55 protein-coding genes and 1 tRNA gene (1 of these 56 only partly in view) are annotated in these 56,910 nt (G+C 60.4%); 31 read left to right on the top strand and 25 right to left on the bottom strand.

All coding sequences use genetic code 11. The annotated features are described in order from the left end of the window. Nucleotides 1–94, top strand: the 3' end of a protein-coding gene (secB, locus tag KEC16_RS13500) for a protein-export chaperone SecB (RefSeq protein ID WP_211549790.1). It extends 368 nt beyond the left edge of the window; only the last 94 of its 462 coding nucleotides appear in the window; the start codon falls outside the window, past its left edge; its stop codon occupies nt 92–94. 70 nt (nt 95–164) lie between these two features. On the opposite strand, the gene KEC16_RS13495 is transcribed toward secB, so the two are convergent. The 4 genes from KEC16_RS13495 to cobS form a co-directional block, all read right to left on the bottom strand. Beyond that, nucleotides 165–1,367, bottom strand: coding sequence for a vWA domain-containing protein (locus KEC16_RS13495; RefSeq protein WP_211549788.1), 1,203 nt, complete (start codon nt 1,365–1,367; stop codon nt 165–167). Between the two features lie 4 nt (nt 1,368–1,371). Continuing rightward, nucleotides 1,372–2,217 (bottom strand): AAA family ATPase, encoded by an 846-nt coding sequence (locus KEC16_RS13490; protein WP_211549786.1) that lies wholly within the window; start codon nt 2,215–2,217, stop codon nt 1,372–1,374. Nucleotides 2,218–2,327: 110 nt separating this feature from the next. Next, on the bottom strand, nt 2,328–2,936 hold the full coding sequence (locus KEC16_RS13485; RefSeq protein ID WP_211549784.1) for a histidine phosphatase family protein: 609 nt from the start codon (nt 2,934–2,936) through the stop codon (nt 2,328–2,330). Further along, the gene (gene cobS, locus KEC16_RS13480) at nt 2,933–3,712 is read right to left on the bottom strand and encodes an adenosylcobinamide-GDP ribazoletransferase (RefSeq protein WP_211549783.1); all 780 of its coding nucleotides are present in this window, start codon (nt 3,710–3,712) and stop codon (nt 2,933–2,935) included. Before cobS ends, KEC16_RS13485 begins: the two co-directional genes overlap by 4 nt. Before the next feature lie 67 nt (nt 3,713–3,779). Here cobS and cobT point away from each other — a divergent pair, with 67 nt between their 5' ends. Beyond that, nucleotides 3,780–4,808 (top strand): nicotinate-nucleotide--dimethylbenzimidazole phosphoribosyltransferase, encoded by a 1,029-nt coding sequence (gene cobT / locus KEC16_RS13475; RefSeq protein WP_211549781.1) that lies wholly within the window; start codon nt 3,780–3,782, stop codon nt 4,806–4,808. Between the two features lie 85 nt (nt 4,809–4,893). Here the strand turns inward: cobT and thyX are convergent, their stop codons facing one another. Genes thyX through KEC16_RS13460 form a run of 3 tightly spaced genes read right to left on the bottom strand, consistent with a single transcriptional unit; the run spans nt 4,894 to nt 6,612 of the window. After that, nucleotides 4,894–5,829 carry an FAD-dependent thymidylate synthase gene (thyX, locus tag KEC16_RS13470; protein ID WP_211549779.1) on the bottom strand — a complete coding sequence of 312 codons (936 nt, stop codon included), beginning with the start codon at nt 5,827–5,829 and terminating at the stop codon, nt 4,894–4,896. 16 nt (nt 5,830–5,845) lie between these two features. Continuing rightward, complete coding sequence (locus KEC16_RS13465; protein WP_211549777.1) at nt 5,846–6,247, bottom strand: type II toxin-antitoxin system RatA family toxin; 402 nt, start codon at nt 6,245–6,247, stop codon at nt 5,846–5,848. A gap of 26 nt (nt 6,248–6,273) precedes the next feature. After that, nucleotides 6,274–6,612 (bottom strand): cyclic nucleotide-binding domain-containing protein, encoded by a 339-nt coding sequence (locus KEC16_RS13460; RefSeq protein WP_211549775.1) that lies wholly within the window; start codon nt 6,610–6,612, stop codon nt 6,274–6,276. A gap of 148 nt (nt 6,613–6,760) precedes the next feature. Between KEC16_RS13460 and KEC16_RS13455 the strand changes: the two genes are divergently transcribed. Then, nucleotides 6,761–7,264, top strand: a complete 504-nt coding sequence (locus KEC16_RS13455; RefSeq protein WP_211549773.1) for a hypothetical protein — start codon at nt 6,761–6,763, stop codon at nt 7,262–7,264. Nucleotides 7,265–7,271: 7 nt separating this feature from the next. On the opposite strand, the gene KEC16_RS13450 is transcribed toward KEC16_RS13455, so the two are convergent. Next, the gene (locus KEC16_RS13450) at nt 7,272–8,660 is read right to left on the bottom strand and encodes a DUF4139 domain-containing protein (protein ID WP_211549771.1); all 1,389 of its coding nucleotides are present in this window, start codon (nt 8,658–8,660) and stop codon (nt 7,272–7,274) included. Nucleotides 8,661–8,741: 81 nt separating this feature from the next. Here KEC16_RS13450 and KEC16_RS13445 point away from each other — a divergent pair, with 81 nt between their 5' ends. After that, a complete protein-coding gene (locus tag KEC16_RS13445) occupies nt 8,742–9,866 on the top strand; it encodes a DNA recombination protein RmuC (protein ID WP_346344084.1) in 1,125 nt (374 codons plus the stop codon). Here KEC16_RS13445 and KEC16_RS13440 read toward each other — a convergent pair. Then, the gene (locus KEC16_RS13440) at nt 9,863–11,800 is read right to left on the bottom strand and encodes a coiled-coil domain-containing protein (RefSeq protein ID WP_211549769.1); all 1,938 of its coding nucleotides are present in this window, start codon (nt 11,798–11,800) and stop codon (nt 9,863–9,865) included. The genes KEC16_RS13445 and KEC16_RS13440 overlap by 4 nt on opposite strands. Before the next feature lie 130 nt (nt 11,801–11,930). Here KEC16_RS13440 and KEC16_RS13435 point away from each other — a divergent pair, with 130 nt between their 5' ends. Then, nucleotides 11,931–13,145, top strand: a complete 1,215-nt coding sequence (locus KEC16_RS13435; RefSeq protein ID WP_211549767.1) for an argininosuccinate synthase — start codon at nt 11,931–11,933, stop codon at nt 13,143–13,145. 142 nt (nt 13,146–13,287) lie between these two features. On the opposite strand, the gene KEC16_RS13430 is transcribed toward KEC16_RS13435, so the two are convergent. The 3 genes from KEC16_RS13430 to KEC16_RS13420 form a co-directional block, all read right to left on the bottom strand. Beyond that, a complete protein-coding gene (locus tag KEC16_RS13430) occupies nt 13,288–13,551 on the bottom strand; it encodes a (2Fe-2S) ferredoxin domain-containing protein (RefSeq protein WP_211549765.1) in 264 nt (87 codons plus the stop codon). Continuing rightward, the gene (locus tag KEC16_RS13425; RefSeq protein WP_211549763.1) at nt 13,552–16,203 is read right to left on the bottom strand and encodes a cation-translocating P-type ATPase; all 2,652 of its coding nucleotides are present in this window, start codon (nt 16,201–16,203) and stop codon (nt 13,552–13,554) included. It lies immediately after the preceding gene. A gap of 72 nt (nt 16,204–16,275) precedes the next feature. After that, entirely contained in the window at nt 16,276–16,929 is a 654-nt protein-coding gene (locus tag KEC16_RS13420; RefSeq protein WP_211549762.1) for a response regulator, read from the bottom strand. Between the two features lie 464 nt (nt 16,930–17,393). On the opposite strand from KEC16_RS13420, the gene gap reads away from it, so the two are divergent. Together gap and KEC16_RS13410 are read left to right on the top strand one after the other, a co-directional pair. After that, a complete protein-coding gene (gene gap, locus KEC16_RS13415) occupies nt 17,394–18,395 on the top strand; it encodes a type I glyceraldehyde-3-phosphate dehydrogenase (RefSeq protein WP_211549759.1) in 1,002 nt (333 codons plus the stop codon). 73 nt (nt 18,396–18,468) lie between these two features. Then, nucleotides 18,469–19,689, top strand: a complete 1,221-nt coding sequence (locus KEC16_RS13410; RefSeq protein ID WP_211549757.1) for a phosphoglycerate kinase — start codon at nt 18,469–18,471, stop codon at nt 19,687–19,689. A gap of 47 nt (nt 19,690–19,736) precedes the next feature. Here KEC16_RS13410 and KEC16_RS13405 read toward each other — a convergent pair whose 3' ends face one another. From KEC16_RS13405 to KEC16_RS13390, 4 genes are read right to left on the bottom strand one after another with little or no spacing between them, the layout of a single operon-like run. After that, complete coding sequence (locus tag KEC16_RS13405) at nt 19,737–20,462, bottom strand: S1 family peptidase (RefSeq protein WP_211549755.1); 726 nt, start codon at nt 20,460–20,462, stop codon at nt 19,737–19,739. 46 nt (nt 20,463–20,508) lie between these two features. After that, a complete protein-coding gene (locus tag KEC16_RS13400; RefSeq protein ID WP_211549753.1) occupies nt 20,509–21,672 on the bottom strand; it encodes a glycosyltransferase family 9 protein in 1,164 nt (387 codons plus the stop codon). A gap of 1 nt (nt 21,673) precedes the next feature. Then, complete coding sequence (locus tag KEC16_RS13395) at nt 21,674–22,789, bottom strand: glycosyltransferase family 9 protein (RefSeq protein WP_211549751.1); 1,116 nt, start codon at nt 22,787–22,789, stop codon at nt 21,674–21,676. 13 nt (nt 22,790–22,802) lie between these two features. Continuing rightward, a complete protein-coding gene (locus KEC16_RS13390) occupies nt 22,803–23,192 on the bottom strand; it encodes a DUF6165 family protein (protein ID WP_211549749.1) in 390 nt (129 codons plus the stop codon). A gap of 183 nt (nt 23,193–23,375) precedes the next feature. Between KEC16_RS13390 and KEC16_RS13385 the strand changes: the two genes are divergently transcribed. The 8 genes from KEC16_RS13385 (at nt 23,376) to KEC16_RS13350 (ending at nt 33,532) form a co-directional block, all read left to right on the top strand. After that, nucleotides 23,376–23,846: a CreA family protein gene (locus KEC16_RS13385; protein ID WP_211549747.1), complete on the top strand. Its 471-nt coding sequence runs from the start codon at nt 23,376–23,378 to the stop codon at nt 23,844–23,846. Nucleotides 23,847–23,850: 4 nt separating this feature from the next. After that, complete coding sequence (locus tag KEC16_RS13380; protein ID WP_211549745.1) at nt 23,851–25,503, top strand: hypothetical protein; 1,653 nt, start codon at nt 23,851–23,853, stop codon at nt 25,501–25,503. Between the two features lie 84 nt (nt 25,504–25,587). Beyond that, the gene (gene thrS / locus KEC16_RS13375) at nt 25,588–27,504 is read left to right on the top strand and encodes a threonine--tRNA ligase (protein WP_211549743.1); all 1,917 of its coding nucleotides are present in this window, start codon (nt 25,588–25,590) and stop codon (nt 27,502–27,504) included. A gap of 122 nt (nt 27,505–27,626) precedes the next feature. Beyond that, nucleotides 27,627–28,148, top strand: coding sequence for a translation initiation factor IF-3 (gene infC / locus KEC16_RS13370; RefSeq protein ID WP_211549741.1), 522 nt, complete (start codon nt 27,627–27,629; stop codon nt 28,146–28,148). 105 nt (nt 28,149–28,253) lie between these two features. Further along, nucleotides 28,254–28,343: transfer RNA gene (locus KEC16_RS13365), tRNA-Ser, on the top strand. Nucleotides 28,344–28,419: 76 nt separating this feature from the next. Continuing rightward, nucleotides 28,420–29,535 carry a tyrosine-type recombinase/integrase gene (locus tag KEC16_RS13360; RefSeq protein ID WP_211549739.1) on the top strand — a complete coding sequence of 372 codons (1,116 nt, stop codon included), beginning with the start codon at nt 28,420–28,422 and terminating at the stop codon, nt 29,533–29,535. A gap of 687 nt (nt 29,536–30,222) precedes the next feature. Then, nucleotides 30,223–31,206: a hypothetical protein gene (locus tag KEC16_RS13355; RefSeq protein ID WP_211549737.1), complete on the top strand. Its 984-nt coding sequence runs from the start codon at nt 30,223–30,225 to the stop codon at nt 31,204–31,206. Nucleotides 31,207–31,387: 181 nt separating this feature from the next. Further along, nucleotides 31,388–33,532 carry a DotA/TraY family protein gene (locus KEC16_RS13350; protein WP_211549735.1) on the top strand — a complete coding sequence of 715 codons (2,145 nt, stop codon included), beginning with the start codon at nt 31,388–31,390 and terminating at the stop codon, nt 33,530–33,532. Here KEC16_RS13350 and KEC16_RS13345 read toward each other — a convergent pair. From KEC16_RS13345 to KEC16_RS13330, 4 genes are all read right to left on the bottom strand, one after another. After that, entirely contained in the window at nt 33,501–33,848 is a 348-nt protein-coding gene (locus tag KEC16_RS13345; protein WP_211549733.1) for a hypothetical protein, read from the bottom strand. The genes KEC16_RS13350 and KEC16_RS13345 overlap by 32 nt on opposite strands. 58 nt (nt 33,849–33,906) lie before the next feature. After that, entirely contained in the window at nt 33,907–34,308 is a 402-nt protein-coding gene (locus tag KEC16_RS13340; RefSeq protein WP_211549731.1) for a hypothetical protein, read from the bottom strand. Nucleotides 34,309–34,393: 85 nt separating this feature from the next. Continuing rightward, the gene (locus tag KEC16_RS13335; protein WP_211549729.1) at nt 34,394–34,951 is read right to left on the bottom strand and encodes a hypothetical protein; all 558 of its coding nucleotides are present in this window, start codon (nt 34,949–34,951) and stop codon (nt 34,394–34,396) included. A 21-nt stretch (nt 34,952–34,972) separates the two neighbouring features. Next, complete coding sequence (locus KEC16_RS13330) at nt 34,973–35,479, bottom strand: hypothetical protein (RefSeq protein ID WP_211549727.1); 507 nt, start codon at nt 35,477–35,479, stop codon at nt 34,973–34,975. Nucleotides 35,480–35,585: 106 nt separating this feature from the next. Between KEC16_RS13330 and KEC16_RS13325 the strand changes: the two genes are divergently transcribed. From KEC16_RS13325 to KEC16_RS13300, 6 genes are all read left to right on the top strand, one after another. After that, a complete protein-coding gene (locus tag KEC16_RS13325; RefSeq protein ID WP_211549725.1) occupies nt 35,586–35,843 on the top strand; it encodes a hypothetical protein in 258 nt (85 codons plus the stop codon). Between the two features lie 233 nt (nt 35,844–36,076). Beyond that, nucleotides 36,077–36,472 carry a hypothetical protein gene (locus tag KEC16_RS13320; RefSeq protein ID WP_211549723.1) on the top strand — a complete coding sequence of 132 codons (396 nt, stop codon included), beginning with the start codon at nt 36,077–36,079 and terminating at the stop codon, nt 36,470–36,472. Nucleotides 36,473–36,556: 84 nt separating this feature from the next. Continuing rightward, on the top strand, nt 36,557–36,901 hold the full coding sequence (locus KEC16_RS13315) for a MobC family plasmid mobilization relaxosome protein (protein ID WP_211549721.1): 345 nt from the start codon (nt 36,557–36,559) through the stop codon (nt 36,899–36,901). Nucleotides 36,902–36,963: 62 nt separating this feature from the next. Then, nucleotides 36,964–39,549: an LPD7 domain-containing protein gene (locus KEC16_RS13310; protein ID WP_211549719.1), complete on the top strand. Its 2,586-nt coding sequence runs from the start codon at nt 36,964–36,966 to the stop codon at nt 39,547–39,549. A 285-nt stretch (nt 39,550–39,834) separates the two neighbouring features. Then, nucleotides 39,835–40,437 (top strand): hypothetical protein, encoded by a 603-nt coding sequence (locus KEC16_RS13305; RefSeq protein WP_211549717.1) that lies wholly within the window; start codon nt 39,835–39,837, stop codon nt 40,435–40,437. A 179-nt stretch (nt 40,438–40,616) separates the two neighbouring features. Then, a complete protein-coding gene (locus tag KEC16_RS13300) occupies nt 40,617–41,231 on the top strand; it encodes a sce7726 family protein (RefSeq protein WP_211549715.1) in 615 nt (204 codons plus the stop codon). Nucleotides 41,232–41,239: 8 nt separating this feature from the next. Here KEC16_RS13300 and KEC16_RS13295 read toward each other — a convergent pair whose 3' ends face one another. The 3 genes from KEC16_RS13295 to KEC16_RS13285 are packed head-to-tail and all read right to left on the bottom strand — an operon-like array spanning nt 41,240 to nt 43,242. Next, nucleotides 41,240–42,310, bottom strand: coding sequence for a beta family protein (locus KEC16_RS13295; protein WP_211549713.1), 1,071 nt, complete (start codon nt 42,308–42,310; stop codon nt 41,240–41,242). A 12-nt stretch (nt 42,311–42,322) separates the two neighbouring features. Further along, complete coding sequence (locus tag KEC16_RS13290) at nt 42,323–42,808, bottom strand: ImmA/IrrE family metallo-endopeptidase (RefSeq protein WP_211549711.1); 486 nt, start codon at nt 42,806–42,808, stop codon at nt 42,323–42,325. After that, nucleotides 42,805–43,242 carry a hypothetical protein gene (locus KEC16_RS13285; RefSeq protein ID WP_211549709.1) on the bottom strand — a complete coding sequence of 146 codons (438 nt, stop codon included), beginning with the start codon at nt 43,240–43,242 and terminating at the stop codon, nt 42,805–42,807. The genes KEC16_RS13290 and KEC16_RS13285 overlap by 4 nt, the downstream gene beginning before the upstream one ends. 366 nt (nt 43,243–43,608) lie before the next feature. Here KEC16_RS13285 and KEC16_RS13280 point away from each other — a divergent pair, with 366 nt between their 5' ends. The 3 genes from KEC16_RS13280 (at nt 43,609) to KEC16_RS13270 (ending at nt 46,109) form a co-directional block, all read left to right on the top strand. Then, on the top strand, nt 43,609–44,244 hold the full coding sequence (locus KEC16_RS13280) for a hypothetical protein (RefSeq protein ID WP_211549707.1): 636 nt from the start codon (nt 43,609–43,611) through the stop codon (nt 44,242–44,244). A 320-nt stretch (nt 44,245–44,564) separates the two neighbouring features. Continuing rightward, entirely contained in the window at nt 44,565–44,855 is a 291-nt protein-coding gene (locus KEC16_RS13275) for a ribbon-helix-helix domain-containing protein (RefSeq protein ID WP_211549705.1), read from the top strand. Between the two features lie 81 nt (nt 44,856–44,936). Next, nucleotides 44,937–46,109: a Fic family protein gene (locus KEC16_RS13270; RefSeq protein ID WP_249209177.1), complete on the top strand. Its 1,173-nt coding sequence runs from the start codon at nt 44,937–44,939 to the stop codon at nt 46,107–46,109. Nucleotides 46,110–46,126: 17 nt separating this feature from the next. On the opposite strand, the gene KEC16_RS13265 is transcribed toward KEC16_RS13270, so the two are convergent. Next, the gene (locus tag KEC16_RS13265) at nt 46,127–46,303 is read right to left on the bottom strand and encodes a hypothetical protein (protein ID WP_211549703.1); all 177 of its coding nucleotides are present in this window, start codon (nt 46,301–46,303) and stop codon (nt 46,127–46,129) included. Nucleotides 46,304–46,726: 423 nt separating this feature from the next. Between KEC16_RS13265 and KEC16_RS13260 the strand changes: the two genes are divergently transcribed. The 3 genes from KEC16_RS13260 to KEC16_RS13250 all read left to right on the top strand — a co-directional run bounded on the left by KEC16_RS13260 (nt 46,727) and on the right by KEC16_RS13250 (nt 48,943). Then, entirely contained in the window at nt 46,727–47,935 is a 1,209-nt protein-coding gene (locus KEC16_RS13260) for a DUF6538 domain-containing protein (protein ID WP_211549701.1), read from the top strand. Further along, nucleotides 47,932–48,504, top strand: coding sequence for a site-specific integrase (locus KEC16_RS13255; protein WP_211549699.1), 573 nt, complete (start codon nt 47,932–47,934; stop codon nt 48,502–48,504). Before KEC16_RS13260 ends, KEC16_RS13255 begins: the two co-directional genes overlap by 4 nt. Nucleotides 48,505–48,586: 82 nt before the next feature. Further along, nucleotides 48,587–48,943 carry a hypothetical protein gene (locus KEC16_RS13250; protein ID WP_211549697.1) on the top strand — a complete coding sequence of 119 codons (357 nt, stop codon included), beginning with the start codon at nt 48,587–48,589 and terminating at the stop codon, nt 48,941–48,943. On the opposite strand, the gene KEC16_RS13245 is transcribed toward KEC16_RS13250, so the two are convergent. After that, entirely contained in the window at nt 48,944–49,117 is a 174-nt protein-coding gene (locus KEC16_RS13245) for a hypothetical protein (protein WP_211549695.1), read from the bottom strand. It lies immediately after the preceding gene. Nucleotides 49,118–49,280: 163 nt separating this feature from the next. Here KEC16_RS13245 and KEC16_RS13240 point away from each other — a divergent pair, with 163 nt between their 5' ends. From KEC16_RS13240 to KEC16_RS13225, 4 genes are read left to right on the top strand one after another with little or no spacing between them, the layout of a single operon-like run. Further along, complete coding sequence (locus KEC16_RS13240) at nt 49,281–51,719, top strand: type I restriction-modification system subunit M (protein ID WP_211549693.1); 2,439 nt, start codon at nt 49,281–49,283, stop codon at nt 51,717–51,719. 1 nt (nt 51,720) lies between these two features. After that, the gene (locus KEC16_RS13235) at nt 51,721–52,833 is read left to right on the top strand and encodes a restriction endonuclease subunit S (protein ID WP_211549691.1); all 1,113 of its coding nucleotides are present in this window, start codon (nt 51,721–51,723) and stop codon (nt 52,831–52,833) included. Continuing rightward, on the top strand, nt 52,830–55,877 hold the full coding sequence (locus KEC16_RS13230) for a type I restriction endonuclease subunit R (RefSeq protein WP_211549689.1): 3,048 nt from the start codon (nt 52,830–52,832) through the stop codon (nt 55,875–55,877). Before KEC16_RS13235 ends, KEC16_RS13230 begins: the two co-directional genes overlap by 4 nt. Beyond that, nucleotides 55,867–56,625, top strand: coding sequence for a M48 family metallopeptidase (locus KEC16_RS13225; RefSeq protein WP_211549687.1), 759 nt, complete (start codon nt 55,867–55,869; stop codon nt 56,623–56,625). The genes KEC16_RS13230 and KEC16_RS13225 overlap by 11 nt, the downstream gene beginning before the upstream one ends. Nucleotides 56,626–56,910 lie beyond the last annotated feature (285 nt).

The following is a 56,910-nucleotide window of genomic DNA, read 5'->3' as shown; positions in this document are numbered from 1 at the left end:
CTTCCCGCCGCTGATGATCCAGCCCATCGATTTCATGCAGCTTTACCGCGCCCGCATGGAAGCGGCCGAGACTCAGCAAGCCGGTAACGCCTAAAACCGCTTTTTTGCTTGGATCATGGCCGGGTCAAGCCCGGCTATGACGCTGCGCCCTCTTGGTTGTTTGATCAGCGTCCGGGGGCGCCGCGATTCAGTTGGCGCATGGCTTGATCCAACCCCTCCAGGGTCAGGCCGTGCATGCGTCCGCCCATGGCCTGATGCAGCATGGCGATGGATTCCGTCCAGGACCATTGCCGGGCGGGCGACGGGTTCAGCCAGGCGGCCGCCGGCCATTGCGTCAGCAATCGGTTGATCCATACGCTGCCCGCTTCCTCGTTCCATTCTTCCACCGCCGCGCCGGGGGTGGTGATCTCCCAGGGGCTCATCGAGGCATCGCCGACGATGACCAGCTTCCAATCGGGCGGATAGGTGTGGATGACGTCCCAGGTGGCGATGCGGTCATCCCACCGGCGGGAATTATCGCGCCACAGATGGCCATAGGGGCAATTGTGGAAGTAGTAATGTTCCAGGTGCTTGAATTCCGAGCGTGCGGCCGAGAACAATTCCTCACAGGTCTGGATGTGTGAATCCATCGAGCCGCCGACGTCAAGCAACAGCAACACCTTGATCTTGTTGTGGCGTTCGGGCCGCAGATGGACGTCGAGCATACCGCCGGAGCGCGCCGTGCCGGCGATGGTGGCGTCCAGATCCAACTCGGTGGCGGCGCCGTCGCGGGCGAATTTGCGCAGCCGCCGCAACGCCATGCGGAAATTGCGGGTGCCCAGTTCCACCCCATCGTCCAAATTCTTGAACTCGCGGCGGTCCCACACCTTGACGGCGCGGTTGTGGCGGTTGGTTTTTTGGCCGATGCGGATCCCGGCCGGGTTATAGCCATAGGCGCCAAACGGCGAAGTGCCGCCGGTCCCGATCCACTTATTGCCGCCGTGATGTTCCTCGTTTTGCTCGGCCAAGCGTTCCTTGAGCGTTTCCATCAGCTTGTCGAAGCCGCCCAGGGCTTGGATTTCAGCCATTTCCGCAGGAGTCAGCAGTTTTTCCGCCAGGGCGCGCAGCCAATCTTCGGGGATTTGCGCCAAAAACTCTTCGATACTGCCGGCTTGCGACACCACGCCCTCGAACACGGTGGCGAAAACGCGGTCGAACTTGTCGAGATTGCGTTCGTCCTTCACCAAGATGGCGCGGGCGAGATAATAGAAATCCTCGACGCTGAACCCGGCGGCGCCGCGGACCACCGCTTCCAGCAGGGTCAGATATTCCCCCAGGGAAACCGGCACCTTGGCGGCGCGCAAATCCAGGAACAGGGTCAGGAACATGGGCTTATGAACCCCGACGGTTCATGAAGGCCAGCCGCTCGAACAAATGGATATCCTGCTCGTTCTTCAGCAGCGCCCCATGCAGCTTGGGGATCAGGTTTTTGGCGTCCTTGTCGCGCAATTCGTCCGGCGACAGGTCTTCGGCCAGCAACAGCTTGATCCAATCCAGCAATTCCGAGGTCGACGGCTTTTTCTTCAGCCCCGGCACCTCGCGCACGTCAAAGAACACGGTCAGGGCCTGATGCAACAGCGCGGGCTTGATGCCGGGATAATGCACCTCGGCGATGCGCTGCATGGTGTCGCGGTCGGGGAAACGGATGTAGTGGAAGAAGCAGCGGCGCAAAAAGGCGTCGGGCAGTTCCTTCTCGTTGTTGGAGGTGATGATGACCAACGGCCGTTTCGCCGCCTTGACCACTTGACGGGTTTCGTAGACGTGGAACTCCATGCGGTCGAGTTCCAGCAACAGATCGTTGGGGAATTCGATGTCGGCCTTGTCGACCTCGTCGATCAGCAAGATTGGGCACGGATCAGTGTCAAAGGCCTGCCACAGCTTGCCCTTGACGATGTAATTGCCAATGTCGTGCACGCGCGGATCGCCCAATTGCGAATCGCGCAGTCGCGCCACCGCATCGTATTCGTACAGACCTTGCTGCGCCTTGGTGGTGGATTTGACGTGCCAGGAAATCAGCGGCCGATTCAGCGCCTTGGCCACTTCCTGGGCCAATACCGTCTTGCCGGTGCCGGGCTCGCCCTTGATCAGCAACGGCCGTTCCAGCGTCAAGGCGGCGTTGACGGCGATCATCAGGTCGGGGGTGGCGATATAGCTGTCGGTACCGGTGAATTTGGTCATGGGGATCCTCCTGGTTGCCCAAGGTACGGTCGGGACGGAGGAAGGGCAAGGGTTGGAATGGGTCTAAGGCGGCGGGGTGGCGCACTCAACCTTTTGTCTGGATCGGACCATTAAGGGGCGGTGACGTTGACGCATTCCACCCGCCAGCCATCGGCGGTGGCGTCCAGGCGAGTGAGCGACAGCGGCTGCACGGCGAAGCGCAAGGCTTGGGACGGGTCCAGACCCAAGGCCACGGCCAGGGCGGCGCGGATGGCGCCGGCATGGATCACCGCCAAGATATCGCGATCGCCATGGATCAGGGACAGCCGGGCCAGGGTGTCTTTGACCCGCAGGCAGATTTCGGCGAAGCTTTCGCCGCCAGGGGGGGCGGTATGGGCGGGATCACGCCAGAAATCGGCCAGTTCCGGTTCCTTGTCCAGCGTCAGATCGGTCCATGAGCGGCCCTGCCAGCGGCCGAAATTCTGTTCCATCAGATCGGGTTCGATCAGCGGCGGCGGCAAGACCAGGCCCGCGGCTTCCAAAGCCCCCGAGGTTTGGCGGCAACGCATCAGACCGCTTTCCACCAGCAACGCATGGGACGGGATCCGCTGGGCCAATTGGCGGAAATCCTCATCGTCGGAAACATCGCAAGAAACGTCCAACTGGCCGTGGATGCGACCATGCGGACAAGGTACGGGGCCGTGGCGGACCAGCCACCACCGTGTGACGGAGTTCTTCATGACCAGGTTCCAGCCAGAGCGATCAGGATGGCGATTTCGGCAAGTTGCTGGGTGGCGCCCAAGATATCGCCGGTGAACCCGCCGAACCAGCGCCGAGCCAGCCAAGCCATGGCGGCGCTGGCGGCAATGGCGGCGATGATCGCCACCGGGGCGGCCATCCCGGCGCCGATGGCGGCGATGACGCAGCCCAGCACCCCGGCGCTGGCGGCGATACCGGCATGGGGCATCCCGGCCCCGGCGCCAAGGCCATCGGTGCGGGCCGGCGGCAGAATCTGCATGACGGCGGGAATCATGGCGCGCGACAACGCCGCCGCCGCGACGCAAGCCCCCAGCCCGGCCAGGGCGGAGGGGGCGGCGGCCAGGGCGGCGGCGCGCAAGGCGATGGAAAAGACGATGGCCAGCACGCCATAAGCGCCCGAGCGGGAATCCCGCATGACCTCAAGCCGGTGGTCGCGATCGCCCCTGGCCCCCAGCCCGTCGGCGGTGTCGGCCAGACCGTCTTCGTGCAAGGCCCCGGTGAGCACAAGGGTGGTCAGCAGCGCCAGCAAGGCGGCCAAGAGCGGCGGCAAGACCAAAGCGGCGGCGGCGAAAACGGCGCCGCCGCACAGGCCGATTACCGCCCCGGCCAGCGGAAACAAGCGCATGGCCCGCGCCAGGGCGCCGGGCTGGTAAGGGCCGCTCTCGGGCAGCGGCAATCGGGTCAGGAAGACCAGGGCCAGATGGGCGTCGGCGACAAGGCCGCGCCAACCGGTGGCGGAAGAATTGGTTTGGCTCACGGCAGTTCATCTTTGGTGACGGCGGACGATGGATGGGTTATAGGACGGAGCACCGCGCCCGCGCAATATGTTGTGGAGAATACCCTTGAATACGTCCATTTCTAGTGTAGCGCACATTCGCACTGTGTTAGCGGCCATGCCCGGAGAAGATTTGGCGGCGGTGGCCGTCTGGTCCGCGCGCGAACCGCAATTAACCAAGCCGGCCGGCTCGTTGGGGCGTCTCGAGGAATTGGGCCGCTGGCTGTCGGCGTGGCAGGGGCGTCACCCGCCGCGTCTGGACAAGGTGGTCGCCCGTGTCTTCGCCGGCAATCATGGCGTCGCCGCCTTGGGGGTGTCGGCCTTTCCGCCGGAAGTCACGGTGCAGATGGTCGCTAATTTCCAGCATGGCGGCGCGGCCATCAACCAATTATGCACGGTTTTCGGCACCGAATTGGATGTGGTGTCGTTGGAACTTGATCGACCCACCGCCGATTTCACCCAAATGCCGGCAATGACCGAAGCGGAATTCGTCGCCGCCTTTCTGGCCGGCATGGATGCGGTGCCGGCGGACACTGATTTGCTGTGTATCGGTGAGATGGGGATTGGCAACACCACTCCGGCGGCGGCGATTTCGTGCGCCTTGTTCGGGGGCGAGGCCGCCCTTTGGACCGGACGCGGCACCGGCATCGACGGTGCCGGGCTGGACCGCAAGACCCAGGTGGTCGCCGCCGGCGTCGCCCGTCATGGCGGCCAGGCCGGGTTGGATATTTTGCGGTGCCTGGGCGGGCGCGAATTGGTCGCCATGGCCGGGGCGACCCTGGCGGCACGGCTGCGCCGGGTGCCGGTACTGTTGGATGGTTATGTCTGCACCGCCGCGGTGGCGGCGTTGCTGGCGGAATGTCCCGGCGCGCTGGACCATTGCGTCGTCGCCCATGCCTCGGCCGAGCCCGGACATCGCCGGCTGATGGAAGCCTTGGGCAAAACCGCCTTGTTCGATCTGGGCATGCGCCTGGGCGAAGCCTCGGGCGCGGCGCTGGCGGTGGGCGTGGTCCGCGCCGCCTTGGCCTGTCACACCGGCATGGCCACCTTCGCCGAGGCCGGCGTCAGCGGCGCCTGAGCCGCCCGGCACGGGCGCGCCTTAAGCCTGAGCCGCCCGGCACGGGCGCGCCACAGGCCCAAATCTTACACCAATCTCCTTGGTGTCAGCAGCCGAAGCGGTCCTTGAACTCACGGATTTCGCGCTTGCTCAGGCCATAGCGCTCGGCATCGGCCATGCTGGCCTTGCCGGCCAGCAGGTCGCGGACCAGCCCCAGTTCCATGCGCGACAGGCGGCTGGCTTCAAGCTGGTAATCGCGGAAGGCCTCGGTGGTCACCGGCACCCAATCGGCCATGATCGCCAGCATCTTTTCCGCATAGATCCGGATTTCGTACTGGGCATGGTGGTCGGCGCGCAAACGCAGGAAATGCATCAGATTGTGCAGGTTGGTCTGCCAGTACATCTGCGTATAGGTCGAGAGCGGCAGGCCGATACGGGCCAGTTCACGGGCGATGCCGTCGCGGTCCTCGTCGATGGCTTCGCCGTCTTCATCGACATTGAGCAGATTGTGATAGCTGGAGAAATTGCGCTGAGCATCGTCTTTGAGAATGCGCAGCACCTCGTTCGCCTGCTCTGTGGTCAGGTTGTCACCGCGCCCTTGCTTGTTGTCGGTGGATTGCACCGCCAATTGCGCCGGCTCGGGCATGTAGAATTCGTCGGGCATGATCGAATAGCGGGCCGAATATTCATTCAGCGAGGCGGTGCGGTGGCGCACCCACTGGCGCATGACGAAGATGGGCAGCTTGACGTGCAGCTTGATGACGCAGCCTTCGAACGGGCTGGTGTGGAAATGGCGCATCAGATAGCGCAGCAAGGCGCGATCGTCGGACACCCCCTTGGTGCCCTTGCCATAGCTCATACGGGCCATTTGCAGGATGGACAGGTCATCGCCCATGTAATCCTTGACGGCGATAAAGCCGTGATCAAGCACCGGGTGATAGACGTTGACGTGTTCTTCCATGCCCGCGGCCACCGGACGAAAGGTGGCGGCGGTTTCACGCTCGGGGGCGTCGAGGGATTCGGCGACGGGCATGGCGGACATGGAAGTTCTCCGAAAATCAGGCTTCGTGCAGGGCGGCGGCACGGTGGCGGAACTGGGTGATGATCCGGCGTTCGACCTCGGGCATGGCGAGGCTGGCCAGACCTTGCAACAAGGGTGAGCGCAAGGTGATACGGTATTCGGCCCTTACCTGTCCATCGGCGAAGCGCCAATCAAGGGCAAAGGCGCGGAACGGGCCGTCATCGCTGGTGATGATCAGGCGGTGCGGCGGCGTGGCTTCGGCCTTGGTGACGAAGCGCAAATCCACCGGGCCGGCGCCGAAATGGTTTTCCACCATGCGGATATCGCCATCGGTCGCGGTGATCTTGGCCGAGCGGCACCAGGGGATGAAGCTGGGATAGGCTTCGACATCGGCGGCGATATCGAACAACTGACGGGCGGTCAGGCGCGGAAAATCCACGGAAAAGCGCCCGTTCAACCCCATGATCAGCGGGTCAGGTTACGGATGTTGCGGACAAAGATGTTAAGCAGGCCGCGAATGAACGGATCGGCCTTGGCCAGCTTTTCGCGAAAGGCATCGCGGCCGATGATCACCACCGAAACATCGCTTACCGCCTTGGCGGTGGCCATACGCGGCTGATCGTCGACCAGGGCCATCTCGCCGAACAATTCGCCGCGCGTCAAGGTTGCCAAAACCAGGCCGTGTTTGGAGATTTCGACCGAGCCTTCCTGAATAAGATAGGCGCGATCACCCGAATCACCTTCACTGAATACCTTCTGGCCCGCATAGAAAACCTTGCGTTCCAGGACTTTACCTTTTTCCATAGCGGCCCCCGTCGCCCTCCGTTATCTGAACATTAGGCACAGACGGCGGCAATGTCACCCCCCGCCGAGGGATTAATTCTTCGGTGCAATCGACAGTCATCGTTTTTACGGCCTACACTGAAAAATCAAAGAACGGAGTTTTGCCCCCTTGTCGGCATCGTCCACCATTCAGGCCGGGATCCGCGACCGTCTGCTGCATCGGCTGCGGGCGCTGATGGCGCGGACGGTTGTCAATGGGGCGTCGCCGGACGAGGAATTGGTGGCGGCCCGCATGACCGCCAAGGTCATCGCTCAGTTGGACGGCAGCGCTCCGCCGCCGGCCCAGCCGCCCCCCCCCAATTGGGCCCAGGCCGAGCGGGATTCGCGCGAATACCAGCAATTACTGGAAAAAAGCACGACCGAGACCTTGCTTAAAAACGCCGTGCAGGAACTGGCGCTTGAGCAAATCAACCGAGTGGCGCCGCCGCGTCGGCGCCAACCGGGGGAATATCTGGAACGGGTGGGCATTCACGATCTGCTGGATGCCCATCTGGGCATGGCGTTGTCGGTGGGCGGCAATCGCATGGCCCACGACATTTTAGCGCGGGCCATCGACGAATTGGTCTACGAAGGGCAATTGCCGGCCCATATGGATATTCCGGCCGGGCGCTGAACCAGGGTCACGGTTTGATGCGCACCCGATAGCGCAGCACCGTTTCGCCCTTGGCCGCCACCGGCACGGTCCAGACGGCATTCATGGCATCGGTTTTGTCATGGGCCAGGCTTTCTTCCAAAACCAGCCATTCGCCGGCAAAAGCAGCGCCGACGCGGACCTTGACCGGGGCATCGCCGGCATTGTTCAGGCGGACTTCCCAGGCGGTTTCGGTGATTTCCGCCGCCACTTTCTGCACATCGGTCTGCACCCGCTTGGCGGTGACGTCGAACGCCTTGCCCATGGTCAGGCGGAAGGGGGCGCCGGCCGGCACCATGGGCAGGCTGTCCTCGCCGACAAGAGCAAGGCCGCCATCGCCATCACGCAGGAAAAGACGCGCCGGCCCTCCCGGCAAAGGTTGGTCGGCGGTGTTGCGCAAGATCAGCGTGGCGTCGGGATGCAGCGGGGCATCGTTGGCGAAACGGCCGTTCCAGACATAGGAAGGCAGCGCCGGCAGTTCCAACTGCCGTTCGACATTCAGCCGGGTCGGCGGCAGCAAGGGCACTTGAAGCGCTTGGCCGTCACGCAACGAAAGGGGCTGAGGCAGGGAATAAAGATGATACGGCCCCAGCGCCTGAGGGGAGGGGGCCGCATCCATGGCGGTGGCCATCAGCGCCTTTTCCATGCGGGCCATGCGCGGCTGGGGGGCGACGTTGCGATTGATGTCGCCGGCCAGGATGCGGATGCGGGCATTGCTGAAATCGCCGCCGCTGGCATTGCGCAATTCGGCCCATGCGGACAGCACCGCCTTGGTGTTGCCTTCGATCTCGACCACATAAGCGGGTTGCCAGGACAGGCCGTGCGTCAGATAGGAAAGTTCCATGTCATGCTTGCCGGCCTTGTCGACGACAATGTCGGCGCGATAGGCCGCCATGGTCTGCATGTGCGGCGGCAGGGCGTCATAGATCACCCGTTCCGGCTGACCGCTGACCACCTTGTCGCCGACACGAAATACCGGCACGCCGTCGCTGACCAGAACGGTGGCGCGTTCCTCGCGCTCGCTGCCGTTGGCATGGCGCCAGACCACGGTGACCTCCTTGCCGCGATGCTCGGCCAGCAGGCTGTTGGCGTCGATGCCGTTCACATCCAAGTGCTGGCTTCGCACCGAAATCCCGCTGCCGCTCAAGCCGATGGCCCCCAGTTGGGCCTGGCGGGGAACCGGTTCGATGATCAGGGATTGGGCCCCGGCCTCGACGGCGGCGGTGCGGCGATCGCGGACCAGGGCGACGTCTTCCTGGGTCACGGTCAGGGTCAGTCCGGTGCGGGTTTCCCGCCCCAAAAGAGTGTCGGCGAAGCCGGCCGCCGCCAACAGGGGGGATGCGGCGATGGTGATCAAAAGAACCTTGCGCCAGGGCATGATGCTGCTCCGAAAATCCGTATTTGGTTGAAAGCTATGCTATGAAAGCGGCCAGACGATGGCGAAAACGAGGATGTGGCGGTGGATATACCCTTGTTGATGACCGCCCTGCTGGCGGTGGTGGTTTTGGCCCTGGCGGCGGCGTTGATGCTGCGTGGCCGTGGTGGCGCCGATATTACCCGCGCCGTTGACGGAGTCATGCAGGCGCAAGGATCCCTGGCCGGCCGGCTGGCGCAATTGGCGGAAACCCAGGCGGCGGCGCAAGGCGTGTTGGCCGAGCGGTTGCAGGCGCAAGAACGCGCCCTGGCCAAGGCGGTGGAAGAACGGCTGGCCGCCATGGCCAAGCGGCTGGATGACGGCATGCAGCAATCGGCCCATCGTCAGGCCACCAGCATGCACGATCTGCGCGAACGGCTGGCGGTGATCGACGCGGCGCAAAAGAACATCACCGAATTGTCGGCGCAGGTGGTGTCGTTGCAAGATATTTTGTCCAACAAACAGACCCGCGGCGCCTTTGGCGAAATCCAATTGATTGATTTGGTGCAATCGACGCTGCCGCCCTCGGCTTACGAATTCCAGGCGACCTTGCCCGGCGGCAAGCGGGTCGATTGTCTGCTCAAGCTGCCCAACCCGCCCGGCCCCATCGGCGTTGACGCCAAATTTCCGCTGGAAAGCTGGCATCTGCTGCGCCGGGCCAAGGACGATACGGAAAAGACCGTGGCCGGTCGCGCTTTTGCCACCGACATCTTGAAGCATGTGCGCGACATCGCCGAAAAATACATCATCCCCGGTGAGACGGCGGAATCGGCGCTGATGTTCCTGCCATCGGAAGCCATCTATGCCGAATTGCACGCCAATTTCCCCGAAGTGGTGGAAAAGTCCTATCGCGCCAAGGTGTGGATCGTTTCGCCCACCACCTTGATGGCGACCTTGAACACCGTGCGCGCGGTGCTCAAGGATGCGCGCATGCGCGAACAGGCTGGGGTTATTCAGAAAGAAGTGCGGCTGCTTTTGGACGACGTCGAGCGTCTGGATAACCGCGTCGCCCAATTGGACAAGCATTTCGTCCAGGCGTCGGAAGATATCCGCCAGATCCGCATTTCCACCGACAAGGTGGTCAAACGCGCCGACCGCATCGAAGCGGTGCAGGTGGGCGACGATGCCGAGGCGGTGACGGTCGAGGTGACCGCCAAACTGCCGGGTTAATCCTCGGCCTTTTCGATTTTTTCCAGCACCGGCCAGAATTCCAGGAACAAGGTGGATTTGTCCGGGTGGTCGCGGCCGCCTTGATCGGGGTGAAAGGCGCGGGCAAAGGCGCGCTTGACGTCGCGAAAACGGTTGTCCACCACCAGGGTCGGGCCGCCCTCTCCCGCTGGCCGGGCCTTGGCCATGGCCAGGGCGTCCTTGAGGATCTCGATCTTGTTGGTGGCGCGTTGGGCGTCGGCCTCGGCCAGGCGCGCCCGTTCCAGCGCCGCATGGGTGCGGGCTTGCCAATCAATGCCGGGCTGTGCCGGGGGCAGCGGGATGATCTCGGCCTTGGTCGGTTGCGCCGATTGCGCCTGCGCTTGTGCCTGGGCCAGCAAACGTTCCAGATCGGCGATACGGCGGCTGCTGTCCAGGCGCAGACGGGCCAGGACCAGGGTGTGTTCTTCGCTCTGACGGCTGAGTTCGGCGTGGTGGCTGGCGGTCAACGCGACCAGATCGGCGGGGGGCGGCGGTGGGATGTCGCCGCGCAATTGGCCCAGCTCGATCCGCAATGCGGCCAGGCGTTCGGCGGTTTCTTGTACGGCCTGACGCTCGGTCGCCACTTCAGCCGTCAGCCGGGCGTTGTGTTCGCTTGCCGATCGCAGCGCGGCCAAGGCATCGCCCCGTTCGCTCCGCCATTCTTCCTGGCGATGGATCAGGCTTTGGCGTTCCGCCGCCAATTGTTCGCTCACCCGGGCCTGTTGCGCCCCCGCCGCTTCCAGACGGTCGCCGTACACCGCCACGGTCTGGCGGGCTTGTTCCAGTTCGGCGCTCAGTTCAAGGATGCGGGCCTGGGCATCGATCAGGGCTTGGGATTGCACCTGCGCCGTGCCGGCATATTCGCCGGCGTGGCGGATTTCCTGGTGGGCTTGCGCCCGTTCGAATTTTTCCAGCCACAGGGCCAATTCGGCCTTGTGTTGGGTGTGCAAGGCGTCCAATTCCTCGGCGTTGGCTTCGTCTTGTTCGTTCAGGCGCAGGCGCAGATCGGCGATTTGCCGCTTGGCGTCGCTTAGGCTCCATTCCCCGCTGGTGCGAATTTCCGCCAGTTCCTCGGCATGACGGGTGCGCAGGGCGGCAAGACTGGCCTGGTGCAGGCGGTCCGCCTGATCCAGCGCCGCCGCCTTGTCCTGTTCCGTGCGGCCCAAGCGCTGGCGCAGGGCGGCGATTTCATCTTCGGCGGCGCTTTGGCAGTGCTGCCGGGTTTGGGCCTCGATTCCGCGGGCATGATCGCGCAGGCATTCCATTTCGGCCCGCAGGGTGGCCATGCCGGCTTCGGCATGACTGGCGGCTTCGTCCAGGCGATCGTGCAATTCCGCTTCATGACGGGCGCGCTGGGCGCTCAGTTCCTCTTCCAGCGCGGTCAGGCGGTCAAGGGTGGTGTTCACATCGGCTTGTGCCGCGACGCTGCCGTCACGCCGGGCCTTGGCCAGTTCGGCTTGGTAGACCCGTTGGAATTCTGCCGCCAGTTGTTCCAATTGGCCGATGCGGTGGCGTTCGCGCGCCAGCTCCTTGCGCAAGTGTTCGCTGGCGGTTTCGGCTTCGACCATGATGGCGGCGCGAATCGACCCGATGGCTTGCTGATGCGTCGATTCGATTTCCTTGACCATGCGGTCATGCGCTTGTTTTTGCGCCGTCAGATCGCGGTCATGGGTTTCGCGCAGGCGCTCTAGCTCGATCTGGTAATTGTCCAGCAGGGTGGACAGATGGGCGGTGGTCTTTAACTGCGTCCGCTTGCGGCCGCCGGCCCGCCACAGCCAATAGCGCAGGCTTTGGCCCAGCCGGGCGGTGGCGCCGCTGGTTTTGGCGACGGCGGAGGCATCCCCGCTCGACCCCAGCAATCGTTGGGTTAGGGCCATGGCGGTGTTCAGATCAGCGTCGCGGTCATTGTCGCTCATGGCCCAACAATGCCAGGAGTGAGGGGCGGGGAAAAGGCGGTTTGCGGGCTTTTGCAGCGTAAGCTTGCGGGGCACGCGGCAAAGCCTATACTGCCGGGCTTAATCATTCCCATTTCCAGGGGCGTTTGCCATGAAGGGCGAAGTCAAGAAGGTTGTGCTGGCGTATTCCGGCGGCCTGGATACCTCGATCATCCTGCGCTGGTTGCAGGACCAATATCAATGCGAAGTGGTGACCTTCACCGCTGATCTGGGCCAGGGTGAAGAACTGGAACCGGCGCGCAAGAAGGCCCAGCTGATGGGCATCAAGGACGAGAACATCTTCATCGATGATCTGCGGGAAGAATTCGTCCGTGACTTCGTGTTTCCCATGTTCCGCGCCAACGCGCTTTACGAAGGCGTCTATCTGCTGGGCACCTCCATCGCCCGGCCGCTGATCTCCAAGCGGCAGATCGAGATTGCCAATCAGGTCGGCGCCGATGCGGTGTCGCACGGCGCCACCGGCAAGGGCAACGATCAGGTGCGCTTCGAATTGGGCTATTACGCCTTGAAGCCCGACATCAAGGTGATCGCGCCGTGGCGTTTGTGGGACCTGACCAGCCGCACCAAGCTGCTGGACTTCGCCGAGAAGCACCAGATTCCCATCGCCAAGGACAAGCGCGGCGAAGCGCCTTATTCCACCGACGCCAACCTGTTGCACATTTCCTATGAAGGCAAGGCCCTGGAAGACCCCTGGACCGAACCGGACGAGGATATGTTCACCCGCTCGGTCAGCCCGGAAAACGCCCCGAACAAGCCGACCTATGTGGAAGTCGCGTTCGAAAACGGCGACGCCGTCGCCATTGATGGCGTGCGTCTGAGCCCGGCGCAGCTTCTGACCAAGCTCAACGAACTGGGCGGCGCCAACGGCATCGGCCGGCTGGATCTGGTGGAAAACCGCTTCGTCGGCATGAAAAGCCGGGGCGTCTATGAAACCCCCGGCGGCTCGGTGTTGATCGTCGCCCATCGCGCCATCGAGAGTCTGACGCTGGATCGCGGCGAGTCGCACCTTAAGGACGACATCATGCCGCGCTATGCCGAGCTGATCTACAATGGCTTTTGGTTCAGCCCGGAACGCATCGCGTTGCAGCAGATGATCGACCATATCAGCCAGAACGTCTGCGGCGTGGTCCGTCTGAAGCTCTATAAGGGCAATGTCACCGTCGTCGGCCGCAAGTCGGAAAAGTCGCTCTATCGCATGGATTACGTCACCTTCGAGGAAGACAGCGTCTATGACCAGCGCGATGCCCAGGGCTTCATTAAATTGAACGCCTTGCGCATGCGTTTGGCCAAGATGGCGCGCGGTTAATGGTTTGATCCAGATAAACGGTTCATTCGCCTGAACCGTCTGTCTGGAGAATCGTCCGAGAAAATCACCGAATCGGTGCAGCAGGGTTTTTGCTGACAAAGCAGGCCCCGGAGCGATCCGGGGCCTTTTGGTGCTGGGGCGTTCAGGTTTGCCGCCATTCGCGCAGAAGCGTCGCCATCACCTGTTGGGCGTCGCTACAGCCATGCAGCATGGGGCCGCCGGGGGCCGCCTTGATGTTGGGGCCAACGGCGCAATGGCCCAGGCAAGGGGAGAGGCGAATTTCCCAAGACAGTGCGCGGGCGTCGATTTCGGCTTGCAGCGCCGCCATGACCTTATGGGCGCCGGCGCTGGAACACGATCCAGCGCCGGTGCGGCGATTAACGCAGAGATAAAGGGTCGGAGTCATTCAACCCATATGGGAGCGCCATCGCCGGGAAACAAGCTTGCGGGTTTCATCGAACACCAGCACCGACGAGGCCACCGCGCCGGCCAACAGCCAGTCGGTCGCCGACAGGGCGACGGTGTGGAAGATGGCCTGCGCCGGTCCCCAATGCACCGCCACACCTTGCAAGACCAGCACGCCGCCCAGGGCCAGCCACAATTTTCCATTGTGGAAGAAATGCGGGCCAAAGGCCGATTCGGAACCGACGCGGGCATTGAAAATGTTGAAGAACTGGAACAGCACGAAGGTGGTGAAGGCCAAGGTGCGAGCGCGTTCCAGGTCGCCCTGGGCCGAGGCCCACCATAATATCGCCAAGGTGCCCAAGGTCATGGTGGCGCCATAGGCGAGCAGGCGCCCCAGACGTTGGGTCGGCAGAATGGGTTGGTTGCGCGGGTGCGGCTTTTCACTCATCAGCTTGGCGCGGGCGGGATCGAAGGCCAGAGCCATGGCCGGCGGCCCATCCATGATGATGTTGACCCACAGAATCTGGATGGGATGGAACGGGCTGATCAGGCCGATGAACGGAGCGATGAAGACGCAGAGCAAGGCGCCGATATTGGTGGACAACTGAAAGCGCACGAATTTGACGATGTTGTCGGTGATGGTGCGGCCTTCGCGCACGGCGCGGACCACCGAGGCGAAATCGTCGTCGGTAAGCACCATGGTGGCGGCTTCCCGCGTCACGTCGCTGCCGGTGCGGCCCATGGCGACGCCGATATCGGCCCGTTTGAGCGCGGCGGCGTCGTTGACGCCGTCACCGGTCATCGCCGCCACATGGCCACGGGCTTGCAGCGCGGCGACAATACGCACCTTGTGTTCGGGGGCGACGCGGGCGAAAACGTCGATATGCTCGACTCGGGCGGCCAGTTGGGCATCGTCGAGCCGGTCCAACTCGGCGCCGCTGATCACTTCGCCGTTCAGTCCCAACAAACGACCGATGGCGGCGGCGGTAACGGCATGGTCGCCGGTGATCATCTTGACGGCGATGCCGGCGGCGCGGCAGGCGGCGATGGCGTCGCGGGCCTCGGCGCGCGGGGGGTCCATCAAACCGACCAGGGCGGTCAGCGTCAGGCCCTGGGCGGCGGCCAAGGGGTCGGCAAGGGCGCTTTCCTCGACCCGCGCTTCGGCCAAGGCCAGCACCCGCAACGCCTGGGCCGCCATATGTTCGCTTTCGGCGGTCAGGCGCTGGCGTCCAGCATCGTCCAAGGCTTGGGGGCCGCTCCCAAGGTCGACAAAACCGCAATGTTGCTGCACCACCCCGGGCGCGCCCTTCATCAGCAGACGCAGGCCGTCGGGGGCGCGGTGGATGGTGATCATGAATTTGTGGGCGGAATCGAACGGCAATTCGGCCACGCGCGGCCAATCGGTGGCGATGCCGGCCTTCTGCGCCAAAGCCAGCAAGGCGCCTTCGGTCGGATCGCCGACCAAGCCGCCATCCGCGCCGAGATGGGAATCGTTGCACAATTTCGCCGCCAGCAAGGCGGGGGTCAAATCGGGCAAGGGAGCGGCGGCGATCCCGCTGATGCGGCCGTCGCCACCATAGCCGTCGCCACTGACGGCGAAGCGATGCCCCATGGCCCAGCCGGCCCGCGCCGTCATCTGGTTCAGCGTCAGGGTTCCGGTCTTGTCGGAACAGATCACCGTGGTCGAGCCCAAGGTCTCCACCGCCGCCAGCCGCTTGACGATGGCGCCGTGGCGGGCCATGCGGTACATGCCGATGGCCAGGGTCACCGTGACCACCGCCGGCAATCCCTCGGGGATGGCGGCGACCGCCAAGGCGACGGCGGTCAGCACGGTTTCGCCCCAGGGCTGGCCGCGCATCAGTCCAGCGACCAAGATGATGCCGACGATGACGGCGGCGATCAATGCCAGCCGTCGGCCCAATCCATCCAGCCGTTCTTGCAACGGTGTGCGGCTTTCCGGGGTGGTCGCCAGCATATGGGCGATGCGGCCCATTTCGCTGGCGGCACCGGTCTGGGTGACCAGCATCTCGCCGCGTCCACGGGTCACGACGGTGTTCATGAAGGCAAGGTTGGCACGTTCGGCCAGTGGCGCGGCGGCGGAATGAATTTGGCCGTGGTCCTTGGCCACCACCACCGATTCACCGGTCAGGCTGCTCTCGTCGATTTCCAGGCCGTGACTGGCCACCAATCGGCCATCGGCGGGAACGCGGTCGCCGGCTTCGATCAGCACCAGATCGCCGGGGACCACGGCCTCGGCCGGGATCTCCTGTTTGGTGGCGTCGCGTCGCACCCGCGCATGCGGGGCCAGCATGCTTTTCAACGTCTCAAGAATGCGTTCGGCCCGGTATTCCTGATGAAAGCCCAGGCCGGCGTTGAATAACACCACCGAGATGATCACGATCATGTCGGTGGTGTCGCCGATGAAGCCGGCCAGAACGCCAGCCGCCAGCAAGACCAAGGTCAGCAGGCTTTGAAACTGCTCCAGCAGCATGCGCGCTTTGGATTTGGCTTTTTTTTCCGGCAGCCGGTTGGGGCCATTGGCGGCAAGCCGCTGCGCCGCCTCGGTGGCGGCAAGGCCGGCATGGACGTGCGAGCGCAGGCGCGCCCCCGTTTCGTCCGGGCTGATACAATGCCAGGAAGGCTGCTCGCTCATACCCCATCGTCCCGCTGCTGCCGATCAGATCAGCATAGGCGCGGATCGCGGGGGTTCAAGCCGCGAGACGGATTATTGCGGTGCCGTGGTCAAGCCCATCTGGGCGGCGGCAACCACGGCGCGGGTGCGGTTGTTGACGTTCAGCGCCTTCAAGATGGCGGTGACGTGCAGCTTCACCGTGCCCTCGGCCAGTTCCAAAATACGGGCGATTTCCTTGTTGGACTTTCCTTCGCCCAGCAGGCCCAGAACTTCGCGTTGACGCGGCGTCAGGATCGACATGGCTTGTTCGACCACCGCCGGGTTCAACCCCTCGCCGCGCGGAGTGGCGCGCTCGATCAGAGCTGGCGGCAGATAAACCCCGCCCGACAGCACCAGCTTTAGGGCTGACAGCATGACCCGGCTGGACGAGGTCTTGGGAATATAGCCGGCGGCGCCCATTTCCACCGCTTGCAGGACGCTGCGGCGGTCATCGGCGGCGGACAGCACCACCACCGGCACTTCCGCCGGCAGGGTGGCGCGCAAGCGGGGCAAGCCTTCGTCCCAATTGGCGCCGGGCATGTTCAGGTCCAGCAAGACGATGTCAATATCCGGATGGCTTTCGGCCAGGACGAAAGCCTGGGAGAAATCTCCGGCTTCGACGACCTGCACGTTGTCTTCCAATTGTCCCAGGACATGACGCAATCCCTCGCGGAATAGTTCATGGTCGTCGGCGATCAAGATTTTCATATTACTCGGCAACCCCATCCTTCGGCGCTCGATCGGGCACACCCCCGGGCCCGCCGCCGCGATCACGAAATATTTTCCGCACCCGGCGGCGAAACAGAGCGGCCGTCACCCCCTGCTGACGTCCCTCTGTCCTTAGGCTGAATACTAGCATCAAACTCATACCTTTGTCGCAAGCTTATCGGCGCTAATTATCATAAATACCCGTCTTTTTGTGCGTAGCACCCACTGATCGGCGGAGTCGCCCTTTGCCTTACCCGTAGCGGTAGATCAGGGCCGCCATCCGGGCAGTGGAGCGGACCCCCGATGGGGTGGGGGGCGGTGAAAGGGTTCAATTTTGCCGGGCATCCGGGGGTATTTGACGCTTTCGGGACTGGATTCACCGGGGCGAGTATGCGATATGGTTGCGCGTCTGAATTCGGGCGGAACAAAGGTTTTCCGCCACAGAAATACCACTGGAGGAAGCGATGACTATCCGCGTCGGCATTAACGGCTTTGGTCGTATCGGTCGCATGGTGTTCCGGGCCGTGACGAAGGATTTTCCCGAAATCGAAATCGTTGGCATCAACGATCTGCTGGATCCCGAATATCTGGCTTATATGTTGAAGTACGATTCGGTGCATGGCCGTTTCCCCGGTGAGATTTCGGTGGATGGCGACACCCTGATCGTCAACGGCAAGAAGATCTTGCTGACCCAGGTCAAGGACCCGGCCGAGCTGAAATGGGGCGAATTGGCGGTCGATGTGGTGATCGAATCCACCGGCCTGTTCCTGACCACCGAAGCCTGCGAAAAGCACCTCAAGGCCGGCGCCAAGAAGGTGGTGCAGTCGGCGCCGTCCAAGGACGACACGCCGATGTTCGTCTATGGCGTCAACCACACCAAATATGCCGGCGAAGCCATCGTTTCCGCCGCGTCGTGCACCACCAACTGCTTGGCCCCGGTGGCCAAGGTCCTGCATGACACCTGGGGCATCAAGCGCGGCCTGATGAGCACCGTTCACGCCGCCACCGCCACCCAGAAGACCGTTGATGGCCCGTCCTCCAAGGATTGGCGCGGCGGCCGCGGCATCTTGGAAAACATCATCCCGTCGTCGACCGGCGCCGCCAAGGCCGTCGGCAAGGTGATCCCCGAGCTGAACAAGAAGCTGACCGGCATGTCGTTCCGCGTCCCCACCTCGGACGTGTCGGTGGTCGATCTGACCGTCGAGCTGGAAAAGCCGGCCACCTATGAAGAAATCTGCGCCGCCATGAAGACCGCCTCCGAAGGCGCGCTCAAGGGTGTGCTGGGCTACACCAACGAAAAGGTGGTCTCCACCGATTTCCGCGGTTGCTCGCTGCCGTCGATTTTCGACGCCGATGCCGGCATCGCGCTGGACACCACCTTCGTCAAGGTGGTGGTCTGGTACGACAATGAATACGGCTATACCTGCAACATGCTGAAATTCGTCCAGCACGTCGCCAAGAACTAAATTTTTCCGGTCTGGGGCCCGTTTCGATTGCCGGAACGGGCCCTTTTTCCATTCAGACGAGGGGGAAACGCTTATGTTCCGCACCATCGACGCTTTCGACGTCAAGGGTAAGCGCGTTCTGGTCCGCGCCGATCTCAACGTGCCGTCCAAGGACGGCAAGGTCACCGATTCCACTCGCATCGACCGTTCGGCCGCCACCTTGAAGGAATTGGCCGAGCGCGGCGCCAAGGTCATCGTGCTGACCCATTTCGGCCGTCCCAAGGGGCGCGAGGACAAGTATTCGCAAAAGCTGCTGGTCGAGCCGCTGGCCAAGGCCGTGGGCAAGGCGGTGGCCTGGGCCGACGATTGCATCGGCGCCGTGGCCGAAGCGGTCATCGCCAAGATGAAGGACGGCGACGTCGCGCTTTTGGAAAACGTTCGCTTCCACCCGGAAGAGGAAAAGAACGATCCGGCCTTTGCCCAAGCCCTGGCCGCCTTGGGCGACGTCTATGTCAATGACGCCTTTTCCACCGCGCACCGCGCCCATGCCAGCACCGAAGGTCTGGCCCATCTGCTGCCGGCCGCTGCCGGCCGATTGATGCAGGCCGAACTGGATGCCCTGGCCAAGGCCTTGGGGACCCCGGAAAAGCCGGTGGCCGCCGTCGTCGGCGGCGCCAAGGTGTCAACCAAGCTGGAATTGTTGGGCAATCTGGTTGGCCGCGTCGATTACCTGATCATCGGCGGCGGCATGGCCAACACCTTCTTGTTCGCGCAGGGTAAGAACGTGGGCAAGTCGCTGTGCGAAAAGGACATGGCCGACACGGCGCGGGCGATCCTGGAAAAGGCCAAGGCGGCCCATTGCCACATCGTGCTGCCGGTTGACGCCGTGGTGGCGGCCGAATTCGCCGAGAACGCCGCCAACGAGGTGGTGTCCATCGACGCGGTGCCCGCCGACAAGATGATCCTGGACGCCGGTCCGGCCAGCGCCGAGGCGATCATCGACCGTCTGGGCGGCTGCAAGACCTTGGTGTGGAACGGCCCGCTCGGCGCCTTCGAGATCAATCCGTTCGACGCCGCCACCAACGCCGTTGCCCGCGCCGCGGCCGAACGGACCAAGCAAGGCAAGCTGCTGACCGTGGCCGGTGGTGGCGACACCGTCGCCGCCTTGGCCAAGGCCGGTGTCGACGAGGCGTTCTCGTATATCTCGACTGCCGGCGGCGCGTTCCTGGAATGGCTGGAAGGCAAGACCCTGCCCGGCGTCGCCGCGCTGGAAATCAAGTCCGGCGGCGGCTGCGGTTGCGGCCACAGCCACTAAGGCGGATCCTTTAGTGAAAGCGGCCGGGCTTGTCCCGGCCGTTTTGCTTATGCGGTCATGGTCATCAGGATTTCGGCGTACCAGGCGCAGTTCAGTCCCAGGGCTTCATCGACGCCTTCTTCACGGGCGACGTCGAGGCGGGCGGAATGGATGCCCAGCAAGATCCACGGCAGGTCGCCATGGTCGGGATTGCTTTGGGAGGCGCGCATCACCACCGGAGCGCCGCTGGTGCCGCGATGGGTGCGGGCATCGGTGAGGAAATAGCCTTCGCCTTGAAAGCGCAGGCCGAAGGACGAGGCGATGATGGCCTGGCGGACCACCGGCATATGGTGCAGCCAGTCATGAAAACCCAAGGGAAAGCCGACGATCAACAGCGAGGTGCCGACCTCGACCTCTTCGAAGTTTCCGGGCAGATGGGCCGGGGTGAAGGCGCGGTAAAGCGCGGTCGCCGGCAGGGCGGCGCGGTCGATTTCCAAGATGGCGACGTCGATGTCGCCGGCCCGGTCCGCGCCCTGGCGCCAGACGGCGCGCCCTTGCTGGTAAAGCGGCATGGAAAATCCGGTGGAACTGGCCAGATTGAGCGCGTCGATATGCAGCTTGATCTCGATGCGGTCGGGAAAGTGTCCGGCCTTGTCGTCGCGCAGGACATGGCTGCTGGTGACCAGGAACAGACGTTCGCCGCGCTGAAAGAAAAAGCCGCTGGCATTGGTCATCCGACGGCTTTGGCTGAAGGTGTCGATACGGGCGGCGGTCAACAGCAGCGGTTCGATCACGGCCGGCACTCCGCTGGCGACTTGGGGGCGGATTGTAGCAGGCGGATCAATGCTTGGGGGTGGTTAATTCAGCCACCGTCCGCCAGACCCGTTCCGGACTGATCTCGGCCACACAAGGGAAGGCATCGGCGCGCGACACCCGCTTCGGGCACACCCACAAGCAGTGATAGCATTCCATCGGCTGGTTCAGAAACACCGCGCCGGTTGGGCGGATGGCTTCGGGGTACGGCACGAAGCTGCCGAAATGGCCGCCACCGGCCAACAACACGGTGGGGGTGCCCACCCCCAAGGCCAGATGGCCGGGGCCGGTATCGTTGCTGACGACGCAGGCGGCATGTTTGAGCACATCGACCAATTGGCCCAGCTTCAAACAAGTGATGGTGTCGATGGCATTGGGGTGATCAAGGGCGGCGATGGCCGGCTTGGCAAAGGCTTCTTGTGCCGCGCCGACGAATACAACCCGCAAACCGGCCTCCAGGCAATGGCGGGCGACGGCCAGGAAATTCTCGAACGGCCAGCGTCGGCCCGGCTCGTTCGAGCCGAAATTCATCACCACATAAGGGGCGCCCGCGGGCAATGGCGGCAATTGGTCGCGCCAGGGAATGGCCGGCGTCTCGGGCGGATAAGCGCGGCCGGTCAGCTTGGACAAAAAGGTGAAATGCCGCAGCCCCTCATGCGTCGGATAGGGGCCGGTGTCGATGACCTGGGTGGCGCGTTCCTGGTACCAGCCATATTCCGCCCGCGTGCGGTCGGTGATGAAGGGGGTGCAGACGATGCGGCGCTCGGCCCGGCTGTGCCAGACCAGGGTGTCGGCGGTCATCACCTTGCGCATGAACATGTCGCAGATCGCCGTTTGGAAGCCTTGGCGGCGCACCCACAGCGATATCTTCAGCCGGTACAGCCATTTCTTTTCATAGGCGTGCTCGTCGATGGCGACGACGGTGAAGCCGGGAAAAACCTGATCGGCCAGACTTTTCCACGAATTGCAGCCCAAAACGGTAATGTCGGCTTTATCGACCCCCAGCGCCGCCGGATAATGTTCCAGCGCCTGCCGGAACATGACCATGTCGCCGATGCCATCCATGCGCACCACCAGCACGCCGCGCTTTGCTCGTGGCGCCGGCCACAGGGCGACCAGCGCGTCGATGGGCCGAAACAGCCACCAACGGCGGCGCATGCCGGTGGGGAACAGGATCCGGGTCAGTTTCATCTCAGATCCCCCTGGCGACGATGTCACGCACCGCGCCGAGCACCGCATCGGGGTCAAGGGCGGCGACGCACGGATACATGCCGTCCTCGGGCGGGAAGCGGCAGGCGCCCAGGCAGCCCTGACATTCCATCGGGGTGTAAAGCACATGCAGATTGGCGGGGGCGATCTCGGCCGCATAGGGAACGATCTCGCCCACATAGGCGCTTGACGCCAGACACAAGGTCGGCGTCCCCATGATCGCGGCTAAATGCATGCAGGCGGTATCGACGCTGATCACCGCCCTGGCTCCACGAATAATGCCGGCCAATTGGGCGAAGGGGGCGCCCTCGAACTCCACATTGGGCACGTCCAACAGGCGGCGGAAGTCCGGGTTCTTGTCCAAATCGCTGGGATGGCCGGCCAGCTTGACCTTCCACGTGGCCGGCAGGGCGCCGATGATCAGATCCCACAATTCCGGCGGGCTTTGTTTGAGTTTAACCGCCGAAAACGGCTGCAAGATCACCGTCGGATGCGCCTGGCTGATTATTTCGGGCAGGCGCGCCGGCGGCAACGCCACCAGCGGCGGCGGCAGGATTTCACCGGTGAGAAATTGGGCGAAGCCGGCCCAGCGCAGCACTTTGTCGGTATGCGGCGGCCCGGATTCGAATAAACGGGTATAAAGGCGGCGATTGGCGGCAAGGCGGTGGGCGAATTTTGCCGATGGACGCGGTTCCATGGCGGCGCTTTCCGGGGCGGCGGCGGCTTCGACCAGGGCTTCGTCCAGATCGGGATGGCGCAGGTAATCGGTGTGCACCACCAACCGATAATGATCCCGGTATAGTGCGTCCATGACGTGGTGGCGGTATTTCCACCGTCGCAATCGGCTGAAGTCGATTGTGCGCAGCTGAACTTGCGGCGGAAAGACAAAGGCCATGCGGGCGGCGTCATGGCGCAGCAGCACGGTGACGCTTTCGCCGGGCCGGGCCAAGGCGAGGAAACGGGGCAGCACCGCCGCCAGCAAGACGGTGTCGCCCAGACCGCCGGCACTGATCAGCAAGACGCCCGACGCCACGCCGGGACGCCGGGTGAGGGCGCGGCGCCAGCGCAGCAAGGAATCAAGCAGGCGATGCAGTCGCACGGCGGGTCGGCCTTCACGCATAGGGGGCGTAGGATTTTTCCTCGATCAACGCCGAGCCCAGCAGGTCGTTGACCTTGCGCTTGGCGGCGGCGCGTTCGTCATTGGTGAAATAGACGGCGCGGGCCAGTTCGACGAATTTGCCGCCGAAATCCTTGGCCCGTTCGCAATCGCGGATGTCGTCTTCGATCACCCATAATTTGACGTTGATGGCCTTGAGTTCCGCCGCCAGCGCCGCCAGGGCGGCATGCGCGGGGAACTCGCGCTCGCGCACCGCCACCAGCTCATCCAGTTCCTTGGTGACGTTGGCCCGTTTGGCGGCGTCGGTCAGGCGTTCGGCCTTGATTTCCAAGATGGTGATCTTGTCGATGATTTCCCCCCAAGACACCGGAACCAGGACGGACATGGCGATACTTTCGCTGTTGAAACATGGAATGGCCCGCGTTCTAACAGATTTCTTTCGCCTCTAGAAGAGACGCGGCGCGCCACCGGCCCGGTTTGGGATGAAAGCGCTTGATCATCAGCGCCCCTTTTCATCCCCCCTCCACTGACAGTATAGTCGGGTGGGCCGCATGAATTGGGCAAGCTGATGAAATGTTTACGTAAAGCCTTACAGATCGGGATTGTTGCCGCTTTCGTCGCCAATCCGCTGGCGGCCGAGGAAATCGGCAGCGTTTCCACCGTGTTCAAGATGCTTGGCCCCAACGACAAGATCGTGGTGGAAGCGTTCGACGACCCTAAGGTCACCGGCGTCACCTGCTATCTGTCGCGGGCCAAAAAGGGCGGGATCAGCGGCGGGCTGGGCGTGGCCGAGGACACCTCGGATGCGTCGATTGCCTGTCGCCAGGTCGGCGTCCTCACCATCACCGGTAAGATCAAGGATGGCGAGACGGTGTTCCAAAAGGATACGTCGTTGCTGTTCAAGACGCTTCAGGTGGTGCGTTTCCATGACACCAAGCGCAACGTTCTGATCTATCTGGTTTACTCTGACCGCATCATCGAAGGATCGCCCAAGAATTCCATTTCGGTGGTGCCGATTCCGGCCGCACAGGGGAAGTGACGACATGGATCTGCCCGCTGACCAGCACCTGCTTTATCAGGATCTGACCGGTAAGCTTGATCGTTTGGGCGGTCAGGATCAGTTGATCGCCTATATGGGCCAAGTGCTGGCGACGCTGTTGCGCCGTCAAGGCGATCTGGAATTCCGCGGCGCCGTGCAAGACGCCTTTATTTCCGGGCTGATCGGTCGTCCCTGGCTTGAACAGGTGGCGCTGGCCCGTGAAGTGATTTTGGTGGTGATCGCCAAGCGCCCGGAAATCGCCCTGGCATGGCAAAGCCAGCAAGGCCTGCCCGACAACCCGCACCGCCGCGCCGCCGACCGGGGCGAGATGGTCGCCGATCCTGAATTGCCCGATCTCGACCTGATCGGGGTGACGCCGCCGCCGCCGCCGCCATCGCGGCCCAAGCCGCCTTACGCTTTCGCCGCCGCCGAGGAAAAGGTGACCGAACACGTGACCGAGACGCTGGCGCGGCGCCTGGGTCTGTTTCGTTTGCCTTCGGCGCAATTCCCGTCGATTGCTTATGTGCACGAACAGGACTTTTTCCTGTTTTCGCCCATCTTCTTGCGCATCGCCGGCGAGTTCATGGCGGAAACCATTATTTTTGGCTGCCGTGATGCGCTGGAACGGCGGGTCTATCGGTCCATGAGCTTGGCCACCACCACCCGGCCCGACATGGGCTTGTCGGAAAAGATGGCCGATGTGTGGGGGATTTTGAACGAACGGCTCAGCAAACTGGCGGCGCGGCTCAATGGCGCGCGCGGCAAGTTGGCCTTGCCTGGGGATGCCGGGCAGCCGAAATACCAGGAAGTCGAGGTTCCGGTCGACCGCCCGCGGGTGTTCAGGGTGCTGGGCGTCGGTTTTCGCATGGGCACGCGGACCGAATTGAAGCGGGTCAAGGTCAAGGTTCGCTCGGCCAAGGAGTTGGATGCCGATGAAATCGAGGCGCTGAACCTGATTTCCCTGTTGCGCGACAAAGCGGCAGAGGCCGGTCTGGATTTGCCCCAAGCCTGCGACTTTGAGTTTTTCGCCGCCTTGTTCATGGTCGATGGCCGCCGCCTGGCGCAGACGGTCAAGGAATTGATGGGCCTGGCCGAGCATAAGGAGACCAGCCGTCAATATCTGATGGAGCGGGTGCAGGCCATCGATGAAACCTTTGCCAACACGCTTTCCGACGCCATCGCTTTGCTGTTGTTCCATGGCGCCGTTGGCGGCCCGTATGGCTTTGCCGAGCTTTACGAAACAGCCATCGCCACGGCGCGCGATTCCACCGTGCGGGCGGCGCAGCGGCCATTCCTGACCGCCGAACTGGCCCGGCGGCCGCGGGAACTGGCTTTCCAACTGCGCGAAGTCATGCGCAAGCGTTTGGATGAAATCCGCGCGGCCACCGCGCTGAAAGCGCTGTTTACCGTCTGGAACATCTTGCCCCGCGCCAGCTTCGGCACCGATCTCGAGGCGGCGTTGACGGTGTTTCGCGCCTTTCCCATCGCCTTCGCCGGCGATGCGGACGAAGCGGCGCTGTCGGCCATCGGTCAGCATTTATGCGGATTGCTGGCGGCGGAAAAGGTGGATGTGGAAATGGCTTCCGCCGCGGTTTTGCGTCTTTACAAGCCATTGGCTCAGCCAGCCCCCATGACTCCCGGCGCTTTCGTGGTCTGAATTCCCCCACTTTTCTTGACTTGGGGGGGAAACTCCAACAGAGTCCGCCCTTTCCTTCGCATTTGCACGAAAGAGTAAGATCCCATGGTTGCCATCACGCTTCCCGACGGCAGCGTCCGCGAATTTCCCGGTCCGGTGACGGGTCTGGACGTGGCCAAGTCCATCGGTGCCGGCCTGGCCAAGGCGGCGCTTGCCATCCGTATCGACGGCGTGATGAAGGATCTGACCACCACCATCGCCACCGATTGCGCTTTGGCCATCGTCACCGCCAAGGACGGCGCCGACGCGCTGGAATTGCTGCGCCACGATGCTGCCCACGTGATGGCGGAGGCGGTCAAGGAGCTTTATCCGGAAACCCAGGTGACCATCGGGCCGAGCATCGAGAACGGCTTTTACTACGATTTCGCCCGGCCGACACCCTTTACCCCCGACGATCTGGAAAAGATCGAGACGCGGATGAAGGAAATCGTTGATCGTGACGAAGCCATCACCCGCGAAGAATGGAATCGCGACGAGGCGGTCAAGTTCTTCGAAGGCATGGGCGAAACGTACAAGGCCGAGATCATCGCCTCGATCCCCGCCGATCAGCCCATCGGTCTGTATCGTCAAGGCGCGTTCATTGATCTGTGCCGGGGGCCGCATCTGCTATCGACGGCCAAGCTGGGCAAGGCCTTCAAGCTGATGAAGCTGGCCGGCGCCTATTGGCGCGGCGATTCCCGCAACGAGATGCTGCAACGCATTTACGGCACCGCCTGGTTCGACAAAAAGGACCTGGAAGCCTATCTGACCATGCTGGAAGAGGCGGAAAAACGCGATCACCGCCGGCTGGGTCGGGAAATGAACCTGTTCCACCTGCAAGAAGAAGCGGTGGGCGCGGTGTTCTGGCACCAAAAGGGCTGGGCGTTGTACCGCGCGGTGGAAAGCTATATGCGCCGCCGCCTCGAAGCCGAGAATTACCAGGAAGTCAAAACCCCGCAATTGGTGGATTTCTCGCTGTGGGAAGCGTCGGGTCATGCCGACAAATTCTCGGAAAGCATGTTCACCATCCATACCCAGGATGAACGCCATCTGGCGGTCAAGCCGATGAACTGCCCCTGCCATGTGCAGATTTTCCGCCAAGGCATCAAAAGCTATCGCGATCTGCCGTTGCGCATGGCCGAATTCGGCTCGTGCCATCGTTACGAACCGTCGGGGGCGTTGCACGGCATCATGCGGGTGCGCGCCTTCACCCAGGACGACGCCCACATCTTCTGTACCGAGGATCAGATCACCTCGGAAACCATCGCCTTTTGCCAATTGCTCAAGCTGGTTTACCAGGATTTCGGTTTCACCGACGTGCGGGTGAAATTCTCTGACCGGCCGGAAAAGCGCGCTGGTTCGGATGAAACCTGGGACAAGGCGGAAAGTGCCTTGTTGGCCGCCGCCCAGGCCGCCGGTTTGGACACCACGCTCAATCCGGGCGAAGGCGCCTTTTATGGCCCCAAGCTTGAATTCGTCTTGCGTGACGCCATCGGCCGTGATTGGCAATGCGGTACGCTCCAGGTGGATTTCGTCTTGCCCGAACGTTTGGATGCCAGCTATACCGCCGAGGACGGCTCGCGCCGGCGGCCGGTGATGCTGCATCGTGCCGTGCTGGGGTCGTTCGAGCGCTTCATCGGCATTTTGATCGAAAACTTCGCCGGCCGCTTCCCGTTGTGGCTGGCGCCGATCCAGGTGGCGGTGGCCACCATCGTTTCCGACGCCGATGAATACGCCCAACAGGTGGCCGCCAAGCTGCGCCAAGCCGGTTTGCGGGTGGAAACCGATCTGCGCAACGAAAAGATCAATAAAAAGGTAGCCGAGCATTCTCAGGCGAAAATCCCGGTTATGCTGGTGGTTGGCCGCCGCGAGGCGGAAGAAATGACCGTGGCGATCCGTCGATTGGGCAGCCAAGGTCAAGAAATTGTTGCGCTTGACCAAGCGATTGCTACACTCATAGGTGAAGCCGCACCTCCGGGCTGACCTTTCGGGTCTTTCCCTAGGGCGGATTTTCAAAAGAATCCGGGCCAAGATTCGCGGGGGTGACGCGATGGTGCCTATTTTTTGTTCGAACCGATGGAGAAGTTTTCATAGCTAGGCCGCCAATGCAGACGCCGCCCAAAAACGATGGGCCGCGCGTCAACCGAGAGATCGACGTTCGCAGCATTCGTCTGGTGGGCGCCGAGGGGGAGATGATCGGGGTCGTGTCCTTGCGTGAAGGACTGATCATGGCCGAAGAGGCCGGTCTCGATCTGGTCGAAGTCTCGCCCAACGCCGACCCGCCGGTCTGCAAGATTCTGGACTACGGCAAGTTCAAGTACGAAGCCCAGAAAAAGAAGGCCGAGGCGAAGAAGAAGCAGAAGGTCATCGAGGTCAAGGAGATCAAGCTCCGACCCAATATCGATGACAACGATTATGACGTCAAAATGCGCGCCATGCGCAAGTTCCTGGAAGAAGGCGACAAGGTCAAGGTCACCTTGCGCTTCCGTGGCCGCGAATTGGCCCACCAGGATCTGGGCATGAAGGTGCTGGAACGCGTCCGCGACGACCTGGAAGATTTGGGCAAGATCGAACAGATTCCCAAGATGGAAGGCCGTCAAATGGTGATGGTGGTTTCGCCCCGATAGGCGATATCTCTCCGGTTCGGATTTGTTGTTTCGGGGGGTTGCGGAGTTTGCGTGTTTACGCTAGTCTCCGCGCCTCGCCACCGACCGGGGCGTTTCCTTTCTTGCGGAGAGGTGCCAGAGCGGTCGAATGGGCCGGTCTCGAAAACCGGTGAGGGTGCAAGCTCTCCGTGGGTTCGAATCCCACCCTCTCCGCCATTTACCTTCATTCGGCCCATAATTTTTGGCACAATTTGGCACAGGGACCTTTCCCTGTGTGCCAAGGGGTGTGCCAATGGCGTCGATTAAACAGCGCGGTGACCTTCAGTGGCGGGTTCAAATTCGCCGCAAAGATCACAAGCCGATCTATCGCACCTTCGAGTCCTACGCTGCCGCCAAAAAGTGGGCTGACGAAATCGAAGGGCGCATCAGCGGCGAATCCTATATCGACCGCTCTGAAGCCAAGGCGACCAAGCTCCGCGAGCTCCTCACTCAATACCAGGATGAAGTGACGCCAGCCAAGAAGGGCGCCGATCGCGAGCGCTATCGAATCGCCCAATGGCTCCGCGAGGAAATGGCTGAGTGGTCGGTGCTGGCGGTGCAGCCCAAGGACATTGCCGAGTGGCGCCGCAAGCAAGAGGCTGCCGGTAAGGCACCCTCTACGATCAACAACGCCATAAATCTGCTTTCCAGCGTCTTCAGGACCGCAATCAGCGAATGGGGCTACCCCATCTCCAATCCCTGCCAAGGCGTGCGTCGGGTGAAGGCGAATGCGGCCCGAGAGGCGCATCTGACGGAGGCGGAAGAAGCCATTCTCCTCGATGCTTGTGCTCGGCCCGCATGGCTGCGCCCGCTGGTGACCGTCGCCATTGAAACTGGCATGCGCCAGGGGGAGATGCTTTCCTTGCAGTGGTCTGCGATCTCCGATGATCACGCCTATCTCCCGACCACAAAGAACGGCGAATCCAGACGGGTGCCGCTTTCCCAGCGGGCACGAGATACCTTCGCCGACTGGAAGACCTCGCAAGGTGGTGGGGACGTGCCGTTCGCAATCGTCCGCAAGACCGTCGATATGGCCTTCAAGGCCGCTGTCGCCACTGCGGTGACCAATGGCACCCCTCGGGTCACCTTCCACGATCTCAGGCATGTGGCCGCCACGCGCCTCGCCGAGCGCTTGACGCCGCTCGAGTTGGCGCGGGTGCTCGGCCACAAGACGATGAACATGGTCCTGAGGTACTACAACCCAAAGGCAGGCGAGCTTGCAGCCAAAATCGATGGCCGGGGAAGCAATGGTGTGGGGTTGCTGGAAGAATTTCGTTCTGTTGTCGAGAGGATGCAGGCGGCGGGTGTTAACCCGAGATCGGTTCTTGACGCTCTTTTGTCAAAGTATGAGGAAAGGTCCCAAGAATGAAAGTTGACGGTTTCGTCAACTTGATATGGCAAAAATGAAGACAAATTGTAGATAGTATTGCCAACTAGTCATAAGTAATTGTATCAGATAATATCTCGTCAATTCCGACTCCATGGAGTTGTCGAGATGAATAAGTTATTAGACAAAGTCGCTTTGGCCGATTTGCTCGGCATGTCAGTCCCGGCGATTAACAAGCGGAAGCCCCACGAGCTCCCGCCAAGGGTCGATCTCCCCGGCAGTCGTCTTATCCGCTGGCGCATTGAGGACGTGAAGTCCTGGATCGAATCGCGAGTGGTTTGTCCATCTGCTCCACCTGCTCAAGAACCTCCCCGCAAGCGTGGCCCTGGTCGGCCCCGCAAAGGTACGACCGCAGCCAATGCGCACTGATCGAGGGAGCGGCCGGTGGGAAAGGGGGCAACTGCTGGGCAGCTTAACTGCCCCACCACCCCGCCTCTAACAGGGGGTGGTGGGCGTCCCAAGAGCAGGGAACAAGCGCAGAACAAACGGCCCCGCGAGATTCCGAAAATTCCGCTCTCCCCGCCAGCGCCAGACTACTGCACCTTGCTGGTCCACGGGTGGGACAGCTACCAAGAGGCAGCGGACCTTACCCCAACCGATGACTTCATCCAGCGTATTGAGTCGGCCAAGGAAGCTGCGGACAGGCTGGACCCACGAACGGGAGGGACTGTGCCGTTTCAGTTTGGGCCGGAACTGGTCCAAGTTCGCGCCACCGGCGCCAAGGGCGGCGTCAAATGGGTCGCGGGCAACGACGATCTCCTTTTCCTGATCCGAAGCCCGGCTGCTGGCTGGTGCGTCTCCATACGGTACCTCGCTGGGGGGCTCTGGGAGTATGGCCTTGACGCTCTCCGGGCGCGCGCCCACCAAGCTCTGTTGCATGCCGGATTCCGTGCGAAGGGGCCGGATGAATGGCCGGTGGTTGTTAGTCGTGCCGACTACGCATTCGATTTTCACTCGCCGGCGTTCGGTAGGGAAATGATCCCGCGATTGCTTGAACAGATCGTGTGTCACTCGTCGTCAAAGACACGGGCCACAGTGCTTCCAGAGAAGCTATCCACGTGGTCGCGCGGGGGCACGCTACAAACGATAGATATTGGCTCAAAGGCTGGACTGCAGGTTTCAATTTACCACAAGTCGCTCGAGGTTACCGAGGCCAGCGGCAAAACCTGGTTCCACGAGCTCTGGGGCGGTGTGGTCGAAGACGTCTGGCGCCTCGAAATCCGGTTTGGGGGTGAGTACCTCCGGGATCGGTCCCTTCGCACCCACGCCGACCTAATGTCAGAACTGCCGGCCATGATTGGAGAAGCGGTATTCACGCGGCGCCTAACTGTTCCCCTCACGGGAGACACGCGCCGCCGCCGTTGGGCGCTCCATCCGCTGTGGACGGCGGCCTATCTGGCGAGGGGCGAAGCTATTTTGCCGCCATTGGGGCGGTACGTCACCGGGCGCCGCTCGGTGTTACTCGATCAGCAGGCACGCCAGATCGCGGGAACATTGCGTTCTGCCGCTGTACTTGCCCGGGGCGACTTCGACCCTGGTGCCGTCAGTGAGATGGTCGAGCTCGCCTGCCGCCTAATTGATGACGACCATCGGCACTTGCAAAAAGTTGAGCGCGCTGTCGAGCGCTACAGATTTGTCGATGATGCCAAATAATTTTGGAGGCGCAACTATGCGGAAAAACGGTTCGGTCATCGCGCTATTGATCTTAGCCGCTATTGGTCTCGCTGGCTATTTCGTGCCGACAAATGACCGGCACTTGCTGCTCATGGCCGCCGCGGGGCTTGGGACATTGTACCTTTTCGCCCATCTGACCTGACCGAGGAGCGAACAAAACATGACGAACCAGAATGATTTTTTCGCCGCCAAGGCTGGCGATTGGGCAGTCGAGGCAATCGATACCCTTTTCCTATCCGATGGCATACTCGCGGCAACGCTTGGGTTGTACAACGCCATCTTCATGGCCGTGGGCGGCTCTCTGCTGCTGTGGCTGTTGACCCGAGCCATCGTTGAAACTGCCCAGCATGGCAAGGTCGGGGGAAAACACTCGGAGGTCTGGTTCCCGATCCGCTTCTTTCTCGCCATCGGCCTCCTTGTTCCTCTCCCACCGGTCGGTTTGAATGCCGGCCAATATGTCGTGATCGGCATTTCAAAAATGGGAATGGCCGGCGCCGGCGTTCTGTGGAGCAAGGCGATGGAACAACTCGCCGATCTGAAACCGCTGATCGAACCGTCCCCGCCTGAGGTGAAAGACCTAGCGCGAGAGCTTTTCAAGATCGAGGCTTGTCGCGCCATCCAAAATATAACGGCAGCCACATCCAATGGCGCGACCATCAGCGATCCGCTGACCACGTCCCACGACATCGGCGTTTGGCGGACATTGTCGGCAGATGGCGACGCCACCAGCGGCGGCGTCTTCCGGCAGTGTGGCGCGGTCACGTTCCGGCACGAACCAGGGCTCAGCGGATCATCGGCCAAGATCCTTGCCGCCCATGAAAAGGCAGCAATGGCTCTGCAAAGACAGTTACGGCCTGCCGCCGAGGCTCTGGCCGTTACCTTGCTTCCGCCATTCACAGACAAGCCAGCCGCCGGACCAAACTTCGATATCACCGCAGCGATGCAAGCATACACCGCCACCCTGATGGCGGCAGCCCGGGCGGAAGTCGTTGCAGGAAGCCAGCAGGGCCTCCAATCCCAACGCGAAACGGCAACCAATGCCGGATGGGCGAAGGCCGGCGCCTGGGCAATGAATTTGATGTGGGCCAACCAAACCGTTTGGCACGCGGTCGGCGATCTGCCGAAGACCACCGCGCCGCGTTACGAAGTCTGGGACGGTCAGGTCTACACGGCGCAGAAGGCCGCGTTTGTCGCCGCTGATCAGTGGTGGACGGAACGCTACGCGCAACGAAAAACCTCGACCGACAAATCCGCTTACGATGCGGCCATCGGACAGGAAGCACAAAGCGGCATACTGGCGTTCTTCGACTTGTCACGTAAAAAGGAAATCTATGAATGGCTGCTGCTGGGCGAGTCCGACCGCTCAAATAACCCCATCGCCGAAATGACCAGTCTGGGCCATTCCCTCCTCAACATCTTCTGGGGCGCGGTGATGACCTTTGCCGGCGGAACCGCCGCAGCCGAGGCGGCACAGGCTTGGACCAGCGGCAACTTGGTCGGCTGGCTCAGCAACACCGCGACGATCGGCACCGCCGGTGCGGCCGCCGCCGGCACCAAAGGCTTCCTGTCGGGCATCGCGCCGGTGTTCTATTTTCTCGCCTTCGCCTTGCTAATGGCCGGAGTCGCGCTGGCATATATCCTGCCGATGATGCCGGCGTTGCACTGGCTGTACGGCGTGGCCCGATATTTCATGCGCGTGATCATTGCGGTTCTCGGGGCGCCGATCTGGGCGATCGCGCATCTTGAACTTGAAGGCGAAGGCATCGGCCCCCGAGCCGCGAAGGGCTACGAGATTCTTTACGACCTGTTCGCTCGTCCGATGATCATGGTCGTCGCGCTGGTCGCTGGATTTGCAGTGATGATCGTCTTCGGCAAGCTGTTCGTACTGACCTTTGCCGAAAGCATCGGCAATGCCCTGGGTGGGCATTTCGGCGGCGTCACCGGGACCATCACTTACCTAATTCTGGGCGCATCAACCATCATCGGCCTGACCGGCATCGCCATGATGGGGGTGGGCAAGGGTGGCGATCTGGTCATGCAAATGATCGGCGCCCATTTCCTTGGCACTGGCGACACCGATCCCGACGTCAATCAGAGCAAGCATCCCGTGCAGCAGGGGGCATCGACCGGCCAACAGGCCGCGATGATGGGCAGTGGGATGAAGGGGGGCGGACATCTACCGCAACAGCCCGGCACCGATGGCCATGGGGCCGGCGCTTGGGCGCCCCGGATGGAAGATTCGATCCCCAGTGCCGACCGGACGCCACCACCTACTATCGAGAAGGATGAAGGCGGGTGGCGTTAAGTTGGGTTCGTGCCGACTGTAAGGCATGGTCGGGCTGCAAACCAAGTTGCTTGGCTCGGTGAACAAATGCCGGGACATAATGGCGATCCAGCGCACTCTGGATTTGATCCTGGATCGCCTCGGGAAGAGTCGACAGCGCTGTGAGTATGCCTGCGATATCTGCCCGATTAATAGCCCGATTGATGCGCTCTGCGTGAAGCTCTTGGTGCAATTGCCCAGCCTGGGCCTGGAGGCCGCGTGCGTACTCGGCCCATTCCTGGCCCAGAGCTGCGGCCTCGTTTCGCCCCACCACGAGGCCGGTGATGAAATCATCCATGGGACACGCCTCCGTCGCGCAACCAAGGGGCGCCGAAGCGCCCATTATTGCCACCAATTTAGCACAGCAGCATGGAAACCAAATCGGTAAAGCCGCCGACGTGGCCAAGTTCTTCGGCGACTTGGCGGCGGATGGCGTGGTCCCCGACAGAAACCGGGCCGATCACGGCGAAAGCCCGCAGGGCCCGCCGCAATTCCCGCGTCTTCTGCCGGGTCCACGCTGATTCGTCCTCAAGCTCATCCAGTCGAGGCCGCAGCGCCAAATACGCCCGTTCCACCTCGGTGGTGGAATATCGGTGCAGGCCCGCCAGATATCCAACCAGATATTCCCGCTCCTCCGCCGGCAGGTCGGCAGGGGCAGCCTGCAACAAGGCCTCATACTCGTCCGGGCTGGCGAACGGGCCGAGGTTGTCCAGGTGGTGGCGCCACGCAGGGGCGTCGATTACAGTCGCGATGGTCATCGGTCCAAACTCCTTACCATGGTTGGTCCTGTGATCAGGGGCCGGTGACGTCGCAACCGCCATCGGCCCCACCTTTATTCAAACCTCAATCAGAACTGAGCGGACGCCGCTCGTTTCCCCCGCCATCGACGTAATGCAGGCGATAGACAAAGGCGGCAGGCTCCAGGCTCAACACATACCGTGTCGCCAGATTAACCGCGTCGGGCTCCGCCCGGTGCCGCTTCGGCGCCACCTTTTCGGCTTCTTCCGAGGACGTGATGCAGGCGATCTCCGGACCGTCGAAGGCCTTCCGGATATCGCCGGTAAGTCCGAAGGCAGCGGGAATACGCGCCATCTCGGCCAGTTCTCGCATCCACAACTCATCCATGGGGCTGTCGGCGACGGCCACCATTCCCGCCAGTTCCGCATTCAGCCAGGTCATCACCTTGCGCGGCGATTCGCCGAAATCGGTCAGGTTCTGACGGGTGATCCGGTGGATTTCCTCGGCACGCCAATCCCAACGGGACGGATCATCCAGCCATTCATCGCAGCGAATCAGCTTGGCCCCGGAACGCATGCTGCGATCGGCGTTGACAATGCAAAAGCCGACCTCGATGGGATAGCCGCCCATGCCTGCGCTGGCCTCGAAATCCAGAAAGATCATGGGGCGCCCTTTCCGCTGCTTCTATCCTTGGCTGTCACTCACGCATGCCTTCAATTTTTCGCCTTTCTTGCCGGCAACGGCGAACATGGCCCGCTGCCGCAGGCTGATCAGGTGGTCATAAATCCTGGCTTGGATGTCCTCGGGGCGTCGCTGATAAGTGCGAAAAATCGCCTCAATCGCCAGATTCACCGCCACTTCCGGGGACTTCCCCGACAACCTAACCCAATGACCGGCCTGCCAATGCAAGTCAGACTCAAGCCTGCACCAAAAGACCGGGTCCGCAAGTTGCTGCTCCGCCAATTCACGCAGGTCGGGACGCGCGGGCAACGCCCAAGTGACTTTGTGTTTCGGCTCCCTCAACGCGGCATCAATCGCCCTCTGAAGCGTCGGGGCCGGCATGGCGCCCTTGGCAAAACGCAGCACAAACCCGACCAGCGATTCGACCGCTTGCGCGTCCGCAATGCCGGCAGCGCGGGTGGCGTCCAAGTATCGATCCAAGGTCTCGCCGGCCAGGGGTTCAGTGTCCATCACGCATCACCGTTCAAATTGAGGCATCGCCATTTTAGGATAAACTTTATCCTATTTTCAAGCTCATCTCTTGCGAAACGGACCAACTTTATCCAAAGTCCGGATCATGAAGCCGATCAGCGACCAACGAACCAAGGAGATTGCGGCCTTTTCCGAGGCCGTTCGCGCCGCTGGCCAGCGCCTCGCCCCCCATGGCAAGGACGCCCTCCGCATCCGCCTGCTCGCCGCCGAACTTGGCGCCGGCGAGCCCGCCGTCAAGAAATGGTGGTACGGCCAGAATGCCCCACGCGGCGGCTCCGCCAAAGCAATTCTCAGAGAACTTGAATTGATTGGCATTGAATTCGACGCGACAAAAATTGAATAGCGTGAGTTACTCACGGTATTCGTGTCGTGTATGAACTAGTTTCGAAACCATAGGCGCGAAACGTCAACAGCATTATTTGCCATTATGCAAATATAAAGCATTGCAGAACCTTCAAATCGATCGCACCATCCTTACAGCAAGGCTCCTCCGCGTGGCCCTCTGACGAGGACCAAACGGAAACCTTGCGAGGGGGCGCCGCCCCCTTCGAACCCTGATGCGATAGGGAGAGAAAGATGGGACAAAACATCGAAACAGAGATTCTTGGCTTGGCGGTGACGACCAGCAACGCCTTGGGCTGGAGGACGCGACTGGCCGGCTACATCGGCACCAATTTGGGTCATTTGGATGCCGACTGCGGAACCGTGGCCACCTGTGAACAGGAGTACGTCACGGCGATCACACATTTCGCTGAATTACTGCCGGACGCGTTACGAGAAGCGTTGGATATGGAAGAGCTTTCTGAAGCCGACCGTGATGGGTTGGCGAGTTTCGCAGCTCGGTTGGACGGTGGATACGCCCCCAATGCCCTGGCCTCGGCCGCCCGTGAGGACTGGGGACGCATCCTGGCGTCCGCAATGGATGAACTGCCCGAGACTGCCCAGACGCCCCGGCGAAGCCGAAAGCCTTGAGGAAGCCAAATGTTCCAGAGGCGCACTCCTGAGCCGGAATCTGCTGCCGCCTTGCAAACCCCCCGCTGGCCATCGAGGCTGTAGATGGCCCAGAACCGCCCCCACCGCGAGCGCATCATCAAGATCCGCGTCTTCGATGACCAATACCTTTTCCTGAAGGCGAAGGCCCAAGCCGCAGGAATGACGCTTACGGAGATGCTGCGGGACCACGGTGACCAACTCACCGTGGTCAACCGCACTGACTGGCGGCAACGCACATTCCAACTGGCGAAAATCGGCACCAATCTCAATCAACTGGCCCACTGGGCCAACACCCACAAATCCGCTATCGAAGCGCATCAGGTCGTATTGGCCCTGCTGCGCCTGGAACGGGCCATGCGCTCCGAATACGGCCTGGATCAAGAGGCTACGGACGAGCCGGCATCATGATGATCATGTGGTCCAAATACGACGGCAGTGATGACGCTGGCGGCGAAGGGGTGACCGACTACATGGAAGCCGAAACCATCTGGAAGCCGACGGAAAACGGAAACCGTGAACGTGTCCGCCGAATCCCCCCGCCGGAAGTCCTGAAAGGCGACGCGGTGTTGATGCGCCAAGCGATCCGCGCCACCCCATTTCAATGCCGGTATTCGTCAGCCGTGCTGAGTTTCGAGCGAGACGACGTCGATGTCGCCGCCTTCAATGCTGGTGCCCCGGAACCGCGTCGCCAAGTGGCCGAAGCCATCCGTGCCTTTGAAGACTCGGCCTATGCCGGCATTCCCGAGGAACATCGTCCACCGACATTCTGGACCACCCACACCCACACAGGCCGGCTGGAACTGAATTTCTGTGCGCCCCGGGCCATTCTGGCCGGCAATGGCAAGCTGCGCTCGATCAACCCACATCCCCCCGGTGCCGAAAGCCGGAAGCTTTTCGATTCCTGCCGCGACATGCTGAATGCCCGCTATGGCTGGGCCGATCCGGAAGACCCAAAGCGTGCCCGTCTTGTCAGCGTGCCCAACTATATTCTAAAAATCGCCGCCGAAGCCAAACGGGCCGGCAAAGAGAGCAAAAAGCACTTGGCCGAACAGATCAGCGAATGGGCCGAAGCCGCCCTTGCCGCCGGCGAGATCAAATGCCGTGACGATCTGCTGCGGCAGCTCAAGCAGAGCGGCATTCAGGTGGCGCGAACCGGCACGGATTACGTCACCCTCGTCAACGACCACGGGGCTCGCATGCGCCTTCGCGGCAGAATATTCTCCGCCGCCTTCACCTCGCCCGAGGCGCTGCCGATTAAAGTCGAAGCACCCCCGCGCCTCGATCTCCAGGAATGCGAGAAACGCTTGGCGCAGCACCAGTCCCGGCGGGCGCTGTTCCATCAACAACGCTATGGCGGGCCGGACTGGGCACCTCCGGAAAGTCCCGGTCCAACGACCCCACCCCAAGCCGTAACGCTCCTGCCCCAAGCCCCGGTGGAAGCTTCGCCAAAGTCACTTTGCGATCCATCCCCTCGCCGTCGGCCCGATCATCATGGCGATGCCGTCATCGAACCGGCACGGGCCGAAGAGCGCCAGCGGTTCAAGGCCCGGCTGTTCGTTGTCATCTTCGGCGCCACCCTGCCGGATGACCTGCTGCTGCATTTGCGCTGGGTCGATCGGGCCTCGCGAACCGTCCGCCTGACCGACGGCGCCATCATTGTCGATCATGGGGAACGCATCTCCGCCAGCAAGTCCACCGGCTTGGCCGTCAAGCTGATGCTGGCCGAAGCACAGGCCAAGGGCTGGACCAGTATCAAGATTTCCGGCTCCCCCGAATTCCAGCGCCTTGCCATCGCCGAGGCCGCCCGGCTGGGGCTGTCGATCTCCAATTCCCCCGCTGCGGAGAATACGAAAATGAAGGAGACCAAAAATGAAGGGACTGACGCCACTGGAACGCCAGTTGATGCAGACCATCGACCGCATGCAGACCGAAGCCGCCGAGCGCGAACAGAGGCTGACGCAGCAGATCAACAGCTTGACCTGGCGGCTGAACGAATTGGGCGACAATCAGCAGAGGCTGATGATCGTCTGCGACAGATTGGCAAAGCTGCTCGCCCCGGCGTGAGCCGCATTCGGGCAAACCGGCGCCAGGACATTGACCGCCTCAAGACCGACATTGATCTGTGCGCCATCGCCGCGACCTTGGGCTTTGTCGAAGACGCGAAGGCCGGCGACAGGAATCACACAATCATGCGCCATCCTGACGGCAGCAAGCTGATCATCGGCGTCTCGCAATCCGGCCATTGGGTTTTCTCGTCAAACATCGGCGACCGCAAAGGTACCGTCATCGACCTGGTGCAGTGGCGCACCGGAACCTCGGTGACCGAGGCCCTGGCTCGCCTGCGCCAATGGCACCGCACTCCCGAAACCAAACCATCCTGGGACACGTCCGCCTATTCCCCGCGCCCAAAGCCTCGCCCGATCAAGGGCAACGGCTTGCAGGCACTCCAGGAATGGGAAAACACCAACCGGACCAGCCGCAGCGTCTTCCTGGAAAAATCACGGGGCATCTCACCGGAAACCCTGGCCTGCCCCAGATTTACCGATACCTTCCGGGTCGATGATCGACAAAACGCGGTTTTCCCGTATCGGACAAAAGACGGCTTGGTCGGTACCGAACGCCGCAATCGACCTTCTCCGGGATCGGATCGGTCGTTCAAGGCCTACACTGCCGGCGCCGTGCCAGGAATCTGGACCTCCAACGCCTCGACCGCCGATACCCGATTGGTGATCGTCGAATCGCCGATTGATGCGATGTCGCATCAAGAATTGTCGTCGCCCGAAGAACGCGCCACCACCCGCTACGTGGCGATCCGGAACGGCTGCGCTGATGATGACCTCGAGGCCGTCATCCGCAGCATGCCCGCGGGTGCCGTGATCATCGCGGCCTGCGACCGCGATCCGGCTGGGGACGGCTATACCGCCAAGATTCGTGCACTGGCGGAGGGTATGGGACGGGACGTTTCCGATGAACGACCGCAAGCTGGCGATTGGAACGATGTCTTGAGGAGGCGGGCTGTTCATGCGCACATACAGCCCCCTTCATTTCGACGGTGACTCATGCCCCCATCCCATGGCTGGTTAAGCCCCCCTTCGCTCAATTGCCGAAATGACAGACTTGGGCCGGAAAGGGATGGGCGAGTTTGGGAGACGGGGGCGGTAATGCGGACCTTGGCCGGTTGCCGAACGGCACGCACGTGGACCACGGCAAATGGATGGGCACTGTACTGAGCTTGATAAAGGTTTCATAATTTCTTGCATTGGAATGAGTGCGTTTACCAGCCGACGAGCGTACTGACACCGGGATGCGCGACACTTCTTTCAACAGGCGGTGAAAGTCTGATGGACTATGCTGAATTGAAGGGCTGGCAGGGTGCTATCGGCTCGGTGCTGGGATTTATCGCGCTGATCTTCGGCGCACTGTTCAACTTTCATTTGAACCGAAGGCGGGATAAACGGCTTAGAAATGAGGAAATCGTCGCAATAGCCAGTGCGCTTTACGGAGAGATCGTGATGCTTCGTCGGAGCGTTGCCCGAATGGCGAACGCTGTCGGGACCCGTTACATTCGGCGCGGTTTGTTTGGAGACGGAGTGTTTGACAAGCATTTCATCGAACAGTTCGTGCTCCCCAGGCCCAAGTTGTATCCGGCCCTCGCAAGCAAGGTGGGGATGCTTCCCAGTCAGTTGGCGCTAGAGGTTGTGCTTTTTTATTCTCGCGTGGAAGAGGCTGAAACTTGGCTGCCTCGGCTCCAGGAAAGCGAGGAGCGGCCCTATAGTTATGGCGTCAATTATGTACTTGATCCCGCGATTAATGCGGTGAACGGTGTGACGCCTGCATTGCGGATCATCGAAAATATGGCAGGGCTCATTGAGGCCGAACCACCTGATATCAAGAAAGCTCTCGACGCCCAGGAGATGGAGGACATGCAGAACGTGGAGCTTTAGCTATGCTGAGTTGGGCCGGAAGCGGAAGGGCGGCTTGTGAATTGGCTGCCATAGGAATGCAGAGCTCTTATGCGAAGTAGCAGCAGGATATCGACTAATGCCAATCCACACCATATAACGGTCTCGTGGGCGGATCGGACATTCGTCGATTATCAGATGGCTAACTTCACGGGGAATTAATGGACGAGAGACAGGTCAAGGCAGCAACGCTGGCACGCTTGCGCGAGGAATACGGGCGGCGTCGTAAGCCCATCGTCACGGCCGAATTCTCGCTCGGCAGCAGTGGCATACGCGCCGACCTTGTCGTTTTCGCTAATGAAACCATTGGATTTGAGATAAAGACCGCTAGGGACACGCTACGGCGCCTTCCGTCTCAAATGCATGCTTATGCCCGCTACTTCAATCATGCCGTTGCCATCGTCGCGCCTTGCCACTTGCCGAACCTCATTGCCGATGATCTCTGCGGGGCATCTGTCTGGACATATGATGGCGAAGGAGTGCTTTCGGTCTTCCGTACCGGCATAGCCAATGTCGTCGATGACGCCGCGCTTGACGACCTGCTCACCCAGGCGGAGCGCCGCACATGCGATTTCCGCGCGGCGATGAAGGCGCGATACGCCGCGACAAGCAGCCAATTTTGGCGAGCGGTATCACGTCGTTCAATCCGGCCCGACGACCTACCTTTGCTCAGCCGGTTTGCTGACAATCGTGCACAAGCACGGCGCTTCGCCGAGGAACGCGACAATCGATGGTCACACTGGCTCGCGGCACAAGGTTGCCTCGAAACAGCCTGACACCCCAGTCACCCCGACCAATCTTCGTCGGTATCCTCGGCGACGGCAGGCGAATCATAGAACGTCTGCCGTTGCAGATGCAGGTTGATCCGAGCTGCGGTGGCCTTCTGAGGGCTTCCAATAGCTGACGTATCACCGGCAGCCGTCCGTTCGATCATCTGCGTCCCCCAGACCCGGAGGTGAGGATTCCAGATTCCTCGTCTTTCAGTGGCGATCAATCGCCGTGCTTGCTGCTGATACCCCTCGAAGCCGGTAAGATCGTCAGACCGAAAAAAATCCCACTGGTCGGATAGCGGGTAGTCGATGCGAGGCGCAGGCTGACCTCCTCCGCCTGTCTGGCGTTCAACTCGCGCACTTCCCCTGTCACTGTAGATGAGACCATCGCGTACCGACAGTGTGTCGAACAGGCGACGTTCAAAGATAGGCTGGTCGGGCAATCCAACAAAGCTATCGGGGAAAGACGACGCGGACAATGAGACGGCGGCGACGGGAGCGTACCGCCGAATAGTGTCAACATATCCTATCGCTCGCGCTGCGACTTCTAAATGATCGCGGCCCGCTACCCCAAAGTCGATAATGAAGCAGACGCCTTGGCCGCCATGAGTCCGTTCTCCGACACGCTGTGCTATACGGGAAATAGCGGGCAAGGCCGGCGGCTCAATTATTACGACGAGACCGCGATCAAAACCGAACAGACGGGCGATCTGGGCCTCTTCGTGGGATACCTGCGGAGAAAACTGGATGGCCGGGATGTAGTTGCCATTGGCCTGGAAGAACTCACACCACTGCCTAAAGCCTCCCGACGCGTCGCGCAGAGCTTCCAACTGGGCGTGGACGGGCCGCTCGTTCGGTTGCTCCCGTTCACCCATTGCGATGACGACCGGGCGGTCGCCGTAGGCATCAAGAATGCGACCGGTGGCGCTCTCTAATCGATGAGATGTGAGCCACGGCCGCAAATGGATAACGGGGAGAAGCCGATCTTTCGTGCGGTTTGGCAACTCCTCCAACGCCCTCATTTCGGAGGGTCGTAAAGACAAAATCGGCAAATACGGTACTTCGCCCCATGCACGTAGCGTCACCGGTTCCCCCTATTATTGCCCCACTTTGATTCGCATTGCCGCTTCCGAGACAGCGAACAGGTCGGAAAGATAGAGGACCACGTCTCCAATACCCTTTTCTTCTGCCGCTTCCTGCGCTGCGGCCAATAATTCCTCAGGCATTAGAATATCGGCGGCCAACCGGTTCGCCTGGTGCTCACGTCGGCCAGAAAGGCTGGATCGATACAGCACATCATCTTCAATACCGGTACCGATCTCATCACGATGAAGAAGGAAGTGCGCCAGTTCATGCGCCACCGTAAAGCGTTGTCGCTTGACTGGATCATGGCGATTAACGCGAATGACAAAGCCATCGCCGAAAGGCCGGATCTCACCAGATATTCCCGGCGCCAGCGTGGATGCCTTTATCGGCACACCCAAGGCTCTTGCCATTTCGGGCAGCCTGACCGGTAGCGTGTCTTGAAATGACTCAATAATGGCGCGAACCTTCGGATCAAGTCGGTTCCATTCGGGGCTCATGACTCGTTTTCCTCGTCATCCAGCAGTCTATCGTCAGCAGGGCGACCAAACGCCACCGCGTCCACACGACTGTTGATGCGCTTGTCCATGCGCTCGGATTCGAACTCTTCGTCAGTCAATCGCTCGATTTCGCCCTTAATATAGTCTCGTAAAGCGCCGGTCCCAATCTGCACTTTTATCTCGGCCGATCCGGCCGTCTCTGCGGCACTGATGGCATCACGTTTTAATTGATTGAACCCCCAGACTGCGGCGAGGGCCAGAACACCACCGAATATCGCGACGATCACACCCACAGCGGTGAGCAGGACAGCGGCTAACTCGGCATAGCTCATTCCAACAGGCCGCAGGTGAAAACTGCCCGTCTGGCCCAGCCAAACGACTGCTCCCCCAACTATTGCACCCATGAAACCAATAAACGCGCTGCGAAATGACATGACCACCTCCGGAGCGCCTTAATAATAGCAGCCCTATTGGCGACAGGCGTAAATTTTTTGGAACTCTGGGCGCATAGTGATCGTCGATTGTCATTCGAACTCACCACCAAATCTATCGTTTCGCTAAAGGTCTCCCCAGGGCAGGCTAGTGAACCTGGGGACGGCCTGTTATCTGGGATGGGCGCCAGTCTTCAGAACAACCGACATGGGCGCACAGCGGAATGAGCAAAAGGGGCCGGGTGGAATGGCCGCTTTCTGGGGAGGACAGAGAACAGCTGACGCCGATGTTGAGAAAAAGGACATTGTTGCGCGGAAAATGCGATCAGCGATACATTTCCCAGGAAAAATCTTAGAAAGGGTCTTGCTGTGGAGATCGAATCTGTAATTAAGATAGAGCAAAATAGACAGTCTATACATAAGGCTGTTTTAGACAATTTTTATGAATTCAAAAAAATGATCTTAATATCAGAAAAGCGGGAGTGGGAATGCTTTGGAGGGGACTTACTGATGAATAACAATGAATCCTTGATTTATAGCAGGTGGAATTTCCAGAGGGCGATGAATAATGTGATATATTCAGCAAAAATGCTTGTTGAGCACACAAGAAACGGGATGCGGGAATATGAGCGCAACGGTGAGCATGAAATTGTAAATTTCAACAAAAAAATGGTTGAGGATAACTTCTCAAAAGATCCTCTCAGTAAGTTTATTGAGAGCCTCAGGAATTATATTAGCCACGTCGCTATCATTCCAATAGGCGTCAAAATGTATAAATATCACCCATACTCGTATGAATTTGATGTGTACAATCGCAGGTATATACACCATTTTGTTGGCGCCAAGCTTATGGAGTGGAAAGACATGAAGGGCTTGGCGGCGGAGTATATCCGTAATAACAACAATTATCCGCAAGTTTTCAACTCAATATCTTTATACATCCAGAAATTAAACAGCCACCAGAATGACATAGTGGATTTTATAGACAAAAAATTCTTTGCGTAGCGCCTCGCTGATGTGTACGAGTCAATTTTCACGAAGGGTGAGGCAGCGCGCCAACGACCGCCATGGGCGCAAACCAGACTCGTATTCATCTAAAGGCCAAAGCTCCCAATCTCTTTTTTCCCTATCGCCCAGGGGTTCGAAGGGGGCAACGCCCCCTCGCAAGGCTTCCGGTGGACCGTAGGGCCACACGGAGGAGCCTTGCTTTTACAACCATCGCCTCCAATGAAAGCAGATCGCCCGCAAAAATGCGTTTGACGACGTAAAACTCCGTACATACATTCAGTGTACTGAATTATTACTTGGTAAAGACGAAGGCTGCGATGAACGACGAAGTCATGCTCACGATCCGCCTCCCTAGGTCGCTCCGCGATGAGTTCCAAGCGATGGTAAAGGCGCAGGACATGACCGCCAGCCAGGTCTTAAGGGGCGCAATCCGCCAATATGTCAAAGCCGGCGGGGGAACCGCCATCGTGAGCCCCCCTGTCATCCACCCTCGGACACTTCCCGTTGCGGCCCCACCGCAATCGCAACCTTACGATATCGAAGACCCACCAGTCGAAAAACGCGCCTTCGCCGGAATAAGAGCCATGTTGCAAATGGACGACGACTGATTCATGGCTCGGTGGCATTGAACGCCCCCATCGGACGATTGCGATCCCGGCCCGGCAGCCTCCTCACTCCACTAAACTTGTATGGTGCGGCGAATCTTCTTATATTCTCCGCATAAATTGCGGAGAATAGCCGTGTGGATTTGGCGTGAAGAGAATTGGCCAAACCTGACGTGGGACGCGGCACAGTTGCTTGACCCAATGGTCGAAGCCGCTCGATGCCAAGGGCTCCTGCTCGGCAGAGTCGAACGGCTGGGCTTCGATCTGCGCTGCGAAGCCGAGTTGAAAACATCCGTCGAAGACGTCATCCAGACCAGCGCTATCGAAGGCGAGAAGGTTGACCATGACAGCGTGCGATCTTCCCTCGCCCGTCGCCTGGGATTGCCCGATGGCGGGCTGCCGCCGGCAGATCGTAAGGTCGAGGGATTGGTGGAGATCACCCTCGACGCCACCCGCAACTATTCGGCCCCATTGACCCAGGAAAGACTGTTCGGCTGGCACGCGGCCCTTTTCCCCACCGGCTATTCCGGACTTCGTCCGATCACACTCGCCAGTTGGCGCACCGATGCCCATGGTCCGATGCAGGTTGTCTCCGGCCCCCTTGGCCGAGAACGCATCCATTACGAAGCGCCGCCGGCCATCCTGGTGCCAACGGAAATGGAACGCTTTCTCGACTGGTTTAATGGTGATGATGGACCGGATTCGGTAATGAAAAGCGGTTTGGCCCATCTATGGTTTGTCACGATCCATCCCTTTGACGATGGCAACGGGCGCATCGCCCGAACCATCGCCGATCTGGCGCTGGCCAAGGCAGAACGCACCGGCCAGCGCTTTTACAGCATGTCCAGCCAGATCATGCGAGAGCGTGACGTCTATTACCAAATGCTGGAGAAGACACAGCGCGGCGATATCGACGTCACCCGTTGGCTGTCCTGGTTTGTCGGCTGCTACACCAGGGCGATCCAGCGCGCTGAAACGATGATCGCCGACGTGCTGATCAAGGCCGAATTCTGGCAGAGCTTCGCCCACGAGCCGCTTTCTGAACGTCAGAAAAAGGTTCTCAACCGATTCCTTGACGGCTTTGAGGGGAGCCTCACGGCTAAGAAATGGGCCGCCCTGGCCAAGTGCTCCATCGACACGGCACAACGCGACATCAACGATCTGCTTGAACGCAAGCTGTTGGTCAAGGGACCGGGCGGCAGCAAGAACACCTGCTATTGGCCGGCGGGATACGAAGACAGGCCTTCGGGGGAATGATTTAGCCGACTATCGGTCTACCCCAGCTTTTTCGCCAAATCCTCGGCCGACGGATTGATCTGATCCATGTTGAGCAAGAGGACATCCAACAAGCCCTCCTCTTCGGCAGCCCATTCCCGCTTCAATTTTCCGATCGGACAACTCGGGCAATCGGTGGGGTCGTAGTGCAGGATGTCGTCTATTCCTAGTGCCATGGGCAGCCTCTCAGCGCCTCAACCAGGTGGGTTTTATCTTGCCCGCGCGAGGGGCCAGCGGTCCCTTAGCTGGTAGGATACTTGTGCCGCGACTAGCGGCACTCGGGATACTGAGCGACGTGGCCAAGCCAATCAGACACGACGCAGTCCTGGCACACTTTGGCACACGAGCAAAGGTATCAACCTCCAATTTGATCGACGTAGATATCTTTTAATACATTGGTGGAAAACGGAAATTTGATCCAATGCGATATAAGCCAATGGGGCCGGTTCGGTCTCGAAAACCGGTGAGGGTGCAAGCTCTCCGTGGGTTCGAATCCCACCCTCTCCGCCACTTCCCCCTTAAGATGTTGAGGGGAAACAAAACCTGAGAAATCAATGGCTTTGACGATGCCCAGTGCTACAATTGGGTGATCCAAAACCATGTTCGGCTGCGCCTGCATGTTCCGCCACAAGAAGACGGGGTACTACTGGTTTCGACGTGCCGTCCCAAAGCGGTTTCGGTCGATCATCGGCAAGACCGAGATCACGAAATCCCTTGGCACGAAGAACTATGAAGACGCTAAGCGCGCCAACCGCCGTGTCGCGGACGAGGTGGATGCGCTATTCGAGCAGGCGAAGGGCAAACTGGCTGCATCGGCAGCCGCCCCAGCCCAAAATCTCGCCCCCACGCCTGGACGGCTGGAATGGGACGACCCCAGCTTCACGGCCACCGACGCCGAACGGATCGCTCAGCAATGGCTGACGGCGTTCGTCGCACGTGACAAAGCCATTCGTGACGGTGAGGATGTCAAATCCGAGGGGCTGTGGGCGCTCCAAGCTCTCGATGTCGCCCAACAACCCGATGCATTGCGGACGGCCCTTCGGCTGAACCAGCGATATATCGCCACCCCCATCGTCGCTCGCCTAATCGAAGCCCACGGCTTAAACTTCTTTGTCGAAGGGCCGGCCGGTCAGCGACTTTCAACGGCGGTGCTGCGCGCCATGATCAAAGCCGCCGAAGTGACGCACGAGCGCCACCAGGGTAATTGGGATACGCCCCTTCAGATCGCGACCAGTCAGCAGCCTTCCGCCCCCTCACCGGCACAAGCCGGTGCTGCCGCCAGCAGCATCAGCACCGTCACCGTCACCGTCAGTCGTGTGCTGGAGGACTACCTCACGGAAGCGCGTCTGCCGCCAGAAACCGAGCGGTATTGGCGGAAGTCGATCAGCTTGCTGCTGGAACTGAACGATCTGCATCAAAGCACACCCATCGCGGCAGTCACGAAGCAGCATGTGGCGACATTGAAGCGCGAATTGATGAAACTGTCCGCACGTCGGCAGGCCAAGGAATTCAAAGGGCTTACTGCGAAGCAAATCATCGCCAAATTTGGTGACGATCCCAAATATAAGAAGCTCGATGAGAAGAGCGTGAACATGCGCATCGACGCCATCCGCGCGGTGTTCTCCTCCGCAGTCAGGTCGGACATCGTTGCCACAAATCCGGCCGCGCTGATGTCGATAAAGAACACCAAGAGAGTGAAGGCCAAACCCCGACTGCCATTCGACCAAGCTGACCTTGAGACCATCTTTTCACAGCCAATGTTCAACGACCCGGCCCACAATGGGAAGGGCGGCAGTGGCTTCCCGTGATTGCCCTGTATATGGGCTGCCGCTTGGAAGAAATCGGGCAGCTATTGGTGGGCGATGTGAAGGTTCTGAATGGCACTTCGCATTTCGCCATCACCACGCTGGTGGACGATGACGAGGAAATCGTGAAAAATATCAAAACCGAATCTTCGTTACGCAGCGTGCCGTTGCACCCGGTTCTTGAGCAATTGGGGTTTAGTGCTTACGTCGAGCGTGTTCGTCAGGCCGGTCACAAACGCCTGTTCCCCGACATCACCAGCAAACGCCGCAAGGTCACATCGGCGTATTCAACATGGTTCAGCCGCTTCAAACGTGATGCGGGCATCACCAGCCACCGCAAGGTGTTCCATTCATTCCGCCACACCTTCAAGGATGCCTGCCGCGCGGCGGGCATCCCCGTTGATGTCCACGATGCGCTGACCGGCCACGCACGCAGTTCTGTCGGAGATGGCTATGGGCTTGGGTACCCGCTCGAACGGCTGGCAGGTGAGATTGGCAAGGTAAGGTACGGATTGGTCTGGGAAAAGGCACCCGCATCAGCACAAGCACTGCACTCGCAGGCGGGCGGATAAATACCTCCAACACAAGGAGGTCATCCATGCGCATCCACCAGCTTTCCGCAGAAAAACCAAATCCGTCCGACCCAAAAACCACATGGTCGGCGTCCCCATCCGCTGTCAGTGCATCGCACCAGTTCGGCAGGATCGTTATCAGCACCATACTGTCCCCGTGCGTGTCACGGTGAATGGCCTGCTGATCGCAGATGCCGAGATCGAAGTGATCGGCTACATTGAAGGCGGCAGGTATGTTCAGGTCGAATTCAGCGGCACCATCGCGATTTTCGCCCCAGCCATCTTGCCCGCGATCCAGGCGGCGCGGCTCCCCGATATTCGCTTCGAAGGCTGGGTCGAGGGCCAAGCCCGAGAATTGAAGATCGACATCGCGGGCAAGGTCGTGATGATGACGCCGGTGGCGGGCCAGATTTTCAGCCTTGTCGGTGCTGACCGCTGATCAATCGTCACCCACCTCATAGAATTCCTCGCACTCAAAGCATCTCAGGCGGTTTTTCAGCGTGATCCAGAACGTCGCGCTGCCGCAGTGCGGGCATTGCTGCGCATAGTCGTCCGGGTTTCGTTGACGGTCATCGGGAAAGGGAATCACGTTATCGTTAATGGGTTGGGTCACAAGATCACCTCACTTTCATGAGGATATTTATCCTGCAAGTGCAGTCACCGGATCGGACGCAGCCACGCATCGCCATCCCCATGCCGCCATGGTAAAGAATGCCTGTAAATGCACTATCGGTCGCACCAGACGCGGCTGATCTCGTTCAAGGGCAGACAGGAACATGGCGGTTAAAAAGTCGGAAATTTATAGCTCCTTGTGGGAAGGATGCGATGAACTGCGCGGGGGCATGGATGCATCCCAGTACAAGGATTACGTCCTTGTTCTGCTGTTCATGAAATATGTGTCCGACCGGTATGCGGGCCAGCCCGATGCCCTGATTGAAGTTCCCGAAGGTGGCAGCTTTGCCGACATGGTGGCGCTGAAGGGCGACGCGGAAATCGGTGACAAGATCAACAAAATCATCGCCTTGTTGGCAGAGAAGAATGACCTGAAGGGCATCATCGATGTCGCGGACTTCAATGACCCCGACAAGCTGGGCAACGGCAAGGAGATGGTGGATCGCCTTTCCAAGCTCGTTTCCATCTTCAGCAAGTCGGAACTGGATTTCCGCAAAAACCGCGCCGATGGCGACGATATCCTGGGCGACGCCTATGAATATCTGATGCGGCACTTCGCCACCGAATCGGGCAAGAGCAAGGGGCAGTTTTACACCCCCGCCGAAGTGTCCCGCGTGATGGCAAAGGTGATCGGCATCGGTTCCGCCAAACTGGCCGAGCAATCCATCTATGACCCCACTTGCGGGTCGGGGTCACTGTTGCTGAAGGCCCATGACGAGGCGCTGCCGGTCGATCTGACCATCTATGGGCAGGAAATGGACAACGCCACCCGCGCCCTGGCGAAGATGAACATGATCCTGCATGGCTGCCCCACGGCGGAAATCTGGCGCGGCAACACCTTGGCGGAACCGCATTTCGTCAAGGATGACGGTACTCTGGAAACCCATGATTTCGTGGTCGCCAATCCGCCCTTTTCCAACAAGGCCTGGACGACCGGCCTTGACCCCGCCCATGACCGTTTCAAACGTTTTGCCTATGGCATTCCGCCCGCCAAGAACGGCGATTTCGCCTTTCTGCTGCACGTCCTGGCATCGCTGAAAAGCACCGGCAAGGGGGCGATCATTCTGCCCCATGGCGTGCTGTTTCGCGGCAATGCCGAGGCTGAAATCCGCGAGAACATCATCCGCAAGGGTTACATCAAGGGCATCATCGGCCTGCCGCCGAACCTGTTCTTCGGCACGGGTATTCCCGCCTGCATCATCGTGGTGGACAAGGAACACGCCAACGCCCGCACCGGCATCTTCATGATCGACGCCAGCAAAGGCTTCGTGAAGGACGGCAATAAGAACCGCCTGCGGGATCAGGATGTCCATAAGATCGTGGACGTGTTCACCCGCCTGGACGAAAGCGACCCAAAATACGCCCGCATGGTGTCGTTCGCAGAGATCGAGGGGCATGAGTACAACCTGAATATCCCGCGCTATATCGACAGCAGCGAAGCGGAAGACCTTCAGGACATCGAGGCCCATCTGAAGGGCGGTATCCCCAACCGCGATATCGATGCGCTGGCCCCCTATTGGGCGGTGATGCCGGGATTGCGGGCGGAACTGTTCGCCGCCGACCGCGACGGCTATAGCGTCGCCAAACTGCCCGCCGCGCAGATCAAGGCCGCCATCCACGACCACCCTGAATTCCAATCCTTCGCCGCCCAGGTGGCCGAAGCCTTCGCCGGGTGGCGACAGGCTCAGGTCGAGGGGTTGAAGGGGCTAAAGGTTGGATGTAAGCCCAAATCCCTGATCCACACCCTGGCGGAAGACCTGCTGATCCGCTTCGCCCAGGTGCCGTTGCTGGATAAGTACGACGTTTATCAGCACCTCATGACCTATTGGGCCGGGGTGATGCAAGATGATGTCTACGTCCTTTCGGAAGACGGCTGGGCCGCTGCCCGCGAATTGCGCGAACTGGTCAAGAACAGCGAGGGTAAGTTCAGCGAAACGCCTGACATCACCTTGGGGAAGCGCAAGCTGAAAGCCGATCTGATCCCGCCCCCCTTGATCGTGGCGCGGTTCTTCGCCGCCGAACACTCCGCGTGTGAGCAATTGGAACAGGCTGCCGAGGAAGCCACCCAGGCAAAGGATGAATTCGAGGAAGAGCATGGCGGCGAGGATGGTCTGCTGGCCGATGCCAGATCGGACGCCGACAAGCTGAATGCCGCCAGCGTCAAGACGCGCGTGAAAGTTATTAAGAAAGACCCGGATTACGCCGACGAACATAAGGTGCTGAAGCTCTGGCTCGATCTCAATGACCGAGAATCCGAGGCGAAGGCGGCAGCCAAAGATGCCAAGACAGCATTGGACACCAAAACCATCGCCAAATACGCCAAGCTGACCGATGCCGAGATCAAGGTGCTGGTGGTGGATGACAAATGGCTGGCGGCTCTGGACAAGAATGTGCAGACCGAATTGGACCGCGTTTCCCGCGCCCTGACCAACCGCATCCAGCTTTTGGAAGAACGCTATGCCGTGCCGCTGCCTGCGCTTGTCGAGCGGGTTGCTGACTTGACGGAGAAGGTTGAAGCCCATTTGAAGCGGATGGGGTTCTGAAATGTCCGATCAATGGAAGGCGGCACGCCTTGGTGACGTAATTTGTTTCCAGCGCGGATTCGATTTGCCTGCAAGATTGCGGCAGTCGGGGGGCATCCCAATTGTTTCATCTTCTGGAATAAGCGACTTCCATTCGAGGGCGAAGGTGGCGGCTCCCGTTGTTGTAACAGGGCGATATGGCACGATTGGCGAAGTGTTTTACGTAAATGAATATTGCTGGCCTCTAAACACAACGTTGTTTGTTGTTGATTTTAAAGGCAATCACCCCCCATTTGTTTACTATATACTCAAGACCATTGATTTTAAATCGTACAGCGGGAAGAGCGGCGTCCCTGGCGTAAACCGAAACGACCTGCACGAGATTGCTGTTTCTTGCCCCCCGCTTGATGAGCAAAAGCTCATCGCTTCCGCGCTCAGTGACATTGACGAACTTCTCGCTTCGCTCGACGCGCTAATCGCCAAAAAGCACGATCTGAAACAGGCCGCAATGCAGCAATTGCTGACTGGTCGCGTCAGGTCGCCAGGATTTCAGGGCGAATCCGCGTACAAGCATACAGAGGCCGGTGTAGTACCTAGTGATTGGGTTGTGAGCTATATTGAAGAGATCGCAACTATATCTACGGGGGGTAAAAACACACAAGATCGGGTGGATGGTGGGGAATTTCCTTTTTTTGTCCGCTCGCAAAAAGTTGAGAGCATAAACAGTTATTCATTCGATGGGGAGGCGGTTCTAACTGCTGGCGATGGCGTGGGAACTGGAAGAATTTTCCACTATATCAACGGCAAGTTTGACGCGCATCAGCGCGTATACCTCATTACAGATTTCGGCTCTCACGTAGATGGGTACTGGTTTTATCTTTATTTCAGCGTGAATTTTTACAATCGCCTAATACAGATGACGGCGAAATCCTCTGTTGATTCGATCAGGCGTGAGATGATTGCGCGGATGCCCATTGCGCTTCCACCCACAAAAGCAGAGCAGACCGCAATCGCCACCATCCTCTCCGACATGGATTCTGAGATCACCGCCCTGGAAGCACGTCGAGACAAGACGCGCGCCTTGAAACAAGGCATGATGCAGGAGTTGCTCTCGGGGAGAATCAGACTGCTATGAGTGGTGGTGTCGGCCAGAAGGAACGGGAAACCCAGAACCGCGTCATCAGGCTTTTCACCGAGAAGCTGAAATATGATTATCTGGGGAACTGGATCGACCGGCCCGGCAATCGCAACATCGAAGACGGGTTTCTCCGCACCTTCCTGGCAGACAAACAGCATGTCGCCCCGACGCTGATCGACCGCGCCGTGTTTGAATTCACCAAGGTCGCCACCGACCAATCCCGCAGCCTGTACGACGTGAACCACGCCGTTTACGACCTGTTGCGCTATGGCGTGAAGGTCAAGGCGGAGACCGGGGAAAACACCCAGACAATTTGGTTGATCGACTGGAAGAACCCGCTGAACAACCACTTCGCCGTGGCCGAAGAGGTGACGGTGGCGGGCAGCGACGCCAAAGCCCATACCAAGCGCCCCGATGTCGTGCTGTACGTCAATGGCATCGCCCTGGGTGTGCTGGAACTGAAGCGATCCACCGTGTCGGTGTCCGAGGGTATCCGCCAGAACCGCGATAATCAAAAGCCTGAGTTCATCCGCCCGTTCTTCACCACCATGCAATTGGTGATGGCGGGCAGCGACACCGCCGGTCTGCGCTATGGCACCATCCTGACGCCCGAGAAGCATTATCTGACGTGGAAGGAAGACAGCCCGATTGAAGATGTGCTGGATCGCCATCTGACCCAGGTATGCGACAAGCGGCGGTTTCTGGAAATCATCCACGACTTCATCGTCTTCGATGCCGGGACAAAAAAGCTCTGCCGTCATAACCAGTATTTCGGCGTCAAGGCGGCGCAAGACCGGGTGCGCCGTCGTGAAGGCGGCATCATCTGGCACACCCAAGGGTCGGGCAAAAGTCTGACCATGGTGTGGCTGGCAAAGTGGATCAGGGAAAACGTCACCGATCCGCGTGTGCTGATCATCACCGACCGCACCGAGTTGGACGAGCAGATCGAAAAGGTCTTCAAGGGCGTCAACGAGGACATTCGCCGCAGCAAAAGCGGCAGCGATCTGATCACCGTGTTGAACGAGCCGCTGCCCTGGCTGATCGGTTCGCTGGTTCACAAATTCGGTCGAGAAGATGCCGACACCGATGAATTCATCGAAGAGGTGAAGCGCGCCCTGCCACCGGGGTTCAAGCCCAAGGGCGACATCTATGTTTTTGTCGATGAGTGCCACCGCACCCAGACCGGCGTGCTGCACGATGCCATGAAGGCGATCCTGCCCAATGCCATGTTCATCGGCTTCACCGGCACGCCATTGCTGAAGGCCGACAAGCAGACCAGCATCGAGGTGTTCGGCACCTACATCCATACCTACCGCTTCGATGAAGCGGTGCGCGATCAGGTGGTGCTGGATTTGCGCTATGAAGCCCGCGACATCGACCAAGTCATCACCTCGTCCGCCAAGATCGACCAGTGGTTCGACTCCAAGACCAAGGGACTGACCGATTTGGCGAAGTCCCAGTTGAAACAGCGTTGGGGAACCTTGCAGAAGGTGTTGTCCAGCCAGTCGCGGCTGGAGAAAATTGTCGCCGACATCGTGATGGACATGGAATTGCGCGACCGGCTGAAAAGCGGTCACGGCAACGCCATGCTGGTGTCGGACAGCATCTACAACGCCTGCAAGTTCTATGAATTGTTCGAAAAGACCGAACTGGCGGGCAAGTGCGCCATCATCACCTCATACAAACCCTCGCCATCCGACATCAAGGGCGAGGACAGCGGCGAAGGGCTGACCGAAAAGCTACGCCAATACGACATCTATAACCGCATGCTGAATGGGGCCGACCCCGAGAAGTTCGAAACTGCGGTGAAAACGCGGTTCATCGATGAACCGGGGCAGATGAAACTGCTGATCGTGGTTGATAAGCTGCTGACCGGCTTTGATGCGCCGTCCGCCACCTATCTGTATATCGACAAGAAGATGAGCGATCACGGGCTGTTCCAAGCCATTTGCCGCGTCAATCGGCTGGATGGTGACGACAAGGAATACGGCACCATCATCGATTACAAAGACCTGTTCAAAAGCCTGGAAAAGTCCATTCAGGACTACACCTCGGAAGCCCTGGAAGGCTACGACAAGAAAGACGTTGAGGGGCTGCTGAGCAACCGCATGGAAAAGGCGCGGGAACGACTGGACGATGCCCGCGAGGCCGTCAAGGCGCTGTGCGAGCCGGTGCCGCCACCCCAGGACACCGCCGCCTATCTGCACTATTTCTGCGCCGAAGACACTTTGGACAAGGCCGCGCTGAAGGCGAACGAACCCAAGCGTCTGACGTTGTACAAGCTGGTGGCGGCGCTGCTCCGCGCCTATGCGGAACTTGCCAACGAAATGCCCGAGGCCGGGTACTCGGATGCCGAGATCGCCACCATCAAGGGCGAGGTGGCGCATTTCGAGAACGTTCGCAACGAGGTGAAGCTGGCCAGTTCCGACTACATCGACCTGAAGATGTATGAACCGGCGATGCGGCATTTGATCGACACGTATATCAGGGCTGAGGAAAGCGAGAAAATCTCGGCGTTCGATGACATGTCGCTGATCCAGTTGATTGTCGAGCGCGGGGCCGATGCGGTTGACGCGCTGCCCAAGGGGATCAAGCAGAATCAGGAAGCCGTTGCCGAAACCATCGAGAACAACGTCCGCAAGCTGATCATCGATGAACAGCCGGTCAATCCGAAATACTACGAGAGCATGTCCGCCCTTTTGGACGCCTTGATCACCGAACGGCGGAACCAAGCGATCTCGTATGAGGAATACCTGCGGCGGATCGTTGAACTGACCAAGAACGCAAAGAATCCGGCGGGTACCGCAGCCTATCCTGTGGCGATCAAGACCGCCGCTCAACGGGCCTTGTTCGACAATCTGGATCGGGACGCGGAAGTGGCCCTGAGTATCGACGCCGACATTCGCCATGTGAAGAAGGCGGGCTGGCGCGGCAGTCTGATCAAGGAGCGTGAAGTCCGTGCCGCCATCCGTGATCATATTGCGGACAAAGCGCGGATCGACGCGATCTTCGACCTTGTGAAGAAGCAGGATGAATACTGAGGTCTTTCAGATCACGGTCAGTGGCCTCAAGATCGAGGTTGTTCGCAAGGCGATCAAGAACCTGCATATCGGGGTTTATCCACCCCATGGTCACGTGCGCATTGCCGCCCCCAGCGCCATGTCGGTTGATGCCATTCGCATCGCGGCGATCTCCCGATTGCCGTGGATCAAGCGCCAGCAGTTGAGGTTCAAGGGCCAGGCCCGGCAATCGACCCGCGAATACGTTTCCGGCGAAAGCCACTACTTCCTTGGCCGCCGCTATCGCCTTAGGGTGGTCGAACACGCAAGCGCCCCTCGGGTCACCATTCGCGGCAACACCCGTATCGAATTGTCCGTCCGCCCCGGCAGCGACCGATCCGACCGTGAACGGGTTTTCCTATTTTGGTACCGCAGTCAGTTGAAGGCGCTGTTGCCCGACATGATCGCCTGTTGGGCCGGGCGTCTGGGCGTCCCCATGCCCAAATGGGGCGTCAAGATCATGAAAACCAAGTGGGGTAGCTGCACCGTCTCGGCGCGCCGCATCTGGCTGAACCTCGAACTCGCCAAAAAGCAGCCGCAATGCATTGAGTACATCGTCGCTCATGAGATGATGCATTTCCTCGAACGCAACCACACCGAACGCTTCACCGCGCTCATGGACCGGCACCTGCCCAATTGGTCGATCTTGCGCGACGAGTTGAACCATGCACCACTGGGCCATGCCGGGTGGGGTGAAGATGGTGCTGGTTCAAAGCCGCCAGTGCACTGATCCATTCAGATGCACCTGTGCCCGAGCCGACCGATCTCAAGCGGGAAGCCGTCGCCCCTACCCACATATCGAAATTGGCGCTCCTCTATAGGCGCAATTTTCCTACTTTCATTATAGATGTTATCTTACTATAGTCGGAGAAGAAGCCAACTTCCGGGTGCCATGCCTGGACGGAGAAGCAGATGTCCATTCTCACCCGGCATCGCGACGATGGACTTGCCCGGAAAGAGTGGAGAGCGTTTCTCTGTCTATGCAGCTTCGGCCTCGAAGCGGCACGGGCTTTTA

Origin of the sequence: Magnetospirillum sulfuroxidans, from assembly GCF_018224925.1 — a bacterium.
GTDB classification, from domain to species: Bacteria; Pseudomonadota; Alphaproteobacteria; order Rhodospirillales; family Magnetospirillaceae; genus Magnetospirillum; species Magnetospirillum sulfuroxidans.
The sequence above is the reverse complement of the archived record's forward strand: the minus strand, read 5'-3'. Positions and strand labels throughout refer to the sequence as shown.

Excerpts from the sequence above, each read along its gene's own strand:
- KEC16_RS13495 (WP_211549788.1), bottom strand. The coding sequence starts at position 1,367 with ATGTTCCTGACCCTGTTCCTGGATTTGCGCGCCGCCAAGGTGCCGGTT.
- KEC16_RS13490 (WP_211549786.1), bottom strand. The coding sequence starts at position 2,217 with ATGACCAAATTCACCGGTACCGACAGCTATATCGCCACCCCCGACCTG.
- KEC16_RS13485 (WP_211549784.1), bottom strand. The coding sequence starts at position 2,936 with ATGAAGAACTCCGTCACACGGTGGTGGCTGGTCCGCCACGGCCCCGTA.
- cobT (WP_211549781.1), top strand. The coding sequence starts at position 3,780 with ATGTTGTGGAGAATACCCTTGAATACGTCCATTTCTAGTGTAGCGCAC.
- thyX (WP_211549779.1), bottom strand. The coding sequence starts at position 5,829 with ATGTCCGCCATGCCCGTCGCCGAATCCCTCGACGCCCCCGAGCGTGAA.
- KEC16_RS13460 (WP_211549775.1), bottom strand. The coding sequence starts at position 6,612 with ATGGAAAAAGGTAAAGTCCTGGAACGCAAGGTTTTCTATGCGGGCCAG.
- KEC16_RS13450 (WP_211549771.1), bottom strand. The coding sequence starts at position 8,660 with ATGCCCTGGCGCAAGGTTCTTTTGATCACCATCGCCGCATCCCCCCTG.
- KEC16_RS13440 (WP_211549769.1), bottom strand. The coding sequence starts at position 11,800 with ATGAGCGACAATGACCGCGACGCTGATCTGAACACCGCCATGGCCCTA.
- KEC16_RS13435 (WP_211549767.1), top strand. The coding sequence starts at position 11,931 with ATGAAGGGCGAAGTCAAGAAGGTTGTGCTGGCGTATTCCGGCGGCCTG.
- KEC16_RS13430 (WP_211549765.1), bottom strand. The coding sequence starts at position 13,551 with ATGACTCCGACCCTTTATCTCTGCGTTAATCGCCGCACCGGCGCTGGA.
- KEC16_RS13425 (WP_211549763.1), bottom strand. The coding sequence starts at position 16,203 with ATGAGCGAGCAGCCTTCCTGGCATTGTATCAGCCCGGACGAAACGGGG.
- KEC16_RS13420 (WP_211549762.1), bottom strand. The coding sequence starts at position 16,929 with ATGAAAATCTTGATCGCCGACGACCATGAACTATTCCGCGAGGGATTG.
- gap (WP_211549759.1), top strand. The coding sequence starts at position 17,394 with ATGACTATCCGCGTCGGCATTAACGGCTTTGGTCGTATCGGTCGCATG.
- KEC16_RS13410 (WP_211549757.1), top strand. The coding sequence starts at position 18,469 with ATGTTCCGCACCATCGACGCTTTCGACGTCAAGGGTAAGCGCGTTCTG.
- KEC16_RS13400 (WP_211549753.1), bottom strand. The coding sequence starts at position 21,672 with ATGAAACTGACCCGGATCCTGTTCCCCACCGGCATGCGCCGCCGTTGG.
- KEC16_RS13390 (WP_211549749.1), bottom strand. The coding sequence starts at position 23,192 with ATGTCCGTCCTGGTTCCGGTGTCTTGGGGGGAAATCATCGACAAGATC.
- KEC16_RS13385 (WP_211549747.1), top strand. The coding sequence starts at position 23,376 with ATGAAATGTTTACGTAAAGCCTTACAGATCGGGATTGTTGCCGCTTTC.
- KEC16_RS13380 (WP_211549745.1), top strand. The coding sequence starts at position 23,851 with ATGGATCTGCCCGCTGACCAGCACCTGCTTTATCAGGATCTGACCGGT.
- thrS (WP_211549743.1), top strand. The coding sequence starts at position 25,588 with ATGGTTGCCATCACGCTTCCCGACGGCAGCGTCCGCGAATTTCCCGGT.
- infC (WP_211549741.1), top strand. The coding sequence starts at position 27,627 with ATGCAGACGCCGCCCAAAAACGATGGGCCGCGCGTCAACCGAGAGATC.
- KEC16_RS13360 (WP_211549739.1), top strand. The coding sequence starts at position 28,420 with ATGGCGTCGATTAAACAGCGCGGTGACCTTCAGTGGCGGGTTCAAATT.
- KEC16_RS13350 (WP_211549735.1), top strand. The coding sequence starts at position 31,388 with ATGACGAACCAGAATGATTTTTTCGCCGCCAAGGCTGGCGATTGGGCA.
- KEC16_RS13345 (WP_211549733.1), bottom strand. The coding sequence starts at position 33,848 with ATGGATGATTTCATCACCGGCCTCGTGGTGGGGCGAAACGAGGCCGCA.
- KEC16_RS13340 (WP_211549731.1), bottom strand. The coding sequence starts at position 34,308 with ATGACCATCGCGACTGTAATCGACGCCCCTGCGTGGCGCCACCACCTG.
- KEC16_RS13335 (WP_211549729.1), bottom strand. The coding sequence starts at position 34,951 with ATGATCTTTCTGGATTTCGAGGCCAGCGCAGGCATGGGCGGCTATCCC.
- KEC16_RS13330 (WP_211549727.1), bottom strand. The coding sequence starts at position 35,479 with ATGGACACTGAACCCCTGGCCGGCGAGACCTTGGATCGATACTTGGAC.
- KEC16_RS13325 (WP_211549725.1), top strand. The coding sequence starts at position 35,586 with ATGAAGCCGATCAGCGACCAACGAACCAAGGAGATTGCGGCCTTTTCC.
- KEC16_RS13320 (WP_211549723.1), top strand. The coding sequence starts at position 36,077 with ATGGGACAAAACATCGAAACAGAGATTCTTGGCTTGGCGGTGACGACC.
- KEC16_RS13315 (WP_211549721.1), top strand. The coding sequence starts at position 36,557 with ATGGCCCAGAACCGCCCCCACCGCGAGCGCATCATCAAGATCCGCGTC.
- KEC16_RS13310 (WP_211549719.1), top strand. The coding sequence starts at position 36,964 with ATGGAAGCCGAAACCATCTGGAAGCCGACGGAAAACGGAAACCGTGAA.
- KEC16_RS13305 (WP_211549717.1), top strand. The coding sequence starts at position 39,835 with ATGGACTATGCTGAATTGAAGGGCTGGCAGGGTGCTATCGGCTCGGTG.
- KEC16_RS13300 (WP_211549715.1), top strand. The coding sequence starts at position 40,617 with ATGGACGAGAGACAGGTCAAGGCAGCAACGCTGGCACGCTTGCGCGAG.
- KEC16_RS13290 (WP_211549711.1), bottom strand. The coding sequence starts at position 42,808 with ATGAGCCCCGAATGGAACCGACTTGATCCGAAGGTTCGCGCCATTATT.
- KEC16_RS13285 (WP_211549709.1), bottom strand. The coding sequence starts at position 43,242 with ATGTCATTTCGCAGCGCGTTTATTGGTTTCATGGGTGCAATAGTTGGG.
- KEC16_RS13275 (WP_211549705.1), top strand. The coding sequence starts at position 44,565 with ATGAACGACGAAGTCATGCTCACGATCCGCCTCCCTAGGTCGCTCCGC.
- KEC16_RS13270 (WP_249209177.1), top strand. The coding sequence starts at position 44,937 with ATGGTGCGGCGAATCTTCTTATATTCTCCGCATAAATTGCGGAGAATA.
- KEC16_RS13265 (WP_211549703.1), bottom strand. The coding sequence starts at position 46,303 with ATGGCACTAGGAATAGACGACATCCTGCACTACGACCCCACCGATTGC.
- KEC16_RS13260 (WP_211549701.1), top strand. The coding sequence starts at position 46,727 with ATGTTCGGCTGCGCCTGCATGTTCCGCCACAAGAAGACGGGGTACTAC.
- KEC16_RS13250 (WP_211549697.1), top strand. The coding sequence starts at position 48,587 with ATGGTCGGCGTCCCCATCCGCTGTCAGTGCATCGCACCAGTTCGGCAG.
- KEC16_RS13240 (WP_211549693.1), top strand. The coding sequence starts at position 49,281 with ATGGCGGTTAAAAAGTCGGAAATTTATAGCTCCTTGTGGGAAGGATGC.
- KEC16_RS13235 (WP_211549691.1), top strand. The coding sequence starts at position 51,721 with ATGTCCGATCAATGGAAGGCGGCACGCCTTGGTGACGTAATTTGTTTC.
- KEC16_RS13230 (WP_211549689.1), top strand. The coding sequence starts at position 52,830 with ATGAGTGGTGGTGTCGGCCAGAAGGAACGGGAAACCCAGAACCGCGTC.
- KEC16_RS13225 (WP_211549687.1), top strand. The coding sequence starts at position 55,867 with ATGAATACTGAGGTCTTTCAGATCACGGTCAGTGGCCTCAAGATCGAG.